The organism is Leptolyngbya sp. AN02str, from assembly GCF_050565595.1.
In the GTDB taxonomy this organism is placed as follows: Bacteria; Cyanobacteriota; Cyanobacteriia; order Elainellales; family Elainellaceae; genus Kaiparowitsia.
Genome location: NZ_JBNXVR010000012.1, coordinates 111,914 through 159,636 on the forward strand (window position 1 = coordinate 111,914; position 47,723 = coordinate 159,636).

45 protein-coding genes and 2 pseudogenes are annotated in these 47,723 nt (G+C 47.4%); 36 read left to right on the forward strand and 11 right to left on the reverse strand.

Translation table 11 applies throughout. From position 1 onward, the window contains the following. The first annotated feature begins 126 nt into the window (after positions 1–126). The 3 genes from ACQ4M4_RS11760 to ACQ4M4_RS11770 all read left to right on the forward strand — a co-directional run bounded on the left by ACQ4M4_RS11760 (position 127) and on the right by ACQ4M4_RS11770 (position 2,474). Positions 127–789 carry a class I SAM-dependent methyltransferase gene (locus ACQ4M4_RS11760; RefSeq protein WP_430684667.1) on the forward strand — a complete coding sequence of 221 codons (663 nt, stop codon included), beginning with the start codon at positions 127–129 and terminating at the stop codon, positions 787–789. Between the two features lie 262 nt (positions 790–1,051). Next, complete coding sequence (locus tag ACQ4M4_RS11765) at positions 1,052–1,549, forward strand: hypothetical protein (RefSeq protein WP_430684668.1); 498 nt, start codon at positions 1,052–1,054, stop codon at positions 1,547–1,549. A 127-nt stretch (positions 1,550–1,676) separates the two neighbouring features. Then, positions 1,677–2,474 carry a sulfite exporter TauE/SafE family protein gene (locus ACQ4M4_RS11770; RefSeq protein ID WP_430684669.1) on the forward strand — a complete coding sequence of 266 codons (798 nt, stop codon included), beginning with the start codon at positions 1,677–1,679 and terminating at the stop codon, positions 2,472–2,474. Positions 2,475–2,504: 30 nt separating this feature from the next. On the opposite strand, the gene ACQ4M4_RS11775 is transcribed toward ACQ4M4_RS11770, so the two are convergent. The 6 genes from ACQ4M4_RS11775 to ACQ4M4_RS11800 all read right to left on the reverse strand — a co-directional run bounded on the left by ACQ4M4_RS11775 (position 2,505) and on the right by ACQ4M4_RS11800 (position 6,740). Then, on the reverse strand, positions 2,505–3,152 hold the full coding sequence (locus ACQ4M4_RS11775) for a cadmium resistance transporter (RefSeq protein ID WP_430684670.1): 648 nt from the start codon (positions 3,150–3,152) through the stop codon (positions 2,505–2,507). Between the two features lie 75 nt (positions 3,153–3,227). Beyond that, positions 3,228–3,758 (reverse strand): DUF1634 domain-containing protein, encoded by a 531-nt coding sequence (locus ACQ4M4_RS11780; protein WP_430684671.1) that lies wholly within the window; start codon positions 3,756–3,758, stop codon positions 3,228–3,230. A gap of 1 nt (position 3,759) precedes the next feature. Then, positions 3,760–4,593, reverse strand: a complete 834-nt coding sequence (locus ACQ4M4_RS11785; protein ID WP_430684672.1) for a sulfite exporter TauE/SafE family protein — start codon at positions 4,591–4,593, stop codon at positions 3,760–3,762. A gap of 110 nt (positions 4,594–4,703) precedes the next feature. Beyond that, positions 4,704–5,138, reverse strand: coding sequence for a YidH family protein (locus tag ACQ4M4_RS11790; RefSeq protein ID WP_430684673.1), 435 nt, complete (start codon positions 5,136–5,138; stop codon positions 4,704–4,706). A 119-nt stretch (positions 5,139–5,257) separates the two neighbouring features. Next, entirely contained in the window at positions 5,258–5,875 is a 618-nt protein-coding gene (locus ACQ4M4_RS11795; RefSeq protein WP_430684674.1) for a hypothetical protein, read from the reverse strand. A 118-nt stretch (positions 5,876–5,993) separates the two neighbouring features. Then, positions 5,994–6,740 (reverse strand): cadmium resistance transporter, encoded by a 747-nt coding sequence (locus ACQ4M4_RS11800; protein ID WP_430684675.1) that lies wholly within the window; start codon positions 6,738–6,740, stop codon positions 5,994–5,996. 767 nt (positions 6,741–7,507) lie between these two features. Between ACQ4M4_RS11800 and ACQ4M4_RS11805 the strand changes: the two genes are divergently transcribed. Next, the gene (locus ACQ4M4_RS11805) at positions 7,508–8,452 is read left to right on the forward strand and encodes a LysR substrate-binding domain-containing protein (RefSeq protein ID WP_430684676.1); all 945 of its coding nucleotides are present in this window, start codon (positions 7,508–7,510) and stop codon (positions 8,450–8,452) included. Positions 8,453–8,479: 27 nt separating this feature from the next. On the opposite strand, the gene ACQ4M4_RS11810 is transcribed toward ACQ4M4_RS11805, so the two are convergent. Then, positions 8,480–9,280, reverse strand: coding sequence for a prohibitin family protein (locus ACQ4M4_RS11810; protein ID WP_430684677.1), 801 nt, complete (start codon positions 9,278–9,280; stop codon positions 8,480–8,482). 455 nt (positions 9,281–9,735) lie between these two features. Between ACQ4M4_RS11810 and ACQ4M4_RS11815 the strand changes: the two genes are divergently transcribed. The 13 genes from ACQ4M4_RS11815 to ACQ4M4_RS11875 all read left to right on the forward strand — a co-directional run bounded on the left by ACQ4M4_RS11815 (position 9,736) and on the right by ACQ4M4_RS11875 (position 23,735). Beyond that, complete coding sequence (locus tag ACQ4M4_RS11815; protein WP_430684678.1) at positions 9,736–10,743, forward strand: sulfate/molybdate ABC transporter ATP-binding protein; 1,008 nt, start codon at positions 9,736–9,738, stop codon at positions 10,741–10,743. Between the two features lie 859 nt (positions 10,744–11,602). Then, complete coding sequence (locus ACQ4M4_RS11820) at positions 11,603–12,166, forward strand: MgtC/SapB family protein (protein WP_430684679.1); 564 nt, start codon at positions 11,603–11,605, stop codon at positions 12,164–12,166. A 422-nt stretch (positions 12,167–12,588) separates the two neighbouring features. Next, positions 12,589–14,043 (forward strand): FAD/NAD(P)-binding protein, encoded by a 1,455-nt coding sequence (locus ACQ4M4_RS11825; protein WP_430684680.1) that lies wholly within the window; start codon positions 12,589–12,591, stop codon positions 14,041–14,043. A gap of 9 nt (positions 14,044–14,052) precedes the next feature. After that, positions 14,053–15,147, forward strand: a complete 1,095-nt coding sequence (locus ACQ4M4_RS11830; RefSeq protein WP_430684681.1) for an isopenicillin N synthase family dioxygenase — start codon at positions 14,053–14,055, stop codon at positions 15,145–15,147. Between the two features lie 229 nt (positions 15,148–15,376). Beyond that, positions 15,377–15,535 carry a hypothetical protein gene (locus tag ACQ4M4_RS11835; protein WP_430684715.1) on the forward strand — a complete coding sequence of 53 codons (159 nt, stop codon included), beginning with the start codon at positions 15,377–15,379 and terminating at the stop codon, positions 15,533–15,535. Between the two features lie 555 nt (positions 15,536–16,090). After that, positions 16,091–16,759 (forward strand): cadmium resistance transporter, encoded by a 669-nt coding sequence (locus ACQ4M4_RS11840; RefSeq protein WP_430684682.1) that lies wholly within the window; start codon positions 16,091–16,093, stop codon positions 16,757–16,759. A 148-nt stretch (positions 16,760–16,907) separates the two neighbouring features. Then, positions 16,908–17,722, forward strand: a protein-coding gene (locus tag ACQ4M4_RS11845) for an IS5 family transposase (RefSeq protein WP_430684683.1) whose coding sequence is annotated in 2 segments (ribosomal slippage) — positions 16,908–17,274 and positions 17,274–17,722 — 816 coding nt in all. Because the reading frame shifts where the segments join, the coding sequence is not laid out codon by codon here. A 375-nt stretch (positions 17,723–18,097) separates the two neighbouring features. Further along, positions 18,098–19,159, forward strand: a complete 1,062-nt coding sequence (locus ACQ4M4_RS11850) for a sulfonate ABC transporter substrate-binding protein (RefSeq protein ID WP_430684684.1) — start codon at positions 18,098–18,100, stop codon at positions 19,157–19,159. A gap of 41 nt (positions 19,160–19,200) precedes the next feature. Beyond that, on the forward strand, positions 19,201–20,277 hold the full coding sequence (locus tag ACQ4M4_RS11855; protein ID WP_430684685.1) for a sulfonate ABC transporter substrate-binding protein: 1,077 nt from the start codon (positions 19,201–19,203) through the stop codon (positions 20,275–20,277). Between the two features lie 10 nt (positions 20,278–20,287). Next, positions 20,288–21,424 carry an FMNH2-dependent alkanesulfonate monooxygenase gene (gene ssuD / locus ACQ4M4_RS11860; protein WP_430684686.1) on the forward strand — a complete coding sequence of 379 codons (1,137 nt, stop codon included), beginning with the start codon at positions 20,288–20,290 and terminating at the stop codon, positions 21,422–21,424. 56 nt (positions 21,425–21,480) lie between these two features. Beyond that, positions 21,481–22,290, forward strand: a complete 810-nt coding sequence (ssuC, locus tag ACQ4M4_RS11865; protein ID WP_430684687.1) for an aliphatic sulfonate ABC transporter permease SsuC — start codon at positions 21,481–21,483, stop codon at positions 22,288–22,290. Between the two features lie 87 nt (positions 22,291–22,377). Further along, positions 22,378–23,145, forward strand: coding sequence for an ABC transporter ATP-binding protein (locus ACQ4M4_RS11870; RefSeq protein ID WP_430684688.1), 768 nt, complete (start codon positions 22,378–22,380; stop codon positions 23,143–23,145). Positions 23,146–23,459: 314 nt separating this feature from the next. Continuing rightward, positions 23,460–23,735: an NIL domain-containing protein gene (locus tag ACQ4M4_RS11875; RefSeq protein ID WP_430684689.1), complete on the forward strand. Its 276-nt coding sequence runs from the start codon at positions 23,460–23,462 to the stop codon at positions 23,733–23,735. A 315-nt stretch (positions 23,736–24,050) separates the two neighbouring features. On the opposite strand, the gene ACQ4M4_RS11880 is transcribed toward ACQ4M4_RS11875, so the two are convergent. Both ACQ4M4_RS11880 and ACQ4M4_RS11885 read right to left on the reverse strand, forming a co-directional pair. Next, positions 24,051–24,686 carry a Crp/Fnr family transcriptional regulator gene (locus ACQ4M4_RS11880; protein ID WP_430684690.1) on the reverse strand — a complete coding sequence of 212 codons (636 nt, stop codon included), beginning with the start codon at positions 24,684–24,686 and terminating at the stop codon, positions 24,051–24,053. 98 nt (positions 24,687–24,784) lie between these two features. Further along, positions 24,785–24,994, reverse strand: coding sequence for a hypothetical protein (locus ACQ4M4_RS11885; RefSeq protein WP_430684691.1), 210 nt, complete (start codon positions 24,992–24,994; stop codon positions 24,785–24,787). A gap of 893 nt (positions 24,995–25,887) precedes the next feature. Between ACQ4M4_RS11885 and ACQ4M4_RS11890 the strand changes: the two genes are divergently transcribed. The 6 genes and pseudogenes from ACQ4M4_RS11890 (at position 25,888) to ACQ4M4_RS11915 (ending at position 36,995) form a co-directional block, all read left to right on the forward strand. After that, positions 25,888–26,844: a sulfurtransferase gene (locus ACQ4M4_RS11890; protein ID WP_430684692.1), complete on the forward strand. Its 957-nt coding sequence runs from the start codon at positions 25,888–25,890 to the stop codon at positions 26,842–26,844. Positions 26,845–27,410: 566 nt separating this feature from the next. After that, positions 27,411–27,878: an RrF2 family transcriptional regulator gene (locus ACQ4M4_RS11895; RefSeq protein ID WP_430684693.1), complete on the forward strand. Its 468-nt coding sequence runs from the start codon at positions 27,411–27,413 to the stop codon at positions 27,876–27,878. 195 nt (positions 27,879–28,073) lie between these two features. Next, positions 28,074–28,755 (forward strand): annotated as a pseudogene (locus tag ACQ4M4_RS11900) (IS1 family transposase). 161 nt (positions 28,756–28,916) lie between these two features. After that, a complete protein-coding gene (locus tag ACQ4M4_RS11905) occupies positions 28,917–35,213 on the forward strand; it encodes an AAA family ATPase (RefSeq protein ID WP_430684694.1) in 6,297 nt (2,098 codons plus the stop codon). 4 nt (positions 35,214–35,217) lie between these two features. Next, the gene (locus ACQ4M4_RS11910; protein WP_430684695.1) at positions 35,218–35,832 is read left to right on the forward strand and encodes a response regulator; all 615 of its coding nucleotides are present in this window, start codon (positions 35,218–35,220) and stop codon (positions 35,830–35,832) included. A gap of 221 nt (positions 35,833–36,053) precedes the next feature. Then, a complete protein-coding gene (locus tag ACQ4M4_RS11915; RefSeq protein WP_430684696.1) occupies positions 36,054–36,995 on the forward strand; it encodes an alpha/beta fold hydrolase in 942 nt (313 codons plus the stop codon). A gap of 37 nt (positions 36,996–37,032) precedes the next feature. On the opposite strand, the gene ACQ4M4_RS11920 is transcribed toward ACQ4M4_RS11915, so the two are convergent. Then, complete coding sequence (locus ACQ4M4_RS11920) at positions 37,033–37,587, reverse strand: PadR family transcriptional regulator (RefSeq protein ID WP_430684697.1); 555 nt, start codon at positions 37,585–37,587, stop codon at positions 37,033–37,035. Positions 37,588–37,711: 124 nt separating this feature from the next. Between ACQ4M4_RS11920 and ACQ4M4_RS11925 the strand changes: the two genes are divergently transcribed. Further along, the gene (locus tag ACQ4M4_RS11925; RefSeq protein ID WP_430684698.1) at positions 37,712–38,599 is read left to right on the forward strand and encodes a pirin family protein; all 888 of its coding nucleotides are present in this window, start codon (positions 37,712–37,714) and stop codon (positions 38,597–38,599) included. Continuing rightward, positions 38,592–39,002: a hypothetical protein gene (locus ACQ4M4_RS11930; protein ID WP_430684699.1), complete on the forward strand. Its 411-nt coding sequence runs from the start codon at positions 38,592–38,594 to the stop codon at positions 39,000–39,002. Before ACQ4M4_RS11925 ends, ACQ4M4_RS11930 begins: the two co-directional genes overlap by 8 nt. Positions 39,003–39,062: 60 nt before the next feature. On the opposite strand, the pseudogene ACQ4M4_RS11935 reads toward ACQ4M4_RS11930, so the two are convergent. Beyond that, positions 39,063–39,914, reverse strand: a pseudogene (locus ACQ4M4_RS11935) (IS1 family transposase). A 449-nt stretch (positions 39,915–40,363) separates the two neighbouring features. Here ACQ4M4_RS11935 and ACQ4M4_RS11940 point away from each other — a divergent pair. The 11 genes from ACQ4M4_RS11940 (at position 40,364) to ACQ4M4_RS11990 (ending at position 47,620) form a co-directional block, all read left to right on the forward strand. Continuing rightward, positions 40,364–40,921, forward strand: coding sequence for a DsbA family protein (locus ACQ4M4_RS11940; protein ID WP_430684700.1), 558 nt, complete (start codon positions 40,364–40,366; stop codon positions 40,919–40,921). Positions 40,922–40,965: 44 nt separating this feature from the next. Next, the gene (locus ACQ4M4_RS11945) at positions 40,966–41,802 is read left to right on the forward strand and encodes an alpha/beta fold hydrolase (RefSeq protein WP_430684701.1); all 837 of its coding nucleotides are present in this window, start codon (positions 40,966–40,968) and stop codon (positions 41,800–41,802) included. A gap of 115 nt (positions 41,803–41,917) precedes the next feature. Next, complete coding sequence (locus ACQ4M4_RS11950) at positions 41,918–42,583, forward strand: hydrolase (protein ID WP_430684702.1); 666 nt, start codon at positions 41,918–41,920, stop codon at positions 42,581–42,583. A gap of 155 nt (positions 42,584–42,738) precedes the next feature. Continuing rightward, complete coding sequence (locus tag ACQ4M4_RS11955; RefSeq protein ID WP_430684703.1) at positions 42,739–42,930, forward strand: hypothetical protein; 192 nt, start codon at positions 42,739–42,741, stop codon at positions 42,928–42,930. A 34-nt stretch (positions 42,931–42,964) separates the two neighbouring features. Next, on the forward strand, positions 42,965–43,861 hold the full coding sequence (locus ACQ4M4_RS11960) for a pirin family protein (protein ID WP_430684704.1): 897 nt from the start codon (positions 42,965–42,967) through the stop codon (positions 43,859–43,861). Between the two features lie 486 nt (positions 43,862–44,347). Further along, entirely contained in the window at positions 44,348–44,527 is a 180-nt protein-coding gene (locus tag ACQ4M4_RS11965; protein WP_430684705.1) for a hypothetical protein, read from the forward strand. After that, the gene (locus tag ACQ4M4_RS11970; protein WP_430684706.1) at positions 44,494–44,745 is read left to right on the forward strand and encodes a Rid family hydrolase; all 252 of its coding nucleotides are present in this window, start codon (positions 44,494–44,496) and stop codon (positions 44,743–44,745) included. Before ACQ4M4_RS11965 ends, ACQ4M4_RS11970 begins: the two co-directional genes overlap by 34 nt. 106 nt (positions 44,746–44,851) lie before the next feature. After that, on the forward strand, positions 44,852–45,820 hold the full coding sequence (locus ACQ4M4_RS11975) for a zinc-dependent alcohol dehydrogenase family protein (protein WP_430684707.1): 969 nt from the start codon (positions 44,852–44,854) through the stop codon (positions 45,818–45,820). A gap of 207 nt (positions 45,821–46,027) precedes the next feature. Then, the gene (locus ACQ4M4_RS11980; RefSeq protein ID WP_430684708.1) at positions 46,028–46,303 is read left to right on the forward strand and encodes a UBP-type zinc finger domain-containing protein; all 276 of its coding nucleotides are present in this window, start codon (positions 46,028–46,030) and stop codon (positions 46,301–46,303) included. A gap of 70 nt (positions 46,304–46,373) precedes the next feature. Beyond that, complete coding sequence (locus ACQ4M4_RS11985) at positions 46,374–47,327, forward strand: DUF5996 family protein (RefSeq protein ID WP_430684709.1); 954 nt, start codon at positions 46,374–46,376, stop codon at positions 47,325–47,327. Positions 47,328–47,479: 152 nt separating this feature from the next. Then, positions 47,480–47,620 carry an SDR family NAD(P)-dependent oxidoreductase gene (locus tag ACQ4M4_RS11990; protein WP_430684710.1) on the forward strand — a complete coding sequence of 47 codons (141 nt, stop codon included), beginning with the start codon at positions 47,480–47,482 and terminating at the stop codon, positions 47,618–47,620. Positions 47,621–47,723: the final 103 nt, after the last annotated feature.

Here is a 47,723-nt window from a genome sequence, read left to right on the forward strand (position 1 = left end):
AACAACCATACGTCTAGAACATCACCACATTTTTTATTGAGCATTCTTCGTCAACATGGAATTATCCATGAATCGTTTCTAGATTATTGTTTTCGCCATCAACTTCTATCAGCAGAGGAGCTGATCATGTCTAACAAAACCTTGGGGCTCGACTCCCAACTATACGACTATCTCCTTTCTGTTTCCTTGCGTGAGCCCGAAATCCTCTTTCGTCTGCGCGAAGAAACAGCTCGTCATCCTCGCGCCAATATGCAAATTGCGCCAGAACAAGGGCAATTTATGTCACTGTTGATTCAACTCATTGGCGCGAAGAAAACGCTAGAACTGGGTGTGTTTACGGGATATAGCTCGCTGCGCACAGCCCTAACGCTTCCCGACGATGGCAAAATCATTGCCTGCGATGTGAGCGAAGAATTTACGGCGATCGCCAAACGCTATTGGGCAGAAGCCAACGTTTCCCACAAGATTGATTTGCGATTAGCTCCTGCCCTGCAAACCCTGGATCAACTGCTGGCGGATGGACATGCGGATACCTTTGACTTCATCTTTATTGATGCCGATAAAGAGAACTACCTGAATTACTACGAACGCGCCGTTCTTTTAGTGTGTCCAGGTGGATTGATTGCGATCGACAATGTGCTGTGGTCGGGGCAGGTGGCGCAGCCCGAAGCTCAAGACCCAAGCACGCTCGTGCTCAAAGAACTGAACCACACGCTTCATCTTGATGAACGGGTCAGCATTAGCCTGGTGCCCATTGCCGATGGCTTAACCCTGGCGCTCAAGCGTTAAACCCGCCAAAAAACGACTCAATGACTGGGCTTTTCGAGTTTGAATGCACAACGCTCGAGAAGCCCATTTGTTATTGATGCTTTTCAACGTTCTTTAAAAACGAGTGAATATCGCCGCTACGTAGCGCTATGAAAGGTTGCAAACCATAACTTAGGTTTATAAATAACGAAACCGACAAAAACAACGGTAAATCTATCGGGATTTAGTATTTTAGCCGTATAGTGGTAATATTACGGTAAGCACATCGAGATTTAGTAGTTTCATGAATACTCGCCCAGAGCTCGTCCAATCCTCCGATATTGCTTCTCAAAACGAATTGGCTTCGAACAGCATCTCGATTTTGATTCCAAGGCCATCCATTTGGCGACGGTTGCGAGGTGGCTTGTTGCTGGGTGTGGGCTACATGCTATCACCACTGTCCTGGTGGAATGATTTGTTCTTCAATCTGCCAGTTGCGTATGTATTTGGGTTTGTAGTTAGCCTCATTGCTCCCGACTTATTTTTGCCGACGGCGATCGCGGGTTACTGGTTTTCCAACTTAGCCGGAATTCTGCTGATGCAGTTTGGGTTTATGGATGTAGCTCAAGTTGGTAGCAACCAGCGAAATCTCAAAAAAGAACTGCTGATAGGAATTCTGTCCTCCAGCATCTATACCGGACTTATTCTCGTGCTCATGCATGTTGGCATTCTCGAAGCACCCGCGCTCAACTTCGACGAGGGTTTCAGTCTTCATGCTTTGCTGCCGAAACTGAACTTTTGATTTGGCGTTCCTCTAAGCGGTATCCAGAAATGGGTGCTTTTTTCTTATTCAAGATTATTTGCTTCATTCGTACTTCTATCCAAATTGCCTGAGCCAAATCAATCTTCTATCTGTACAGACTTCTACAATGAACTATCTACTGCTCTCTTCATTAAGCTTTGTCGTTGGCATTGTAGTTGGCCTTACAGGCATTGGTGGGGCATCACTCATCACGCCCATGCTAATTTTCGTGTTTCAGGTACCGCCATCGGTTGCAGTCAGTTCCGATGTGGTTGCAGCCACCCTAATGAAAATTGTGGGTGGCATCAAGCACTGGAAGCAAAAGACATTGGATATGCCAGCAGTCATCTGGCTGGCGATGGGCAGTGTTCCCGGTTCGCTAGTTGGGGTGGGAATCCTGCACCACATTCGCCAATCGAGTGCGCTCAATCTGGACAATGTGCTGCTTCAGTTGATTGGAGCGGCAATTTTGCTGATTGCTTCGGTATCGCTGGTGCAATTGTTGCTGCTTACCTTCGCGCCTAATTTAGACTTGCCATCGCTGCCTGCCGTCAATTTAAAAACGTGGGCTGGCAGAGCAACTTCAGTGGCGATCGGGGCTGTGTTGGGCTGCGTCGTTGGGCTCACGAGTGTGTCCTCGGGCTCTATGTTTGTGCTGGTGCTGATTGCGTTGTTCCGATTGGATGCTCGGAGTTTGGTGGGTACTGATTTAGCACAAGCCGCAATTCTATTGAGTGTCACGTCGTTGGGGCACTTCACCTTGGGAACAGTTGATTGGCATGTGGTGATTCCTATCTGGATTGGCTCGATTCCGGGTGTGATGGTTGGAGCTAAACTTTGCCATATTGCACCCCAGCGGTTGCTCCGATTTGGGATCTACATGCTGCTGGTAATGGTGAGCTGGAAGCTGGCACATGGGATATAGCCTGCGATCGCCATCTCTTTTCGCAGCACATCAACCCAATAGCCGATAGGTTCCGCTCTGTACCAAAATGCTCATGCCCAGCAGAATGAGCAAAAACGGCACCACCCGATGACCATATTTGGCAAAGGTTTGGGCGATCGCAGAATGGCGCGCAAAGTAATAGGATAATCCGCACCACAGCCCTATCATGATCCAAAATACAAGCACTGTAATTCCTAGCTGAACCACGTTGAGACTGGCAAATAGGGGCAGGTAAATGCCAATGTTGTCGCCTCCGTTTGCCACGGTTACGGCAGCAACCTCGTAGGTGTACCACGACAAAAGGCTAGTCCACCAGCTACCAGAACGGGGTACTGCATTAGCATGAACGCCCTGAAACTCCGGCGAGTTGTCGAATTTGAGCAGCAGCATTCGCAGTCCCAGCACTATCGGTAGTACACCCAAAAGGCCAATCCACTCCTGCGGAATTAATAACCCTCCCACAAAGCCCGGAAGACTTGCCAGAACCAGCAAACTCAATCCTAAATATTTGCCAGCCACAATATGGCGAAACCTGAATTCAGGAGCGATCGCCGTCCTGAGCTGTGAACAAAACAAGATATTGATGATCAAATCGTCAACATTAGTAGCGACAAAGGAAAATATGGCGGTGAAACTTGTGTTGATCAGATTCAGCATGTAGGGACGAATTCATTTTCCCTATTAACTTATCTCAAACCGTTTCCCAAGTTCCCTTTTATGCGTGGCAGAGTACTAGTGATACGCCCCCAAAAAGCTGTAGAGCAAGCCCGACATCACCAGCAGCGTGATCACGCTGTAGATGCGATCGCGCTTGTAAATGAAGTAACCAAAAGACACAATCACACGCACGATAGGAGTTGCAATCAGCAGCAGCAAACCGAGCTGCACAACACCGCGATATCTGCCTTCTGCGATCGCTTGCATGACTCCCCAAGGAGAGCAAAACTCAGCAGGCTCTCCTTCAAAAATGTGATAGTGAACTGGCTCCATGCCATGACGAGCCAGATAGAACAGGCCACCCACCAGCACAACGAGGCTGGAAATAATGACCCCATACTTTAGTACAGCGCTGATCATGCGTCCTAGTTCATAATCTGGCGATCGCACATCAACCTCAGGAATCACAGGCGCATCCACGGTAACATTCGCGATCGCATCTGCTGGTAGATTTGCTAATACATGCGCAGCCGCATCCACCCTGGCCTGGAGAGATTGATCGATCGGGCAGGATAGAGCTTCTACTTCCGAATCATAAACAGGCATCCTAATGTCCTCCCACCACGTTGTACACCATCTTGATCGACATCACTACTAGCACCAAACTAAAGACGATTCGTAGCACATTCACCTGAGTGCCCACCAAGGCCCGTGCCCCCAACAGCGCTCCAGGAAACACGCCCAGCATTACCGGCATGGCCAACCCCGGATCGATGTACCCCCGAGATAAATACACCCCCGCAGATACCGCTGCTGTCACCCCAATGGTGAAACTGCTCGTCGTGGTGGAAACTTTGAATGGTAGGCGCATCACCTGATCCATCGCCAGCACCTTGAGGGCACCTGAACCAATGCCCAGCAACCCAGACAGCACACCCGCGATCGCCATTAGCCCAAACCCCAACGGCACCGACTGAGCCTGATACGCCATTGCCCCACTCGACGTTGGATAGGTGCCAGTCAGTTGCAAGTGGGCCGCTAGGGGCTGCGGCTCCTCAACCACCTCCGATTCCTCTCGCGGTTGCTGAGCCAAATAGGCCGAGTACAGCAGCACCACCGCCAAAATAATGGTGAGCAGTTTGACCGAAATCACCGTTGCCAACAGCGCCCCAACGATCGCGCCTGTAGTGGTTGCCACTTCCAAAAACATGCCCAGCCGCACGTTGGCAAACCCCTTGCGAATGTAGGTAGACGCAGCGCCGCAAGATGTTGCAATCACCGATACCAGCGATGCCCCTATCGCGTAGCGAATATCCACCCCAAACACCGACGTGAGCAGGGGCACAATCACCACCCCACCCCCTAACCCGGTGAGCGCTCCCAAAAAACCGGCCAAAAACGACCCCACCCATACCAATAGCGAAAACTCAAGAACATTCACCGCTTTACTTCCGTTGTCGTATCACCAATGTGCCTGAAGCTTGAACCAGTTAGAACGGTCAACAACACTCTGTAACAGAATCGATGGGAGGAAGAATTTCCCCAATGCACCTACTCAAGAATGATGGAATTTAGAGAATCGAGCGGAATCGAGAACACGTAGTAAACCACTCCCAAGCCCAAAATCAAGATCGCCATACTCGACAGCACAACCCAGCGATCGGGCAGCTGGTATGTATCGGCTTCGATATCGTTGCGCACCCCAAAGTAGTGTTGGGTCGAAAGCAGCACCATCAATAGCCCTACAATCGAGAAAGCGAGCCCCAGTTTCCAACCATTGCCCGGTGGCTGAGGTGCCATCGGTGGGCGTAAAATCCGCAATCGCACAATCAACACGCCAAATCCCATCAGGGCGATCGCGCTCCGCATCCAGGCCAGGTACGTGCGCTCATTGGCGAGATGATCACGAATGCGATTGGGATTCACTCGCTTAGACAGAGTCTCGGTCACGCCAGATTCTGAAGAGGGAAGTTGATTCAATGACACGCTAACACTCGATCTAAATTATGCGATACCTTCACTGCGAAACCTTTGCCTGGTTTTGCGCTGGAACTCCTAGCACTATCGGATTCCAGCATCTCAAGACTGCGGCTCTCCAATGTTCGTTAATCCAGCGGAGCTTCGGGGTATTGATTGGTTAAATCGGCTTGTGCCAGATCGGGGATCTCCCAATTGATATCGCCTGCGGAGAAAACGCTAGCGGGGGGAAGATTGAAGGCGATTGCTCCCGTATCGGGATCTTCGGCAATCTCCAGTTCTGTTCCTGGAAGGATCTTCACCGCCGTTGCACCCATGAGTTCCAATCCTGCTGCGGTAGCATCGTTGGGTAAGTACACGCCACCACACACCCAGTTATCATCGGTCTCTTCACCCGCAGGCAGCAGATAGAGAACTTGCTCAAATGTTGTGGTTGATCCCTTGTTGGGTGAGCCATATACCGCTAAGGGACGGGTTGTATTGTTTCGGCACAGCGTGTCTTCTCCCATCTCCATCAGATATTTTTGATATTCCAAAGTTGGGATTTTTTGCTCCACGTCAGCGATCGTCATACCTTCTGGTGGTGTGTTTGTATCGCGTGCTTGAATCAAGCCACTCAACGTTTCTACCAGGTTTGTGTAATCTGCTGATTCGGTAGGTTTGGGGGCATCAGCCAGGGCTGGCTTCACCACAGCAAGATTCAAAATCAGCAGGAAGGCAATACAAGCAGCTTTTAGCAATTTCATGGGTTACTCCTGATCGACGAATGAGGAACTAGAAGCGATCGCACAGAAGATAATTTGGAAAAGCAAGGATGATGTCATAAATCACATCCCAATTGTTAACCTGAGATTTCAGATGGCGCTAGGATTGCCGGGTTAACTCCTTTGCAGGTTCGGAGAGGGACAAGACTGCGGGCCGTGTTGCATTGCGCAACAAACTCAAAAGGCACAGACCACTGATCACGAGTGTGAGTACAGCCAACCCTCGATTTTCCAACGTGTGGCTATCCACCAAAATCAACACGCCCAGCCCAATCAGCACAAAGGGAATGAGTTGATTGCCGTAGTGGGTCAAGGTTCGGGCGATCGCAGGTACCTGCATGAGCCGATACGCGACGTAGCACCACACCCCCACCAGCCCAAAAAACACGCCCAAAATAGTTGCCAAACTCTGGCCTGTACTGCTGGCAAACAGCGGCACATAGATGCCAATGTTATCGCCTCCGTTGGCAAAGGTTACCGCAGCGACACTACAAGCCTGGGGCGACAGCACACTCTCGAACCATGATTGAGCAGGAGTTTGCTGTGGCTTCTCCGCTTCCACTTCATCTTCAGAATTCTGATTGATCAATCTCCCCATGCCAATGGCGATAGGAACAATGCCCAACATACCAATCCAGGGACGAGGCAGAACAAAGCTGCTAAAAAATCCCGGCAGGCTGACCAACACCAGCGCAGCAAACCCCAAGTACTGCCCAGCCACAATATGCCGCCGCCGAAACAGCGCACTGACCTGCGAAAAGAACAGCAGCAGAATTAAGATGTCATCCAAATTGGTTACCGTAAATGCCGTAAACCCAGTCGAGATTGCTTTTAATACTTCACTCATGCTTCTCAATACCGCTAATGTCCTGCTTTCGTTGGGTTGACCAGTTGGCAAGCCATTCTGAAATGAACCTTTTGAAAGGGATAGGGATCGTAGTGGAATACTCTAGAGGCGATCGCCCCTGTTCAGTTCAAGCTGCGTCGGAAATCGGCCAATCAATTTACGATGGTTTTACCATGCAGCGCATGGGCTTCAATCTAAAAGAGCCAATCAATAGAAGCAAATAGTCTTTCTTGTTAAAACCATAAAGCGCGTTAATTTTTGAGCCGTATTCCAGCTAAAAACATGAGTCTTATCCACAAAAAAGAGTCAAAATGATTGAAAAATCGCGATCCCAGAATCTTGACTTTTGAAGTAGGAATAGTGAAGTTTCAACAGAAAATTTGGCAATCACCTAGTCTGCAACTCTGAGTTTTGACTTGAGCTGTTTACTTGCCAATAGACTTTTAAATCATCATTTGTCGAATCATCTCAGTTTGTAAAAATACTTCTATTTTTTACAAATTTCATAATCTTGTAAAACAAGTTTTCAGCCTTTATCAAAGCTAACCCATAGGAAGTAACACAACCATAATGAGCAAACTCCATCATGCCGAAACGCAGAGTTTAAACAGGCTGCGGAGAAACCAAGATCCCGAATGCAAGCCCAGTTCCGGACTTGATTGAGCCTGCAACTTATGCCATACTCCTAAAATACTAAATTTCGATCAATTTACCGTATATTAATCTGAGCTACTGCTTTTATTTGTTGGCTAAGTCACTAAAATCACATGACATTTGAACAACTTCGAATATTTTTAGCTGTTGCTGAACACCTCCATTTCACTCGTGCAGCAGAAGAGCTGTATATTACACAGCCAGCTGTTAGTGCCGCTGTTCAAAGTTTAGAAAAAGAGTATGGAGTGAAACTCTTTCATCGAGTTGGGCGGCATGTTGAAATTAGTGAAGCTGGCAAACTGCTTGAAGTAGAAGCTCAAAAGATTCTAGATAGAGTGATGTTGGCTGAACGGGGATTGCGAGAGTTGAACAGCCTTCAGCGAGGTGAAATTCGGATTGGTTCTAGTCTGGCGGTTGGAAACTATTGGTTGCCAACCAAGCTCAGCCGATTTAAGCGTGACTATCCCGGTATTGCAGTGAAGTGTATATTAGCCAATGCCGAAGAAATTGGGGATGGTACTGCTTCTGGATTGTTCGATATTGGCCTAGTTACTGGAGAATTAAAGCCTGCCTTAACCTCGGTTTTGCAGCAGCAAACCGTAGGGAGCGATCGCCTGCAAATTGTTGTAGGTGAATCTCACCCCTGGTATAGTCGCCCCAAAGTTTCAGTTGCGGAGCTGACCCAAACTGCGTGGATTATGCGAGAGTCGGGTTCAGGCACTCAACAGGTGTTTGAACGCGCCTTGCAAAGTTGGGGAGTGGATCTAACCCAGCTAGAGATCACATTAGTTCTCAGTACCAGTGAAATGGTGAAATCAGTGGTGGAGGATGGAGTTGGAGCCGCTGCTGTGTCGGAAATTATGCTGAAGAAAGAGCTGAAGTTGGGAACGCTACGTGCTGTTCAGGTGATTGGGCAGGAGAATCACCTACTAACCAGTTTAGAGATTGTACAGCCTATGCTGAAACTACATCACAGAGAGCGTTTTCAAAGCAGAGCGGCGATCGCATTTGAAACCATGCTAAGCAGCAATGCTCTCGTTTCTGCCCATTTTGCATAATCAACCTTACTTGAGTCAGCCCCTTTGCTAAGGCTGCACAGTAGGAGCTTTAAAGGCTTTGGTTCGTAGGAGTGTATCTAAATCGATCACAGTTGATTCTTCACGGCCCACAATGATTGGCAACTCCCCATTCCAGCGTTCTATCGTTTGCCGCTGCAATAATTCTGGCGTTAGGCTTTCTTGCAATAGGCGTTGCGCTTCGGCTTCGCCCTTTGCCCAATTCACGCGTGCTTCTGCTTCGCGCAGTGCCTTTTTCGCCACAAATTCAGCCCGCTTGGCTTCCTGCTCGGCCACCTGCTTTGCTTCCACTGCATCACTAAACCGATTGGAAAAGTGGACATGCACCAGCGAAATATCATCCACAGTAATGTGGTAAGTTCGCAACCGACTCGTTAACTGGTCATCTACTTTGGCTTTCACTTCCCCTCGTTTCGTAATGATCTCTTCTGCTGTAAATTCTGCCATCACAGCTTTCAAGACCTCTTCCACAGCAGGATTAATAATGTGATTCACAACCGTCAGCTCATCTCCAATCTGCTGATACAGCACATGCGCTTCCGCAGGTACAATATGCCAGTTCAGCGCTACATCTGAGTAAACGTCCTGTAGATCGCGAGAAGATGCTTCTGCCGAAATTTGCTGCCCCTGCACGCGTACGCTGAGCTTTTTTACAGTATGCACTAGCGGCACAATCACGTGAATTCCTTCATCTAGAATTTGGTTCTGCACCTGCCCAAAACGCATTAATACTCCCCGCTCTCCCGCATTCACAATCACGAAAAAACTAGATAGAAACACGAGTGCCAGCAAGGTAGATAAGACACTCATGGCAATATTGATGTCTTTAGAGCTTCGACGTTGAGCTTTTGCAACTTGCTGAGTAATGTCCACATTCCCTCGCTCTAAAAGAAAGCATCAAATAATGCTGAGACCAAAATCAACCGCGTGTCCAAGCGCGAATAGCTGGAAATGGGCAAAATTTTTGCCCTACCTCTTGCCTGCCTCCTGTCTGACCTCACAGCATACTGCAACTTTGCACGAAATAATTCCCGGTAAGCAAGTGGGGTTTGAATCGGGCTGATAAACTCAACCGCTGTCGTTAAGCCAAAGCCATCTTTGCACCTTCGACGGCTCAAACGCTTAGTTGTTAAGCAGTCTAAGCCAGGTCTCTAATGGATAAAAGATTTACTTTGATTCGCAAGCAATTATGGTATTCTCTCTTAAAGTACGGTACACCGATCGATATTTAGATATATTGAATTACGTAGATAGGGTCAAGCCTTATGGGAATTTTGGTTGAAGGCGTTTTCAAAAGCTTTGGTAGTTTCGCTGCGTTGGAAGATATTAATGTCGAAATTCCGACAGGCTCGCTCGTGGCGTTGCTTGGCCCTTCGGGTTCAGGAAAGTCAACCCTGCTGCGCATCATTGCTGGTTTGGAAGAACCGGATACAGGGCATGTTTATTTAACGGGACGAGATGTGACTCATGATGAAGTGCAAGACCGTGGAGTTGGGTTTGTATTTCAGCATTACGCTCTGTTTAAGCATTTGACGGTTCGACAAAATGTGGCATTTGGGTTGGAAATTTCCAAATGGAAGCCAGAACGCATTAAAAATCGCGTTGATGAGCTGCTGGAGCTGGTTCAACTGTCGGCTTTTGGCGATCGCTATCCCTCTCAGCTATCGGGTGGGCAGCGACAGCGTATTGCATTAGCACGATCGCTAGCTCGTGAACCCAAAGTACTGCTGCTCGATGAACCCTTTGGCGCGTTGGATGCCAAAGTGCGAAAAGAGCTACGAAACTGGCTGCGGCGGCTGCATGAAGAAGTTCAGGTAACTACTGTATTCGTTACTCACGATCAGGAAGAAGCGATGGAAGTTGCTAGCCAGATTGTGGTGATGAGCAACGGCAAAGTTGAACAAGTCGGTAGCCCTGCTGAAATTTACGATAATCCCGCTTCACCCTTTGTTATGGGTTTTCTGGGGCCAGTCAATGTATTGTCGGGTAACACATCACTTGGTGGCAGAGCCCACACCACTAGCCGGGACAAAATTTACATTCGTCCCCATGACTTGATTGTGGAGTTGACCCCCAGCACAGATGCAGTTCCTGCAACTGTACAACGACTTATCCACTTAGGATGGGAAGCACAAGCTGAGCTTCGGCTAGATGATGGTCAAGTTGTCAACGTCCATCTCGATCGGCAACGATTTGATCAACTGAATTTGCAGCGATATCAGCGGGTGTTTGCCAAGCCTAAACAGGCAAAAGTATTTGCGACTTTAATCTGAACGACCGATTGAATCGTACACCTGTTTCTCGTTACATTAAGTTAATCAATTTTATTGATGAATTCGACAAAAATGAACAATTGCTTCTATGGGTTTTGCGCATTAGAGTGAAAGTATTGATGATACTTGCGGCTCAAGGGGTTAGTAGCTATGTTCAACGCTTGGTTTGATCGCTGTCGAGAAGAGCGCTATCTGCAGGGGTGTTGCGATCGCACAGCGGGTCTCTTACCTCGATTGGAAGATTCTTCTTACCTTATTGGATACTTCTCTGATCGACCAGAAGGATTAGACGAAGTTATACAACATTTCTCGTCTATTGAGGACTACTTACTCTGGAAACGCAAAACCATCAAGCCTGGATATTAAAACATTCATCCTTTCAACAAACAGAACCAATTCGAGACAAACAGTACTCAAATCGTTTGAATCACCCACTTCTACCAATAGAAGTGGGTGATTTTTTTAGAGCCATCATCACAATTTTGTTAATCGTTTGTTAAACTAATTTTAACCTCAAAAGATGCCTGAGAAATTAATAAAATTGCCCATCCTTCGGCAAGCGCAAAGCACTACATCCTCAAATTCCGTCTCCCAAATTTGGGACACGCGAACACAAGAGGTTGAGGGCCGTACCGAGACTTAAGGCACTTTTCAGACATCCTCTAAAGCTTGTCCCAAATTTGGGATGGCGACTGCTTCAGCTTTCTATCCTTCCAATCTCTAACATTGTTAACTGCATCTTTATCCCATAAATGTTGTGGGCTGTGATGGAGCTGCGATCGCATCACAACTAGTTTGTATAGAGATCTCAGTTAATAGCCAAGGCTGAGTCATTTTTACTTTTTGGAAGCTATTCTCCATGTCTTATATGTTTGTTCAATCCGATGATGTGTTGACCATCCTGTTTCGGTTAGGATTGGCTATGTTTTTGGGTGGCGTGATTGGATTTAATCGTCAAAGGGGAGGGAGAGCCGCTGGCGTGCGCACTTTTATGATTGTGAGTCTGGGAGCTGCTTTTTTTGTGATGATTCCTTTGCAGGCTGAAGGGGAAAACTCTTTTGCTGCCACCAATGCCCTCAGTCGTACGATTCAAGGTGTGGCCACTGGGGTGGGCTTTTTGGGGGCAGGGCTAATCTTGCAGCAATCATCCCGTAAGTTGGGAATCATCAAGGTGCGTGGATTAACCACGGCTGCCACAATATGGGCATCAGCAGGATTGGGAGCTGCCATTGGCTGCGGGTTGTGGCAAATGGGACTCATCGGGACTGGATTTATCTTGCTGGCTCTGAGTGGGGTCAAACGGGCTCAAAAGACTGTGAAGAAAACTGTCCAGTCATCTGCGTTTATTTTGCTGAGATCTAGGCCCTTAGAATCAACTCACTCTGGCAATTCAGCACCAGATGAACCCGATGCAAAAACATGACGTCTATTTGCTATTGATACAGAAGCGATCGCTCGTCATTTTAAATTACACTTTTCCGATCGGCAAAGTATTGTTGTGAATTCCTGATACACCAACCTCATCAAGCACGAGCTGATGATTGAAAAACTTGTGGGATCTTCATCAAAATGTTGAGTCAATGTATCACCGTCATTTTTCTTTTAATTGATAACAAACGAACCACAGCCGTCATCGGAAACCATTTATGGCATAAAGTTGCGATACCTCGCCTACGTTTTTTTGTCACATCTCAGTTGAGAATTCAACTTCACTTTTTCGAGTGATCTAGTCGGAATTAGAGGCATATTAAATTTTTATTTTGTTTATCTAGAACTTTCCGAATCTGGTCATATTGATCTAACGTATTAACGATGCGAATTGTCTACTTAAACTCTCGCATGGTTATGAACAATAGTATTCTCAATTCCATACCCTTTTCATCACTCAAGCGTCCTATCATTGCCATCGTTGGTAGTGGATTTAGCGGTACGTTAGTCGCAGTGCATCTATTACGCATGGCTGCTCAGCCTGTCACGATTATCTTAATTGATCGCAACGGCGAGTATGGTCGAGGAGTGGCCTATTCAACTACGCTCAGCCTTCACTTACTAAATGTGCCCGCTGGCAAAATGAGCGCATTTCCAGATGAGCCAGATCATTTTTTGACCTGGCTGCATGATGCAGGTTATGTAACCATCGAAGCAGCTACCTTCGTTTCGCGTCATCTGTATGGAAGTTATGTGCAATCTTTGTTGGAGCAGGCGATCGCTGGTGCACCAGCGCACGTGACTCTCCATCGTGTCATGGATGAAGCGATAGCAATTGAAGTTATCAACGATAGAACCACCCTAAGACTCCGAAACGGAACGGAACTTCAAGCAGATAAAGTTGTGCTGGCTTTGGGAAATTTTCAGGCTGCCTTACCTACTCCATTTGCGGCTTTACCTCGGTACAAGTCATATGTCCGCAATGCTTGGGCCAAAGGGGCAATTTCAGGGCTAAAGGCTAACGATCCCGTCCTCATCGTCGGCACTGGATTAACCATGGTTGATGCGGTCATTGCTTTGCGAGAACAAGGACACCAAGGTTCCATCTATGCGGTTTCTCGCCATGGGCTGCGGCCACAGCGGCATCAACCCTACATCCCTTATCCTAACCAACTAGCTGTGAGCACCGCCCCTAAAACAGCTCGTGGCCTGGTACGATGGGTTCGCAACGAGGTACAGCTAGCAATTGCTCGGGGGTACGACTGGCGCGCTGTTATTGATGCACTTCGGCCCATTAGTCAACCTTTGTGGCAGAGGCTATCAACGACTGAGCAGCGACGCTTTTTGCGTCATGCCAAGCCTTATTGGGAAGTCCACCGCCATCGTGTTGCTCCCCAAATGGCTAATATTCTCGAGTGTGCAGTCGCCCAAGGACAACTCATGTATCAAAGTGGACGTGTTCAGAGTTGCTATGTGGAGGGCGATCGCGTACACCTCATGATTCAACCGCGTCATCAAACAACACAAACTGCTCTAACAGTTTGCCGTATTCTCAACTGCACTGGCTTCAACTGTGACTATCAACAATTGCCACATCCTTTCATTGACAGTTTGCGCACGCAAAATTTAATTCAATTCAATCCAATTAGGTTAGGGATTGAAACAACCAACAATGGAGCCGTCATTCAGGCCAATGGTAAAGCTTCCGACATTCTTTATACACTAGGTACGCCTCGCAAAGGCAATCTCTGGGAAACAACCGCCATACCAGAACTGCGAGTGCAAGCGCAGGCTTTAGCAGCAGAAATACTTAATTCTCTTGGAGCAACTTCTTCGATGCTCTCTCCTACGGCTCTTGCTCCAAGGTGGTGAAGTCGTGAAATGTCCTGCTCTCCAGATATGAACCCTCATCCCTCCCCGAACGATATCCCCATCATTGACGTGCAACCGCTTGTATCTGCTGATGGCGCGGCGAATGCTGAGTTGTCGGCGTTAGAAGAAGCGCAGCATTCTGTTGCACGCCAAATTCGCTATGCCTGTCGCGAGTATGGTTTTTTCTATATTGTTGGCCATGGCGTTAGTGAACCGTTACAGCATCAATTAGAACAACTTAGCCGACGTTTTTTTGCCCTACGTTTGGCAGAAAAACAGCAGATTCAGATGGCACTTGGTGGCAAAGCATGGCGCGGCTACTTTGCCGTCGGAAAAGAACTCACATCGGGAAAACCCGACTTAAAGGAAGGGCTCTATTTTGGTGCGGAGTTGGGAAGCGATCACCCTGCTGTTCAGGCACATCTGCCCATGCATGGAGCCAACTTGTTTCCATCCCAAATACCAGAATTGCGGGAGACTGTGTTAAGTTACATGACCGCCATGACCGAACTCGGACATGCTCTGATGGTTGGTATTGCCTTAAGTTTAGGGCTAGAGCCTGGTTACTTTCGCGATCGCTTTACAGCAGACCCTTTCATCCTATTTCGTATCTTTCACTATCCTGCTTTCCATACTTTTGCTCATTCCCCGCACCATCATGAGCTATGGGGCGTTGGAGAGCATACTGATTATGGCTTGTTGACCATCTTGAAGCAGGATGACTGCGGTGGGTTGCAAATTAAGTGCCAAAATCAGTGGATTGAAGCACCACCAGTTCCCAATTCGTTTGTGTGCAATATTGGCGATATGCTCGAGCGCATGACCCAGGGATTTTACCAATCTACGCCTCACCGGGTGAAGAATATCTCAGGCCGCGATCGCCTTTCATTTCCATTCTTTTTTGATCCAAATTTTTGTGCTGAAGTTCATCCAATTTTGATAGATGCATCAGCTCAAAACCTCAATATATCTCATGGGCGCTGGGATAGAGCATCTGTTCATACTGTTTCTGGCACCTATGGAAATTATATTTTGAAGAAAGTCTTCAAAGTATTTCCAGATCTCACAAAAACAACATCATTGCCAGGTGAATTGAATGGCTAGCAACCTCGGAATATTCGTTTTTTTGGGCAGCTTTTCTAGATGGAACGAGGTGAACCTCTGAGGAAAAACCATCCTTCAGTCTAGCTAATGTGAACGGCAACTCATGCTAAGTAGGGCTTGCCGAAAAAAGCGCTAAAGACTTACTGTGTCTAGTCTCAAGCGGGATCAAGTCTGATAAAGTGCAAGGAAAAAGCGTAAAATCCCTCAAAATCCTTGCACGAGCTTGCCGATGTACCGCCGTTCTACCCCGGGTCAACTATCGCTCGAGAATTTCTACTTGCCGTTTGGGGGCAAGTTATTGGGTGAGAATCGCTGGGTGAAGTTGGCACAGTTGATTCCGTGGGAGGCATTTGGCAGCGGCAGTGGCGCTATCCTCAGTTCGTTCTGATGGCTGTTTAAGTGCTAGCAGTCCCCAGGATTGAACTGTCAGCCCTCCCAAAACTCGTAAAATACTTTTTCAGCAGGCCCTAAGTAATCTTTGTATGTTGGCAGCTGGTTTTGGGCAAATATAGCCGCATAGCCTGATTCATCTCATCATAGAGGTGGTTGGTTGCGACGAAAACACAAATAATAAAATCGCTTTATTGAACCCATCAAAAAGATGATTTGCGCTTATTTAAGTGGCATCTTAAATTGAAAATCAACTCAGCAATATACCAGAGTTTCTCCAACATCAATTTGCTGACCTTTTAACGAATTCAAGGGTCGGCTTCTCTTTAGCAATTAAGTCTGCTAAATGGGTAACATTCTCAATCTAGAGCCAACATATTTCATAAACTGCTTCTATTAAAGGTAATCATTTTTAACTCAATATCTTTACGGTTTCGTCCATTTTCTCGATATCTAGAAGATGGGTTGATGTCGCATGTCCGATTGAACATGAATCGGTGGAGCAAACGTTATCCAAATTAGTTTTCTCGTTCTATTTCTTGATGTAGATGCTATGGCTTTATTAACTGGATCTCTTGCATTGGCAATCGCCACTGCGACTGCAACCACCTTTGATGACAACATTTACCTTACGTTATTTTTTGGTAGGGTTAATCAAACCTTTCGGCCTCGCCATATTGTGGTGGGTGAGTTTGTTGGGTTTACAGCTTTAGTAGGTGTCAGTTTAGTTGGTTTCTTAGGAGGATTGGTTGTTTCCCATATGTGGATCGGGTTACTTGGCTTCTTGCCAATTGCCATTGGTGTAAATACGCTACTCAGTCGAGACGAGAATGATGGCGAGACGATTCAGGACACATCCCCAAACCTATCGCGTCGCTGTAGTTACCCGTGCCGCTCTAAAGCAACGGTATGGAAAACAATATGTGAGCCCCAAACCTACCGGGTTGCGGCAGTTACCATTGCCAATGGAGGCAATAATATCGGCATCTACATTCCTCTATTTGCCAGCAGCACCTTACCGAATTTAGTGCTAACTCTAAGCGTATGTTACACCGCCATTGGGCTTTGGTGTTTACTATCTTATAGCATCGTACGTCGACCTGCGATCGCATTCATTATGGCTCGCTATGTGCGCAAAGTTGTTCCCTTTGTATTGATGTGGATCGGGTTCTCCATCCTGCTGGATAACCAGTCTTACCAATTACTCGCTGGCTTGTTCTAGCAGTCCGCTAACTCAATTTGCATTGACAACGCACTACCTTGGATTGATTAACGACTGACTAAGAGCTGATTTATAAAGAGAAGCTAAAAGCCTGTTATGTTGAGCTTGTGCAGATTTTAGGCTGGATGTAGCCGAATGGGTGCTCATCATGACTCGTCTGCCAAAGATTGCCAATCCTATCCGTAAACCCTACCCAAGTGACCTCAGCGATGCGGAGTGGGAAGTGATGCAAACCCTGATCCCTCAGCCGAAAGGCTTTGGGCATCCGGTGGAAGTTGATTTCAGGGAAATTCTCAATGGCATCTTCTATGTGCAACGAACCGGATGCCAATGGGAAATGATGCCTCACGACTTACCGCCCTACAGCACGGTGTACCGCTACTTCCAAAAGTGGCAACGCAAAGGGGGCTGGCAACAGATGCATGACTTAGCCCGAGAGAAACTGCGAACGAAATTAGGCAGAGAGCCAGAGTCCACCGTTGCGATTGCCGACTCCCAATCGGTCAAGACCACGGAAAAAAGGGGGCGGTCTACGGTTTTGACGGTGGTAAGAAGGTTAAGGGGCGTAAGCGCCATGTCGTCGTAGACTCCCAAGGATGGTTGATTGGAGTTGTGGTGACAGAGGCAAACGCCTCAGAACGATTGGGGGCTGTCGTGGTCCTAGATGAGGCCAAAGAGAAGTTAGCCAAACTCAAAGTGATTTGGGTGGATCAGGGGTATTCTGGCAAGAACTTTGCCAGTGCTGTTCGGCACGTTTGTGGTGACGGGGTGCGGGTAGAGGTTATCCAACGAACCTCACCGACGTTCGAGCCTCAACCGAAGCGGTGGATTGTGGAGCGCACCTTTGGTTGGCTCAATCGGTTCAGGCGGTTGAGCAAGGATTATGAGGTGTATTCAGAGGTCAGTGAAGCGATGATTTATGGCTCCTTACTGCGGCTGATGCTTCGAAGATTAGGAGCTTAAGATTTCATTCATAAATCAGCTCTAAGACTGTAACCTAACGTAAAGAAACAGGTACTAACCCCTGGGCTGCACTCGCCGTGTGTGGCCCAGGGGTTATGTTTTTATGCTGCTGCTCATCTACGCCACCTCGCGAATTTCCACACCACGTCAAAAATTGTGCTGGCTTAAGGGTTGCGTTTTGTCAGGCAGTTATGGCATATTGCTGATCACCAAAACTACGATATCTCTACCAAATTACCGTAGTTTTTTTTGTGTCAGGCGTTTACAGGCTCAGTTTCTTAAGCTCCTCTATCAGTGGATGGGAAGCCATCGCGTTCTCTTGCTTGGATGAGCGATCGCATATCTCAGCCGAAACTTCCAAACGGAGGAAATCCCATGAGTGACATTAGATCTGGGTGGCAAAGCACCCTAGTCGCAACTTTTGGCCAACTCAAGCGCTGGATACAGCATCGTGTCCGAGCTTCGGTCGTGCTATTTGTTGTGGGCATTGGAATGAGTGTGGCGATCGCCTCCTGCACCTCTAGCTCTTTACCAACTCCATTTGCTAATGTGTCTGCTTCGCCTGTTGCCCAAACTCGGGTTGTGCGAATTGGTCATCAAAAGTTTGATCCATTCACATTAGTAAAAGCCCGGGGTGGATTAGAGAAGCGGCTAGAGGCGTTGGGGGCAACGGTAGAGTGGACAGAATTTCAATCTGGGCCACCGATGCTAGAAGCACTCAACGTGGGCAGCATCGACATTGGCCGTACTGGCGATGCGCCACCTGTGATTGCTCAGGCCGCCGATGCTCCCTTGGTTTACATTGGCGGCAGTGCTCCAAAAGATCGCAGCTCAGCCGTCATCGTTCCACCAGACTCAACTATTCAATCTGTCGCTGATCTCAAAGGTAAAAAAGTTGCTTACGCTAAAGGATCAAGCGCCAACTACCTGATTGTGCGAGTTTTGGAAACTGCTGGACTAACGCTAGCTGATATTGAATCGGTGTACCTGACTCCGGGGGATGCCCGCTCAGCATTTGAACAAGGCAATGTAGATGCCTGGGCAATTTGGGATCCATTCTACGCAGCAGCCCAGCAGCAGTCCAATGCGCGAGTGCTTCGCGATAGCGAAGGCCTTGTAGCCAACCGCGATTTTTATCTTGCTTCCACATCGTTTGCAGAATCTGGAGCAGATATTATTCAAGCGATCGCGGCAGAAACCCAAGCCGTTGCAGCTTGGGCAGATGCGAATCCTGAAGCAGTAGTCAATATTCTGTCACCCCTATTGGGTATTGAAGCATCTGTATTAGACACAGTAACAAAGCGTCGAAACTATGGTTTTGAAGAATTCAACGACGCCATGCTAACAGAACAGCAGCAGATCGCAGATACCTTCAGCAAACTGCAATTAATCCCCAAACCCGTCAACGTAAAAGACAGTGTGTGGAACGCAAAATAACACGCATTCTCCAAAATTTTGGAAACACTCGAGTGTACTGTATGAGTAACTTATTGAAGGAACGCTTAAAGGGCTATCCAGAATCAAAACTGACCCTTGGGTGGAGATGGATTCGTCGAGTATTTCACCTATCTTGGCAACAGCGATCGCTCTTGTTTGCCTTAGGAATCGGGCTCAGCATGGCGATTGCAGCGTGTACTGCTCAACCGACTGAACCCGTTAGCAGTCCAGCCATATCACCCCCTGCATCCCCTGCGCGTCAACTCCGCATCGGATATCAAAAATCTTCAACCGCACTCAATCTTTTGAAGAATCGAGGCGATCTTGAAAGTCGGCTCACGTCTGACGGGGTAACCGTAGAGTGGAATGAATTTGCGGCTGGCCCTCAAATGCTAGAAGCGCTGAATGTTGGCAGTATTGACTTTGCCTACACAGGCGAAACGCCCCCTGTCTTTGCCCAAGCGGCTGATGCTCCTCTGCAATATGTCGCCTATGAACCACTTGGAGGCTCTGCGGAAGCCATTCTTGTGACCAAAGATTCCCCCATTCAAACCGTAGCCGACCTGAAAGGCAAAAAAGTAGCGTTGAATAAAGGCTCAAACGTCCACTATCTTCTGGTTCGTGCTTTAGAAGAGTCGGGTTTACAGTACAGCGATGTTGAAACCGTGTTTTTGCCACCCGGAGATGCACGGCCTGCATTTGAGCAGGGTGCTGTAGATGCTTGGGTAATCTGGGATCCATTTCAGGCCGCAGCAGAAACAGCAATCGGAGCCCGAGTATTAATTGATGGTAAAGATCTTGTCAAAAATAATGGCTTTTTCTTATCCACTCAATCCTTTGTCAACAGCCATCCTGACTTGTTGAATGTGCTATTAGAGGAGCTGAGAACTGTTAGCACATGGGCAAAACAAAACCCAGAAGATGTCGCAATTTTTTTGTCCGCAGAGTTGGGAATTGACAAGCCATCACTACAACTTGCAGAACAGAGGCGAGATTATGGTGTACTGCCCATCACAGACGAGGTCGTGAACAATCAGCAGAAAATTGCAGATACATTCTCACAACTCAACCTCATCCCAAAACAAATTAAAGTTGCAGACGCTGTTTGGAAGGAATAAGGAATCAAGTATGAACATTTTTTGGTTTATTCCGTTACATGGGGATGGACGCTATTTGGGCACATCTCGCGGAGGCCGTCCCCTTACACCAGAATATTTGAAGCAACTGGCTGGAGCCATTGATCAGCTTGGGTTTGAGGGTGCACTCTTGCCAACAGGCCGCTCCTGTGAAGATGCTTGGATCACAGCGTCATTACTAGTTTCTGTCACACAGCGGATGAAGTTTTTGGTTGCAATTCGCCCCGGTCTTTCATCCCCGAGCATGGCAGCTCGCATGGCAGCCACATTTGATCGATTATCCAAAGGTCGCTTGCTAGTGAATGTTGTCACAGGCGGCGATCCAGTAGAGCTAGCAGGCGATGGTCTGCATTTGGACAAAGAAGCTCGTTACGAGTTGACCGACGAGTTCTTGGCCGTATGGCGCAATGTCATGGCTGGCAATATTTCTGATTTTGACGGCCAACATTTGAAAATCCAAGGCGGAAAGCTATTATTCCCTCCAGTACAGTATCCCTATCCGCCACTCTATTTTGGCGGGTCCTCTCCTGCGGCAAAGCGTGTTGCTGCCAAGCACGTGGATTTATATCTCACTTGGGGAGAGCCTCCGGCCCAAGTCGCCGAAAAAATTGCTGAGGTGCGGCAACTGGCGGCAGAGTATGGCAGAACGATTCGCTTTGGGATTCGACTGCATGTAATTGTGCGTGAAACTGAGGCAGAGGCGTGGGCTGCTGCGAACAACTTAATCCGACATTTAGATGATGAGACAATCGCTGCGGCTCAAGCGGCCTTAGAAAGAGCCGACTCGGAAGGGCAGCGCCGTATGGTGGAGTTGCATGGTGGTCGTCGAGAAAATCTGGAAATTTATCCTCACTTGTGGGCTGGAGTCGGACTGGTGCGGGGTGGTGCTGGAACAGCCTTGGTGGGCAATCCCGATCAAGTTGCAAGTTTGATGCAGGAGTACGCAGCTCTGGGGATTGATACGTTTATTTTCTCGGGATATCCCCATTTAGAGGAGGCCTACCGAGTGGCCGAACTGCTATTTCCTAAGCTGCCGCTAGAGAACTTACCGAAGGTCGAGCCCAGCCGATTTGTTAGCCCGATTGGAGAAATTATTGCCAACGACAAGTTGCCGACAAACGCTAGTTGATTCAACAAATGAGCTGGGGTGATCGCCCAATACTTTTCTCACTCATTAACCACGACATGAATATGCAACTTGAGAATGCTAAAGCTCATCCTTATGCCCTAAAAAAGATGCCCTGGGACAATGTAGTGCCTTGGCTAGTTCCTCTTGGATGTCTCATCATTTGGCAAATTTGCTCTCAGATGGGATTGATTCCTACACGAATTTTGCCAGCCCCCACCAAAATTCTGGAAGCAGCATTGCGGTTGAGTATGAGTGGCGAGTTGCTACGTCATGTTCAAGTAAGTACACACCGCGCTTTGATTGGGTTCGCTATTGGGGGTGGTATTGGATTAGCTTTGGGATTCCTCAACGGCATGTTGCCTATTGCTGAGAAAATACTAGATAGCTCTATTCAAATGGTTCGCAATGTTCCACATTTAGCCTTAATCCCATTGGTGATTTTGTGGTTCGGAATAGGAGATGAAGCACGAATATTCCTTGTCGTTCTTGGGGTCTTTTTCCCGATATACATCAACACTTTTCACGGAATTCGGTCGATTGATCCAAACTTGGTAGAAATGGGTCAGGTTTATGGACTTAGTCAACATGAACTACTGATCCAAATTATTCTTCCTGGTGCGTTATCGAATGTGTTGGTGGGATTGCGCTATGCGTTAGGACTCATGTGGCTAACATTGATTGTGGCAGAAACGATTGCAGCCAACTCTGGGATTGGCTACATGGCAATGAATGCTCGCGAGTTTATGCAGACAGATGTCGTCGTCCTCAGTATTTTGCTGTATGCGCTGTTGGGTAAACTTGCAGACTCTGCTGTGCGCTGGTTAGAGCGATCGCTCTTGCCCTGGCATCCCAGCCAAAATGCTTAGACTATCGTGTGCGCTCGTTGGATGAGCGTCCAAGGCTTTTCGTTGGCAAATTTATGTTTTTCCTGGTTTATTGAGAGATCTAGATTTATGACCTCGCGATCATCTGCTCAATCATCAACCCAAGTCGGTGCTCATCTTCAGATTCGCAATTTGTACAAATCCTATGGCAACTCTGGCGTGCTGAAAGGCATCGACCTCGACATTTTACCTGGGGAATTTGTAGCTGTGGTTGGAAAGAGTGGATGCGGTAAAAGTACATTATTGCGGCTGCTTAGTGGTTTGGATATTCCAACCCGAGGTGAAATTTATAACAATGGGATGCCCATGTATGGCTTAAACCGAAATGCGCGAGTGATGTTTCAGGATTCTCGATTACTACCTTGGCGGCGGGTGCTAGATAACGTCACCTTAGGCATGAAGCAGCAGGGTAAATGGCGGGGCCAGTGGGCTTTGCAGCAGGTAGGGTTGGGTGATTATGCTCAGCGATGGATTATGCAACTGTCTGGTGGACAGCGACAGCGGGTCGCTTTAGCACGGGCTCTAGCTAGTCAGCCTCGATTGCTGCTGCTTGATGAACCTCTAGGGGCTCTGGATGCACTCACTCGGTTAGAGATGCAGCAACTCATTCGTACCATATGGCAAGAGCAGGGGTTCACGGCTGTTCTTGTAACTCATGATGTGGAAGAAGCCGTGTATCTGGCTAATCGTGTTTTAGTGATTGAAAATGGGCAGCTAAGGCTAAATCTATCTATCGATTTAATGCACCCTCGCAACGAAGGTTCGCCAGAGTTCGCTAGCCTCAAAACACAAATTCTTGATTTTATTCTTCAACGACAACCAGTCCCATCCACGTAACTGATTTGCAAATGCTACTCATTCCCAAATCAGGTGCCAAGCTGCGATCGCAGTATTTCTATACCTGAGCTTTGAATTTTGACCTAGGAGACTTTCTACAAATTCGTTTACTCTCTTCAAATTTTGTCAAGTCAAGATGAAACAACAGCCATTGTTAACGCTCACGCTCATCTGTTTAACTGGTTTTTTTGTTGCGTTTACTCTTAGCTTTATTCACGTTCGATTTGCGTGGGTTTCTCCTGCTAAGCCCTCCATTAGTACCAGCATTTCAGGATCGCTGGTATCAGACTAGGCCCTCTTCTAACTTCTCCAAGGTGAGTATATTACTAGCTAACTTAATTCAAATTCGAGTTCGAGTTTTTGTTCCCAAGCGGTTTCGAGGTGAGCCAGTTTTGTCTTACCTTACGTCTCGTTATGGCATTACGTTCAACATCATAACAGCCACATTAAAAAGTGAATCCGATGGTCAATTTGATTTGGAACTAACTGGTACAACTGAGCAAATTAGGCGTGGCTTAGACTACATGAAAGCAATGGATTTATCGATCATAAGCAGGCCAAATCCTGATGGAGGTGGCTGGCATCAATAAGTGTCCAGTCAGCTTATTTTAGTAGTTTAATCAGCCAGACTTGAGGCACTTCTAGATATCCGTTTAGAAAAACCAATCATGCTTGAGAGTTATACAATTGCATAATGTGTCATGGGCTTAGCCCACAACACATCATCAAAATCGTTAGTTTTCTGTATAGTGCATCAGTCATGCATAGTGTTCAATATGGCTGGTCAGAATACTCAGCAACGCTCTTATACATGGTGCATAAGAGCGTTGAACAGCTGATAAGTTTAGCTTTGACTCCAGCATCCTTCAACGGCTCCTCACCCCATTGAGATGTTCATAAAATAGCTAAATCTCGTAATGCCAAACTTCTGCATCTGGCGCGAGTACAAGCTGTCGCGACAGGCGATGAATCACATGATTCTGCTCAAACATGCTAAGTGTGCGAGTAACGGTAACGCGTGTTAATCCGCTAAAATCTGCCAAGTCTTGATGCGTTAATTTCAGGGCAATTAACGTTCCATTATTTACTGGTTGACCAAAACGCTTAGCTAACCAAGTTAGTAAGTCCAACAAAATTTCATCTGAGCGACGTCCAGAGCGAATGATCATCAAGTCGTGTGCCTGTTTCAGATGACTCAGTAATTCCTCTGGAACCGGTTGCCAGTCTTGAAATGCGATTGCGGTTACCGACACATCAGTCAAGGCTTCGATTTGACAGTTGGCACTTTGGGTTAATCCCTCTCCAACAACATCACCCGACTGCCAAATCCCTAAAGGGACAACAGTACCATCCCTCCGCCAAGTCATGGCCCGCACCACACCACACTCAATTCGCCATAAGCAGGATGAACGAGAAGGTAAGAGCGATCGCCGAGGATATTGATGGATAAAAGATTGAGAAGATGAACTTCGGGATGTTGCAGAGGATGAAGTTGGAGACAGAGAAGATATCGGTATTGATGGGATAGAGGAGAAAACCATAGCTTTAGGATGCTCAAAAGTAAAAGCTGAACACTATCTCCCAAATGCAGCGTGCGGCGACCTGCTAAAAGGAGCGCTCAAGGTTTGGAAATATCTTTTTAATGCTTGGCAGGCTTTTGGTTCGCCTTCCAGTATTGATGTAACGATACAATTGCCACGCTGATCAATAGCAATACTGCAATTCCAGCGATGCAAGCATAGGGATAAATTCTGCGCCAAATCTGGACCCACCGGATTAACCGAAGCTTGAGCGATGGAACCACAGTGTGAGTGTGAAGCAGTGCGGGACGATGAAGCGAAATAGCCATAGCTGTATGCAAGTAGTGACAACGAAGCGTGGGAACGTTAACAAATCAAGAATTTAGAAGCATTTAACCGTAGCGCAGTTAAATACGGTAAGTCTATCGAATTACCGTAAATTGTAGCAGCAAGTATTACACACTCTGGTTTTAATTTCAACGATGCCTTGGTTGATGCAGCAGTTTTCAGGATAAGTTTCAAAGCCAAGCGGTTATCCCCCAAAGAACACAGCCGCTTGGCTCTGAGCTCGGGGAATAGCCTATGACAGGCAAGATAATGCCCGGTTTGGCTTCAAAACGAGAATGACTGTGGTTGATGCTGCCCAATATGCGGACTGCGTATGAATGTGCGGCTGGTCTCCGATTTTTATGGATTCGTACCGTTCAACTCGCCATTCCCACACTCAATACAGATGAAACCCAGGATTAGTCTGGCTTTCTGCAACCACATAGGCATAATTAACGATTAGTCGATAGATTTTGTGTAGTTTGCATCTTGCTTTTCGATTTTGGTTGTGCAAGGATAGCTAAACCTAGATACATCGGTATATTGATCGGCTTATGAGATTTTAGTTTTCGCTTTTATGAATGGTTTGTGTTTTCAGGTTCTCCAGAAGTGTCCGGTTCGCATTGAGCACGACTTCGTCGCAGTTTGTTGTGCCAGCCCCATGTGATTGTTCAGCATCGGTAGAGTCCTTGTTTTCTAACCAGAGATTTGCTCTATCAAGCGATCGCATTTCAAGTTTGAACTTGCCCTGTTCAACTTCAGCCCTTTTCTTTTGACTGTTTCAGTTCAGCTACAGTCGCTTCTCTGCTCGCCTCACCTGTACATTTCATTGATTAGAAGGACATCGGGATTTATGCATATTCGGCTCAGTAGAAGGAAGTTTTCACGAAGAGGATTGGGAAACTTCTCATCTGTTAATGCTAAGATTGGCGGCGCGATCGCAGCGCTTGTTGCTTCATTGGTGTTTGTGACAGCCTTGTTAGTCACCTCACCATCCTTCGCCAGTAGCTCAACGACAGTTCGCTTTGTCTCACCTGCTTGGGTTGCCGAGCATATCGAGGATCCCCAAGTCCGCATTCTAGATGTACGTATCAACCCACTGGATTACATTGGTGGACACATCCCCCGTGCCGTCCACATTGCCGACAACACATTTCGTGGCCCAAACGGGCGCTTGCCAGTGCAATATTGGGAAACCAACAAGATTCAATCCTTATTCCAACAAGCTGGCGTTAGCAGCAATAGCCATGTGGTCATTTACTCGGACGAAGCGAGCATCTTGGGCTCCACAATGGTGAGTTATCTCCTAGAGCGAGGTGGATTGCGTAATATTGCCATATTAGACGGTGGATTTAAGGCCTATAAAGAAGCTGGACTCCCTATTACCAAAGAGTTTCCACAATATACCGTCGGCAACTTTAGATTTCGGGACAAGCCTGCACTGCGTGTTTCGCTTGATGAGGTTCGCAATCTTATCGGTAATTCTGACATTACCTTTATCGATCCTCGTCCCGCTGCGTTATTCGCAGGTGAAGTCGATTTGTTTATACGAAACGGTCACATTCCGGGAGCCAAAAATATTCCTTGGCCTTCTTTCACCATCGGGGAAGCAAATCAGCATCAGCTCAAGCCTTTAGCCGAAATTCGAGCTTTGCTGGCTCAGCGGGGCATCACTCCAGATGACACCATTATCGTGACGTGCAGTACTGGACGGGAAGCAACACTGCAATACACCGTTTTGAAGCATCTGTTGAATTACCCCAATGTACGGATTTATGAAGGATCTTGGACAGAATATTCTGCTCAGCCAGATTTACCTGTAGAAACGGGGCGTGATCCTGAACTGCTCTAGATTTGTTGCAGTTGAGTGAATAGATAGAATCACTTCTGACTTCTGACAAGTTCACTCAACTGTTAATCCTGCTCAACCTTGCGAAGGACTTTACGTTTGAAATGGGAATAATGGCAGTGATGAGGCTTGTAATGATCATAGGAATGATGCTAGCAACGTATGGAATGAGCGCACCAATAACGCAAAGCGCGATCGCTCCATCTTCTAACACAACTCAAATCGTAAGCTGTTTACCGAGTGATGACACATCAGCGGAGCAAGAGCCGCAACAGCCGCAACAGCAACAGTCTCAAAGCTAGCGCTAGTTCATCATAGAACCAAAAGATAGCTATTGAAGCTTTGAACGTAGTGTTGCCTGCTAGTAGTCATAGGAAAGTATTTGCCTGTAACCAAGTACTGACATCAGCCGTACTACATCAATCAACCGTAAGTTGGCTACAATTTGCTCCGAAATTTTACAGATTTGCTTGATCAGCCGGGTGCAGTTGTTACTTTTGGTTATCCATATCAGATAGCTAACCCAACAATTTGTAACCTTCTTAAAAAAGACACTTCTCTCAGTATTCATGATGTCCATACTTGAATTGAGGCGTGAAGAAACGATGGAATTATCGGCGAAGGTTGAATATGCATTATTAGCCCTGTTAGAACTTGCAGACTACTTCCCAAAGGGTGAGCCTGTTCAAATTCGCCATATTGCCGAACGGCAAGATATTCCTGATCGCTACTTAGAACAAGTATTCGCTGCTCTTCGCAAGGCTGGAATCGTTGTCAGCCAGCGCGGAAATAGGGGAGGATATTTACTTGCTCGAGAACCCTGGCAAATCACCATTCTCGATATTTTTCATGGTCTAGAAGACTCTCAGCCGTCACGTGTTGATCAAGAAACGAACTCTCTTTGTCGAGCAATTGTGCGTGATATTTGGAAAGAAGCTCAGCAAAATGCTAAACAGGTTCTACAAAGCTATACCCTTCGAGACCTCTGTCAAAACCGAGAGGTTCGACAACAACTAAATAATATGTATTTCATCTAAAAGAGACTTCTTGCGGAGTAAGAAGCCTGAGAAAAAACTGGCCTGTCACTTCTATTCAAGTTGAAGAAGATACTAGGTTACAAGAAGTGACATACTCCCAGCGCCGCTCTATGAGGCTTAGTTTTAGCAACGGAAAATTTTTGGGTAGCCCTAAAGATGTAAGGATAGAAGAGAAATAGTTAGCCTAGACGCCCCATGTCTGATTCTCAGCCTAGCTGCCCTACCTGCCAGTCAACTCACATCGTCAAGAATGGCAGAATCCATAATGGCAAACAGAACTTTAAGTGTCGTGAGTGCGGTAGACAGTTTGTGCAAGCCCCCCAAAATAAAATCATTGATGAAGCAACTAAAACCCTGATTGATAAACTCCTGTTGGAGAAGATTCCGTTAGCGGGTATTGCCAGAGTAGCAGAGGTTTCCGAGCCTTGGCTTCAGAGTTACGTCAATCAGAAATACCAGAATGTGCCCCGTCAAGTGGAAGTACGGGCTAAAAAAGGGACGCTTAACCATTCAGTGTGATGAGATGTGGTCATTTGTGGGTAACAAGGGTAATAAGCAGTGGATTTGGCTAGCACTGGATGTCCAAACGCGAGAAATTGTTGGTGTATACGTCGGCGATCGAAGCCAAGAGGGTGCCCAAGGATTGTGGGATTCATTGCCATCCGTTTATCGACAGTGTGCTGTCGCTTACACCGCTTTTTAGTCTGCTTATGAGGAAATCTTCCCCAGCAAACGACATCAAGGTGTGGGTAAGGATAGTGGCAAAACCACCTATATTGAGCGGTTTAACTGTACCTTGCGCCAGCGGGTGTCACGTTTGGTGAGGAAGACGTTATCGTTTTCCAAGAAATTGGAGAACCATATTGGGGCCATTTAGTACTTTGTTCACCACTACAATGCATCCTTACCTATTTAGCACCACCCAGACCCTAAGCAGGAGGGGCAACTCTCCTGCTTAGGGTAACACTTATATTCTTGAGTTTGGCAGGCGATATACTTTAGGAAACGGATGATAGTCCTTCATCGGAGGAGCATTCAATGATTACCCTACCTGGAATTACTATCCACAGCAAAATCTATGAGAGCTTAGCTTCTTTGGTGTATCGGGGTATCAGAGAGCAAGATGATTGTGCAGTGATTGCCAAAGTTCTCAAGCAGGATTATCCCTCTCCTCAGGAATTAACTCGCTATCGGCAGGAGTATGAAATTACTCGTTTTCTCAACATTGAAGGCGTAGTCAAAGCATACAGCCAGCAAGACTACCAACGCACGCTGATTATTCTTTTGGAAGACTTTGGTGGAGAGTCTTTGGAATGCTGGATGCGGCAACAATTAGACTTTTGTCCCATGCCGCTGTCGGTTTTTTTGAATATGGCGATCGCCATTACTGATACTCTAGGCAAAATCCATGCGGCTCATGTCATCCATAAAGATATTAATCCTGGCAATATTATCTTTAATCCGAGGACTGGCGTTGTCAAAATCATTGATTTCGGCATTGCAACTCGCTTCAGTCGCACCAGTCCCACATTCAAAAGCCTCCATCTTCTAGAAGGAACCCCTGCATACGTGTCACCAGAGCAAACCGGGCGGATGAATCGGGTGCTTGACTATCGTACCGATTTCTATTCCCTGGGTGTAACCTTCTACGAACTGTTGACGGGACAACTACCGTTTCCCACTAAAGATCTTCTAGAGCTAGTCCACTGCCACATTGCTAGACCGCCGACTCCCCCGCATAAATTGAACGCAACGATTCCCCAACCTGTTTCAAACCTGATTTTGAAACTGATGGCAAAAAATGCAGAGGATCGTTATCAGAGTGCCTGGGGCATCAAAGCAGATTTAGAACGCTGCGCTCAACAACTGGCAGAAATAGGCCAGATTAACGCCATATCCTTGGGACTGCAAGATGTTTCTGAGCAGTTCCGCATTCCTCAAAAACTGTATGGACGAGCAGCGGAGATCGAAGCATTATTGGCTGCGTTTGAGCGAGTGGCCGGAGGGAAAGGGCTAGAGGAGCGGAGGAGTAGAGAGCGATCCCACACCCCACACCCCGCACTCTCCTATAGCCAAATGATGCTGATCTCCGGTTACGCTGGCGTTGGCAAAACGGCATTGGTACAGGAACTCTATCAACCCATCACAGCAAACCACGGCTATTTCATATCGGGGAAATTTGACCAATTCCGGAAGAATGTTCCCTACAGCGCTATTGCGGCTGCTTTGCAAAAGTTGGTGCAGCAACTCCTGGGAGAACCGGATGGGCAGGTGGAATTGTGGCGATCGCGTCTACTCACTGCTTTGGGAAGCAACGGACAAATTATCGTAGATGTCATCCCCGAAGTCGAGTTAATCATTGGCAAACAGCCACCTGTGCCCGAAGTTGGAGCAACAGAAGCACAGAATCGCTTCAATCTCACGTTTCAAAAGTTTGTGCGGGCGTTTTGTGCAAAAGAGCATCCCCTAGTTATTTTCTTAGACGATCTACAGTGGATCGATTCTGCAACTTTAAAGTTAATCGAACTCATCTTACTTGATGAGCATATCCCGTATCTGTTTTTGATCGGAGCCTACCGAGATAACAAACTGACTCCAACGCATCCGTTGGTCTTAACGCTAGAGAGCCTGCGAAACCAGGGAGCAGTATTTCAGGAAATCATCCTGACCCCTTTAACACTGGAACCGTTGAGTCAACTGATATCTGAGACATTACATCACAATCCTGATATCGTTCGCTCCCTAGCCCAAACTGTGTCACGTAAAACCGAGGGCAACCCTTTCTTTGTTGGTGAATTTTTGAAGCTGCTGCATAGCGAAAACCTGTTGACCTTTGATGCCCAACAGTTGAGCTGGCAGTGGAACCTAGCAGAGATTGAATCTCAAGACATCACTGCTAATGTGGTGGAGTTGCTGCTGTATCAATTGCAGAAATTGCCGGAAGCAACACAGCAAGTTCTCTCCATCGCTGCCTGTGTCAGGGCTGAATTTGATTTAGAGACGTTAGCCATCATCTGCGAAAAATCACCGAAAGCAATTTTCCAGGATTTATTAGAAGCAATACAAGCAGGATTAATTCAACCTCTGTCTGAATTGGACGAAGATTTGTTGGTTCAAGAGTATAAGTTTCTGCACGATCGCGTTCAGCAAGCGGCTTATGCTTTGATTGATGAATCGCAGAAACAGGTTGTTCATCTCCAAATCGGTCGCAATTTGCTCGAAAAAACTTCACCAGAGCAACGATTCGATTGGTTGTTTGAAATCATCGATCACCTCAATCGAGGACTTGAGCTAGTCACTGCTCGATCAGAACGAACTGAGATTGCCAGATTGAATTTAGTGGCAGGTCAGAAAGCAAAAGCAGCAACAGCTTATGAAGCAGCTTTTAAGTATTTTACTACAGGGCTTAAACTCCTCAATACAGAGAGCTGGCAGAGTGAGTATGATCTCACCTTAGCGCTGTACTCAGAAGCAGCAGAAGCGGCGTATCTCCAGGGTCGCTTTGATGAGATGGAACAGTTGGCAGAAGTGGTACTTGATCGCGCTAAGACAGTACTTGATAAAGTGCAGGTTTACGACAGCAAAATTCAAAGATATTTGTCGCAGAGCAACTTGAAAGAAGCACTCAAAACTGGCTTGGAAGTGTTGAAACTTCTAGGAGTGGTTTTACCAAAAAATCCAAGTGAGTTAGATGTTCGAGACGGATTGGAGTCAACGGCGGCACTACTCGCTGAACGAGAAATTGAAGACTTGATTAATTTACCAGAGATGATTGCACCAGAACCGCTAGCAGCAATGTCAATCCTAGCGAATATAGGGTCTGCGGCATTCATAGCATCACCAGCACTGGTAATACTGATTGCTTGCAAAATGGTGAGTTTATCAATCAATTACGGCAATACTACCTGGTCACCACTGAATTATGCTGGCTACGGGTTTGTTCTATGTGGAGTTGTTCAAGACATTGAACTCGGCTATAAATTTGGTCAATTGGCTCTTAGCTTAGCAGAACGATTGAATACTAAAAAAGGCAAGGTTAAAGCATTACACATATTTAGTTACCATGTTATGCAATGGAAAGTACACCTTAAGGAGACGATACCACTACTGGTTGAGGCTTATCAGGAAGGAGTAGAAACCGGAGATTTTGAAATCGCTAGTTATGTTGCATATACCGTGTGCCATCACTCATTTTTCGTCGGGGAGGAACTCACCCAACTGGAACAGAAAATGGCAACCTACAGCAAAGCGGTTGACCGAATCAGACGGGAAAGCCCCTCGACTTGGATTGCGATAGTGTGGCAGACCATTCTTAATTTGTTAGATAGGTCCGGGAATCCCAGCCGCTTAGTTGGTCGGGTGTTTAATGAAGAGGAGGCGTTACCACACGCTATTGCAGTTAAAGATGGAATTACAATTCAAATACTCTATTTGCACAAAGTCATGTTGTGTTATCTATTTGGAGAACACCATCAAGCTGTACAGACTGCTATTTTGGCAAGGCAACATTTTGAAGAAGCGTCGGCAATAAAGCTTTTACCTATATTCTGCTTCTATCATTCTCTAGCGCTTTTGAGCCTGTTGCTCGATGCTTCAATCTCTGAAAAAGTAGCTTGGCTAAACTGTGTTAAAACCAACCAAGAAAAAATGCAGAAATGGGCAGAACACGCCCCAATGAATTATCTACATCAATTTTATTTGGTCGAGGCAGAGAAAGCGCGAGTCTTAGAGCAATTTCTTGAGGCTGAGGAGTTTTATGAACGGGCGATCGCAGGTGCTGCTGAAAATGAGTATATCCAGGAAGAAGCATTAGCTTATGAATTAGCGGCTAAACATTATCTGGCGCGAGGCCGAGAAAAAATTGCTCAAACTTATATGAAAGAGGCGCACTATTGCTATAGTCGCTGGGGCGCAACCGCTAAAGTTAAAGACTTAGAAAACCGCTATCCACAGTTCTTTCCTCAGTTGCCTAGAGCTGCTTCCGCATCAATTCCTATTACTGCTGAAACTATCACTAATCCCTTCCATACCGCTTTCGACTTAGCAGCAGTGATGAAAGCTTCACAGGCGATTTCTCGTGAAATTGAACTGAAGCAACTGCTGCGATTACTGATGCAAACTTTAATTGAGAATGCTGGCGCACAAACTGGATATCTGATTTTAGAAAGCTCAGGAGAATGGTTGGTTGAAGCGGCTTGTGAACTCAGTGCTGACGAGAATGCTTGTGCGACTCAGGTGTTGCAGTCTATTCCAATTGCCGATCAATTGCCAGAGTCAATCATTCAATATGTGATTCGGACTTTGAAGCCCGTCACCTTAAATAATGCGACTCGCGAAGGTGACTTTATTAATGAGCCATACGTTCAGCAGAACCAGCCGCAATCTGTTTTCTGTTTACCGCTGCTGAATCAATCCAAGCTGGTCGGTGTATTGTATTTAGAAAATCGGTTAACAACTGGAGTGTTTACACCAGAACGATCGCAGGTCTTGCAGCTATTATCGACTCAAGCAGCGATCGCTATCGAAAATGCCAACCTTTACGCAGAACTGCGGGCTAAGGAAAGCAAGATCACTCAGTTCCTTGAAGCGATTCCGGTGGGAATTGCGATCGTTGACGCGGCGGGTCGCCCTTACTATACCAACCAATGCGGCAATCAACTCACAGGCAAAGAAACTGATACTTCCCTAACACCGGAGCAGATCTCAGAGGCTTATCAGCTTTATGTAGCGGGAACTGATCAAATCTATCCAGCGGAGAACTTGCCTATTGTGCAGGCATTGAGGGGCGAACGCATCAGGACTGAGGATATAGAAATTCGTCGTGATCATGTCACAACTCTAATTGAGGCACGGGGAACACCCGTTTTTGATCAACAGGGCAACATCACTTATGCGATCGCTACCTTTCAGGACATTACAGAGCGCAAACAGGCCGAGCAACTCCTAGCCGACTACAACTGCACTTTAGAGCAACAGGTCGCAGAACGAACTGCTGAGTTACAACGCAGTGAAGCTAAGTTCCGAGCTATCTTTGAAAACTCACAGGTCGGCATCTTCCGAAACCGCCTCTCGGATGGATTAATTCTCAATGCCAACCAACGCCTTGCCAATCTGTTGGGCTTTGATTCACCAGAGGAGATCATTGGGCTGGAAAACAGCATCGACTATTTTGTAAACCCTAGCGATCGCCAACAGGCCCATGAGTTGCTGAAGCGCGATGGGGAACTGCGCGGCTATGAATTTCAGATGCGAAAACGAGATGGGACAGTGTTTTGGGTACTTTCCTCTTGTTATTTGAACGCAGACGATGACTACGTCGAAGGGGTGATTGCGGATATTAGCGATCGCAAACAAGCAGAAGAAGCCCTGCAAGCCTCAGAGTCAAAGCTACGGACTCTAATTGAGGCAATTCCCGATCCATTGTTTGTACTGACTGCTGAAGGGCGATTCCTTGAAATAATTGCACAGGAACCAAATCTACTATGGCAACCCTTTGAGGAGATGATTGGTAAGACCATGCATCAACTTGGAAAGGAACAAGCCGATGAATTTCTAAGTTATATTCAGCAGGTGCTGAGAACCCAACAAATCCTCACAGTGGAGTACAGTACGTTTCTAAATGGCCGAGAAGCCTGGTTTTCGGCTCGTATTGCCCCAATCAACCACGATCAGGTGATTTGGTTAACGCGAGATATTACGGCGCTAAAACAAGCAGAAACAGCCTCAATTTTAGAGGAGCGCAACCGCATGGCACGTGAAATTCACGATACCCTTGCTCAGGCGTTTACAGGCATTCTGGCTCAGGTCGGAGCGGCAAACCAGGTGCTAACGGATGATGTAGAAGCAGCTCAGGCACACCTAGACCTGATCAAAGAATTGGCGCGAGCTGGACTGACTGAAGCGCGGCGATCGGTCGTGGCGCTCCGTCCTCAGCTTTTGGAGGAAGGCAGTTTACAGAGCGCTCTCCAGCGTCTCGTAACTCAAATCAGAGCGGCTGCAAATGATACCACTTTGTATTATGAGGTGAAGGGGACAGCGTATGCTCTATCAACTGAAGTAGAAAGTAACCTGCTGCGGATTGGGCAGGAAGCCTTAACCAATGTGATCAAACACGCCAACGCTGACGAAATTCGAGTGGAGCTAATCTACGAGCATGATCAGTTTTTGTTGCGCGTGAAAGACAACGGGCAGGGCTTTGGAGTTGGAAGTATCCCGTCCTCTGAGGGATTTGGCTTACTCGGCATGAGCGAACGGGCAGAGCGCATCGACGCACAGCTCACAATTAGGAGTCAACCTGGACAGGGAACGGAGATTGTGGTTGTTGTTGGGGTGTAGGGTGATGATTCGAGTTCTAATCGCAGACGATCACGCTATCTTTCGGCAAGGATTAGCCACAATTATCAACCGTGACCCAGATATGCAGGTGATTGCTCAAGCAGAGAATGGGGAACAGGCGATCGCGCTATTTGAGGAACACCAACCGGATGTCACGTTGATGGATCTGCGAATGCCGGAAGTGGAAGGAGTTGCCGCCATCGGTGCAATTTGCGCGGCTGCTAAATCGGCTCGGATTATTGTACTGACCACATATGATAGTGACGAAGATATCTATCGGGGATTACAGGCAGGGGCAAAAGGATATCTGCTGAAAGAAACTGAACCGGACGAGCTTTTGAATGCCATTCGCACCGTTCATCGGGGTCAGCAGTATATTCCACCCGATGTGGGAGCAAAGTTGGCACAGCGACTCAGCAACCCAGAACTGAGTGAAAGAGAGCTAGAAGTACTCCGTTCCCTGGCTCAGGGGAAGAGTAATGCCGATATTGCGGCGGCTTTGAGCATCGGTGAAGGCACGGTTAAATCCCATGTCAATCGAATTTTGAATAAGTTAGATGTTAGCGATCGCACCCAAGCTGTGATTGTTGCGGTTAAACGCGGCATCGTCAGTTTATAGGGTGTGCTTTCGATCAAATTTGGATTCTAACTTAAGTTAGAACCAGCCTTCTGCTCCACGATGGCATGGTTGATCTACCAATTTATAGTGTAAAAAATTCATCTAGCTGTAGGCGACAGTATGAAAGCGATCGCCTACATTGAATTTATGCAAATAGACATGTAGCCGAGGGATCGAGCAAGTAAGTTGCAAAGTTTCCTGCCTGATACGGATGGAGAAAGATGAGTGGTGAAGGTGCCGACGGGAACACACTAAATTTCTTCGAAAGGAAAGAGGGTTGTACGATGAAAATACGCTACGGGTTTCGTCATGTCGGCGACGTTGAAGTGTTTTACCGCGAGGCGGGGCCAAGCGCTGCGCCGGTGATACTACTGTTGCACGGCTTTCCCACCGCTAGCCACATGTTCCGCGACCTGATCCCTCTCCTTGCCGATCGCTTTCGGCTCGTCGCACCGGATCTGCCTAGTTTTGGACAGACCAAGGTGCCGCCGCGCGGGATATTCGACTACAGGTTTGACCACCTTGCCGACGTGATCGAGGGCTTCACAGATGCTTTGTCGCTCGATCAATATGTGCTCTACATTTTTGACTATGGTGCACCGGTGGGACTGCGTCTGGCGATGCGCCATTCTGAACGGATATCTGCGATCATCTCGCAAAACGGCAACGCCTACATCGAGGGTTTCAGTGACGAATGGGGACCGTGGGAGACCTATTGGCGTGAGCCGAGCGCAGCGAACCGGGAAGCCTGCCGATCCTCACTTGCGCCGGACACAATCCGGAACTGGCAGTATGGGACAGGAGCCGATCCAAACCTTCTATCGCCCGACGGCTACGAACTCGACATTGCCTATATGGCGCGACCGGGCGCGGAGGAGATCCAACTCGATCTGATTCTCGACTACCGCAGCAACGTTGCGCTCTATCCCGCCTTCCAGTCCTACTTTCGCGAGCACCGTCCGCCGCTTCTCGCCGTCTGGGGACGTTATGATCCCACATTTCTGCCCGCTGGTGCCACCGCTTATCAGCGAGATCTCCCAGATGCAAAGATTCATCTGCTTGACACCGGACATTTCGCGCTGGAGACGCATGCGGAGGAGGTATCAGCTTTGATCCGCGCGTTCCTCGACAGCACTATTAGTTCCACTACGGTGAAAATTTAGTGCCGTCAGTCGTGCCACCATTGATAACGTTGACTAGCTACGGATTGTTGCGATCGCGCAGCGTGTGCACAGCACGTATCGCCGTTTTCACCCAATCTAAATAAGTCTGTTCCCGTTGTTTCACTAAGTCCAAAACCAGGCAATGCAGGTCTTGTTCGCGCGATACAGTTGGTTCACTCAAAGATAGAGCTTCGATCGCCTCATACTGGGCTAGCTTTTCTTGCCGTGCTGCCAGCTCCTGCTCTAGCAAATGCACGATCGCCTCATTAGGCAACTGAGCCGCAAAATAGAGTTGCACCAGCAGCGGCTCTCGCAATACGGGCAACGGATGATGCGTCTGAAGCCAGTGGGCTAACTCTGCTTCACCGGCTTCAGTAATTTGGTAAACCTTGCGATTAGGGCGATCGCGCTGAATCTCAACGGTGCAGGTAATCCACGCCCGTGACTCCAGTTTGTCTAAAGTCCGATAGATCTGCGCCTGATCTGCTGGCCACAGATGAGAAATGCAATCGTCAAAGCACTCGGTTTTGAGGTCGTAGCCGGTTCGCTCCTGTTGCTGGAGCAGACCTAGAATCACATGGGCAAGAGACATAGACGGTTTACCGAACGATTAGGTAGGACAAGCCCTACCCATAGATTTTATATACTCCCATGCTATTATATGATTAATCATATATAGGATAAATCTTATAAATTGTTCACCTGGAGGCAACTGTATGACAACTCAAACGCTCCGAACCGTTGCTGGAATCATTAATAGTGTAGAAACGTTTGAGGGAGCAGGCTTCCTGGTGCGTCGTCCCTTTCCCAAGAGCAGCTTTTTCGAGTTTGACCCCTTTCTCCTTCTCGATGAATTGGGTCCTGTGAATCTAAAGCCCGGTCAAGCAAAGGGCGCACTGGATCATCCCCATCGTGGCTTTGAAACCGTTAGCTATGTTCTGGATGGACGGCTGGAGCACAAGGACTCGGTCGGCCATGCCGGACTGCTCAATCCCGGTGATGTGCAGTGGATGACCGCTGCGGCAGGCGTCGTGCATTCCGAAATGCCAGAAGCTGAGTTTACCCGCACGGGTGGGCGACTGCACGGCATTCAACTGTGGGTTAACTTGCCGCAGCGGGACAAGCTGATTGCTCCTCGCTATCAGGAAATTCCACTAGCACAGATTCCGGTGGCTCAGACCAAAGATGGGTACGTGACGGTGCGCGTAATTGCGGGAGAAGCATTAGGGGTGAAAGCCGTGATTGAAACCCGCACCCCAATTATTTACCTGCACTTCACGCTACAACCGGGAGCAAGCATGGTTCAACCAGTACCAAAAGAGTACAACGCCTTTGCCTATGTCCTCGATGGGTCTGGTTTGTTTGGCACTGAGCAGGAACGGGGTGAAGATGGGCAAATGGTGATTTTTGCACCAGATGGTGAGGAAGTGGCGATCGCCAACCCTGCGGATGCCACCCAACCCCTTGATCTACTGCTGATTGCTGGAGTGCCGCTGAATGAACCTGTGGTGCGCTACGGTCCCTTTGTGATGAACACTGAAGCCGAAATCCTGCAAGCGATCGACGATTACCGAAATGGAAGGATGGGACATATTCATGCTTAACACACTTCAAAACCGCATTGCTCAACATCAACTGCTGACCGATATACGCATCAAGCTATTGCATTTGCATAAGCTGTTGTTGGATATGGAGCGTAGTCATTACGAACAGGTGCGCGGACGGGTTTCTAATGGTGAAATGCTGCAACTAGTGATCAATCACGATCAGTTTGCCTGGTTACATCGCCTTTCAGAATTGATTGTGCAAATTGATGAGTTAATCCACTCTGATGAGCCGACCACTTCCGAGGCGATCGCTGCTCTCATTGCTGATGTTCAGATTCTACTCACACCGGATGAAGTTGGAAATGACTTTGCTGTGAAGTATGATATGGCGCTTCAGCGTAGCCCCGATGTGGTGTTAGCTCATGCTAATGTGGTCACACTGCTAGCGACTAAAGCTTAACTATCAATTGAGCAATTCGTTCAGGTTAAATTTAATCTGGACGAATTGCTTGGTAGTGCATTAAATAATGGTGGGGTAGGTAACGAGATCATGCCAAGTCCAAGGTTTTTGCGCTAATCCCGCTCGCTGTGCTGCTGTTGTCTTGAATCGGCTATGCTGCCAAACCCAGTTGAAGTAACTTACGACTAACCGCGTTGTTTCCTTCGTCTGTTCCCACACCTTGCCAAACTTATTCTGTTTGCGTTCGCGTAGCGTGCCGTAGGCTTAGCCATCGTCCGGTGTGTTGCCTGACAATTCCGTTGGTTCTCTCTAAGCGTTGCATTCTATCTTTACCAATCTGATGAAGTATCTCTGGAGGTAACACACGCTCATAGCCTCCCCAGTCATCGCTATTGAATCGCTTGCAGGCCGTTTTCCCTTCACTGCTAACCACCCATTCCTCAATCAATGCATCGGTGTGTTTCCTAACCCTTGCGCTCAAAATCAATCCACTGGAATTGGCTAAACTAACTGCAATCCAACAATCCCCTGCGGCTAGCTCTTGGGGAAGGCACTGTTTCTGTTTTTTGAAACAAATGACCATCACTCATCGGCACTTACGTTCTCCGTCGGTACCGATTGAACTTCCGCGTTATGCACTAACTGTGCCTGCTGACTGGCAGCACGCACAATACTGACTACGGTATTGTAGGCCAGTCCACTGGTTCGACTAATGCCCCTCAGTCTGCTGCCTTCGCTGTGTGCTTGGAGCACCTGTCGAATCTGTTCAGGCTTGACATGGCGATGATAATACAAGGTGTCAAAACGTTCATTAAAGGTTTGCTTGCAGTGCGGGCAGAAGTAACGTTGGCTGCCATTGGGAGCTTTGCCGTGTTTGCGAGTGCTGGGATGACCACAGAGCAGACATTCCATCGGTCTTGTTTTAGAGTAGAACTCCCTAACTTTAACTCGCCCACTATAATTTGATGCACTACCAATTGCTTTTATGCACTATATTTACTGAATTGTAAGCATACGCGGCGTGTTCAGGTGTCTGTTGATTTCCCAATTCATCGAGTTGGGAATCCGCCCGATTGGGAAAGAAACGTTTGGCGAATGATACTGCCTACTCTGACAGTTAATCTGCGAATTGATGTATTTTCTAAACGAATCAATGTGCCCGATTCTAACTTAAGTTATAGCCCGCCCTCTACTCTGCGACGGCATAGCTACTCTATCAATTTGTATGACAAAAAATTTGACTCGCTATAGGCGACGGCTTGCAGGCGATCGCCTATATTGAACGTGTAGTAAACGGTTAGGTAGGCAATAGATTGAGTCAACAAATTTCAAGGTTCCGTGCTTGATGCAGATTTAGAAATATGAACGATGATCGTAGCCGCAGTTCCTTACTTGTACCTCCTTCAGCCCAAGATTGGATTCAAGGTGTACCAAGTGCCAAGGTAGTGCTGGTGATGTATGGAGACTATCAGTGCTCTAGAAGTGGAGATGTTTACAAAATCATTAAGCTGATCAAGCGAGAGCTTGATGCTGCTTTCGGAGAGAATCATATATCATTTATCTTCCGCCATTTTCCACAGCCACAGATTCATTCTCATGCTCAACGGGCAGCCCAGGCAGCCGTTGCCGCCGCTGCCCAGGGGCAGTTTTGGTTAATGAGCGATACGTTATTTGCCCATCAGCAAAACTTGGAGAATGGTTATCTAGTCGAATACGCCAACGATTTAGGGCTTGATATTCCCCAGTTTCTCAAAGACTTACCTAAACAGGTCAATATCGAGCGCATTAATGAAGATATCAAAAGTGGAATAGAGAGTGGAGTAACGACTGCCCCAGCCCTTTTTATCAATGGAAGTCGATACACCGGACACTGGAATACGACAGAGTTGATGGCAGCCATTATTGCTGCAAGTAATTGAGTCTAATCCGACGAGATTCAATGCGGTACTTATAGGAGATTCCAATGCCTTACGTTACTGTTGGTCAAGAAAATTCTGCAACCATTGATCTTTACTATGAAGATCTGGGGACAGGCCGACCGATTGTTCTCATTCACGGCTTTCCCCTCAACGGACATTCCTGGGAAAAGCAGGTCTTAGTGCTACTGAATGCGGGGTATCGAGTAATTACCTACGATCGCCGGGGATTTGGGGCTTCCAGCCAACCCTCGTTTGGCTATGACTACGATACCTTTGCCGCCGATCTCAATACTCTCATGACTAAGCTTGACTTGCAAAATGCCGTGTTGGTCGGCTTTTCAATGGGAACCGGCGAAGTTACACGTTATCTTGGCAAATATGGCTCAGAGCGGGTGCAGAAAGCGGTGCTGATGGCTCCCGTGCCGCCCTTTTTGCTGAAGACCGATGATAATCCTGAAGGGGTCAATCAAAGCGTTTTCGATGGCATTATGAAAGCGATCGTTGAAGACCGTCCAGCTTACTTTTCTGAATTTTTCAAAGCATTCTTCAATGTGGATGTGTTGTTGGACGAGCGTATCAGCAATGAAGCAATTCAAGCCAGTTGGAATGTTGCCGTAGGTGCCTCTGCCAAAGGGACTTTAGATTGCGTCCCTTCCTGGCTCACCGATTTCCGCGACGATCTGCCCCGCATTGATGTACCAACCCTGATCATTCATGGTGATGCCGATCGCATTTTGCCGCTTGAGTCCACCGCAGCAAGACTTCCCAAGCTGATTAAAAACAGTCAACTGGTTGTTATTCCTGGCGGGCCGCACGCCATCAACTGGACTCATGCCGATCAGGTCAATCCCGCGTTACTGGACTTTCTTCAGCAGAAATAATCAGTAACCTGCCGAATTCCTGGACTGTGAATAAACTCTGTGATGCTCCTCGCTGAGGCAGGCTCACCCGCCCGGACATGTCTGCAAAGTAAACATTGAGTAGGAACTTATAGCGATGTCTCAAAATCCAAAAATCGGCCTAGAAGGACTGCTTCGTCCAGAAGATAGCATTCTGGTACTGATTGACCACCAGCCTTATCAGTTCACCAACTTGAACAGCCATGAACCTACGATGATCATTAACAATGTTATTGGTCTTGCCAAATCGGCAAAGGTGTTCAACGTACCCACAATCCTGACCACAGTCATTGAAGAAAGAGGGGGGTATATCATTAAAAGACTACAGGATGTTTTTCCTGATCAAAAACCGATCAACCGCACTTTCATCAATACCTGGGAAGATCCAAATGTTACAGATGTAGTGAAGGAAAGTGGCCGTAAGCAACTTATACTTGCTGCGCTTTACACCGAGATCTGTCTCGCAATGCCAGCAATCCAGGCGCTGGGTGAGGGTTATGAAGTATTCATCGTTACCGATGCTTCAGGCGGTGTTACTGCGGAGGCTCATGACATGGCAGTTCGCCGGATGGTTCAGGCTGGTGCAATTCCAATCAACTGGATGGCTGTACTTGCTGAATGGCAGCGCGATTGGGCACGCACAGAAACAGCTGCGGGTGTATCAGAGATTCTTCTTGAGCACGGCGGTGCTAGTGCGGTAGCCCTTGCCTGGGAACATCAGCTCCTTGCCACATCCTCTCTAGTCACCTCAGTTGGACATTAGAAGGTTGTAAGAGATTTGTTGTTTGTCCTCCGATGCCCTCGTGTCGCTAACTCCCTCAGTAGGCAAGAGCAGTGCCTTGCACTAATACAGCTATATTTAGAGGTCTTCAGATGGATTGTCTCACGACAGCATTGCCCACGCCGCAGGAGGTCAGTATGAGTATGACGTACGCAGCAAACGCACCATCTGACTCTCCAGTTAATTATGCTCTGATTGCGATCGCACAAGAAGTCGCTGAGTTGTTGAACCAATCCTATGCGGTGCAAGCTGATGAAATTGATGGCATAGGATTAATGAACTGTGAGGAAACAGGCCATCCGATGATCAGTTCAGCAGTTTACCAGTAAACTAACCGTTTCATTATCGATTGTGGTGCCCATCATGGTAGATTTCATTCAGCATATTATCGCGCCGCATATCCAAGATTTAGGAGGGTTTCAGGCCCGTCGTCTGCTGCCTTCAGACGTGCTTACTCTGGTCGGCCCGTTTATCTTTTTTGACCATATTGGGCCTGCAACACTTCCGCCTGGCAAAGGTGTTGATGTCAGACCCCATCCGCACATCAATCTGGCAACCGTGACCTACCTGTTTGCAGGTGCTTTGATGCACCGTGATAGCGTAGGCAGCGTTCAGGTGATTCGGCCCGGTGATGTGAACTGGATGACCGCTGGTAGGGGAATTGTCCATTCCGAACGAACCCCTGACCATGAGCGCAGTATTGAAACAACGCTTCATGGAATCCAAACCTGGATCGCACTGCCGGATGAGCACGAGGAGACAGATCCCTGGTTTCGGCATCACCCCGCTGCCGAGTTGCCTACTTGGAGAGAGAACGACGTCTCCTTCACTCCCATTGCCGGTGAGGCTTATGGTCGTGTTTCTCCAGTGCAAACCTTTTCACCAATGATTTATCTAGATGTACAGCTAGCTAGAGGAGCACAGTTTACATTGCCAGATAACTATAGTGAGCAGGCCGTTTACAGCGTGACAGAAGGGTTGAAAATCAATGATGTTTCGCTGGAGCAGCACCGGCTAGCTGTGTTGATTTCTGGCTCGGCAGTTCACATATCTGCTGAACAGGATGCTCGCTGTATTATCGTTGGGGGCGAGCCTGTTGGAAAACGAGAGAAGTGGTGGAATTTTGTTTCCAGCTGTCATGATCGCATTGAACAGGCCAAGCAAGATTGGCAAGCGGGCCGATTTGATCGAGTTCCTCAAGAAACAGAATTTATTCCCCTACCTCAGGAGATAGATATCCCTAAGGAACAGCCGTTGTAAACTGTCTAAACATTGAAAGGTTGAACAAATATTTGTACTTGATAAGAAAATGAGCTGCCGAAGCCGCTTTGAGCGGTAATTGCAAGTTGAATTCAAATCGGCATTGTCAGCAAAATTCTCAGCAATTCTCGAGTGACGACTAAACAATCGTCAGACCTTTTTTATTGGTTTCATTCGCGAATGAAATAAGAATTTGAAAGAAATTAAGCATTGGAATCAATACAGTTGAGATAGAACCAACTAGGAGAATCTAACGTGGTCAAAGAGCAAACTGTAGACAAACAAGTAAATGTACAGCAACCCCCAATCTGACATCTGCTCAGGAAGCTTTACACAAGCTTTCTATCAATACTTAGACTTACGATCGCTGGTCTAAATGTTCTCGGCGATTGACTGGAATGACATTGAAACAGATTTGCGATCGTGTTTGGTGCGGTGGATGCAAAAGTAGTCTTCTCTGGTAGACGCGAAGGAAAGAGGAACACCATGAATAAGCCCAAGTTTTTTGTTACCCCTGGCTATGGGGAATACATGCTGAATAACTTGCATTACTCGCAAGCGGTAAAAATTGGCGATCGCGAAAATCTGGGCAAGGTGGCTGGGATGACAATCTGCAAATTCCTGAATCGCTTGTGGACGAAATTACTCAAGCGTTTCGGAACGTAGAGCGAACCTTAGCAACCGCTGGTGCGGGTTGGGCGCATGTTGTCCACGTCAATTCTTACCATGTTGGCGGGTTGCCCCCAGAAGTTAACGACGTGATGGTCAGGCTATATCGCCATTACATGCCTAACCACGCCCCCATTTGGACACAGGTGGGAGTCGCGGCGCTTGGACTGCCAACGATGCGGATTGAAATTCGTGTTACTGCCATTGTTCCGTGAGTTTGCACAAGCGGCAACAGGCTACTGCGAAGTTAGGGAGTCACCTCCGCTGAGTGGTATCGAAATCCCGTCACTGTTCACTTTAAATCAAGGAGAGTTGGCACAGATGGAATCTATGAAAGCAGCCGTATTAACTGCGTTTGGTGATGCTGAGAAGTTTGAGATTCAAACGGTTACCACGCCAAAACTGAAGGCGAATCAGGTGTTAGTCAGAGTTTGTGCAACCTCCATTAACCCGGTCGATTACCAAACTCGTCGTGGTGATTACAAGGAACTGGTTCAATTACCCGCCATCCTTGGAGTCGATGTCTCAGGGGTGATTGAGGCAATTGGCGAAGCTGTGACTGATTTCAAGGTGGGAGACAACGTGTATTACTCGCCGCAAATTTTTGGAGAATCCGGTAGCTACGCTCAATATCACGTGGCTGATGCAGCGATTGTTGCATTGAAGCCTACAAATCTATCGCATATTGAAGCAGCTTCTTTTCCGCTTGCAGGCGGAACTGCTTGGGATTGTCTAGTGACTCGGGGCAATCTACAAGTGGGTGAAACAGTTCTCATCCATGCGGGTGCGGGTGGAGTGGGTTCGATCGCAATTCAACTCGCCAAGGCGATCGGGGCATACGTTTTTGCGACGTGCAGTGCTAGAAACCGAGATTTCGTGACAGAACTGGGCGCAGATCGGGTGATTGATTACAAAAATGAAGATTACGTGGAAGTTATTCGTCAAGCAACAAATGGATTGGGTGTGGATTTAGTTCTAGATACAATCGGCGGAGAAACCATTCAGCGTAGTCTAGAAATCATTCGTCCCTTCGGTCGGCTTGCAAGCATTGTAGACATTGCCATACCGCAATCGCTGCTTGAAGCATGGGGTAAGAATCTGACGATTCATTTTGTTTTTTCACCCCAGTATCGAGCAAAATTAGAGGCTTTGACAAAACTCATCGAGCGTCATCAGCTTCGCCCAGTGATTGATTCAGTATGGTCTTGGGATCAGGTCGCTCTGGCACATCAGCATCTAGAGCAGGGAGGAACACGGGGCAAAATTGTGCTGAAGTTCACAGAAAATTAGCCCAGCGTGATTTGGCGACTACGTTGAGGAGAAGGACGCACCGATAGAGAAACTGCCTTCGCTCTGTTAAAGCATCCACTTGAACAGAAGAGAGAGTTAGATATCAGAAATTCAGCCAAGGAAAAAGTTAAAACACCTGATTTTAGGTTTCAGATCAGCATCAATCACTCGATTCACCGTTGTCTCCTACCAGGATACCCAAAAACTATGACCTGCGAACATCTCAACAATCTAACTGTAGAAAACCTGATTTCTAAAGCAGCCTATCCAGTTTTTCGCTGTGAAGAGTGCATTAAAACAAATAGTCGCTGGGTACATCTTCGGATTTGCCAAACCTGTGGCAAAATGCTGTGCTGCGATTCTTCTAAGTATCAACATGCTCGCCGTCATTATGAAGAAACTAGTCATGCGGTAGTCAGTTCGGCTGAACTGGGGGAGCAGTGGCTATGGTGTTTTGCAGATGAACAGGGAAAAGACTACTGATAGCAATTTTGACGTCACCTAGATTTCCTTCTCATTTCTTCAACATGCTCTCCTCATGTGAGTGATTCTTATGGCTGTTCCTAATCAGAGTACTCCCATCGACAGCGTTTGGCCCAGTTTGCCCGTAGCAGATTGGCAAGATACCTATGCAACTCTCCATCTATGGACGCAAATCGTTGGTAAAATTCGGCTGGCACTGGCACCTAAACTCAATCACTGGTGGCAATCTACTCTTTACGTCACACCGCGTGGACTAACAACCGCTTCAATCCCTTGCGGCACCCGTAACTTTCAAGTCAGCTTTGATTTTTTTGACCATCAGCTACAAATCGACACCAGCGACGGCATTACTAAAAGAATTGCGCTGGCTCCTCGCTCTGTGGCAGATTTTTACCAAATGGTGCTAACTACATTGAGCGACATCGGCATCGAAGTCCAAATCTGGACAATGCCGCAAGAAGTGTCAGAACCAATCCCGTTTGATCAGGACTATCAACACGCAGCTTACGATCCGGAGTATGCCCAACGGTTCTGGCAAATTCTCGTGCAAGTTGATCGGGTCATGACCTTATTCCGCTCACGGTTTGTTGGTAAATCCAGCCCTGTGCATTTCTTTTGGGGCAGCTTTGACCTCGCTGTGACTCGTTTCTCCGGTCGTTCTGCGCCAGAACATCCTGGTGGGGTGCCGAATATGGCAGATTGGGTCACGCGCGAAGCCTATTCCCACGAAGTTAGCAGCTGTGGCTTTTGGCCAGGGGGTGGGGCAGTTGTGGAGCCTATTTTTTATGCTTATGCTTACCCTGCGCCGGAAGGGTTTCGAGATTACCCAATCCAACCCAAAGAAGCTTTTTACAGCTCAGAAATGCAAGAGTTTATCCTCCCCTATGAAGCTGTGAGACAAGCTGACGATCCGGATGCAATGCTCCTGGCCTTTTTCCAAAGCACCTATGAAGCAGCAGCCAACTTAGGCCATTGGGATCGAGCTGCTCTGGAGCATACTCCAACGATCGCCACTCACAGTTAATAGTCGCAAGCTAACGCCACTGCAAAGTGATCGAAGCGATCGCCTTTCTAGACATGCAAGATTCCAGAAACAAACGATGATTGCAGATGCTATCGGCAAGATGATCACAGAATAAGCCTGCATCAAAAGTTTTACACGCAAAAGAGTACATTATGACGACAACACTGGCAGGCAAAGTTGCACTGGTTACGGGCGGTTCAGGCGGTTTGGGAGCGGCGATCGCCAAACGTCTCGCTCACGATGGGGCCGCCGTTGCGCTCACCTATACCCTCGAGTTTGGACTAATTCTGTAAAAGAAGGCAGTCAATGAGAGCCACTGACTGCCGTAAGGTCAATGAAGTACTTTAATGACATTGACCCTATGATGTTCAAACACCTTCAAGACTTTCGTCAAAC

Coding starts and splice junctions, on each gene's coding strand:
- ACQ4M4_RS11760 (WP_430684667.1), top strand. CDS start 127: ATGTCTAACAAAACCTTGGGGCTCGACTCCCAACTATACGACTATCTC.
- ACQ4M4_RS11765 (WP_430684668.1), top strand. CDS start 1,052: ATGAATACTCGCCCAGAGCTCGTCCAATCCTCCGATATTGCTTCTCAA.
- ACQ4M4_RS11770 (WP_430684669.1), top strand. CDS start 1,677: ATGAACTATCTACTGCTCTCTTCATTAAGCTTTGTCGTTGGCATTGTA.
- ACQ4M4_RS11775 (WP_430684670.1), bottom strand. CDS start 3,152: ATGCTGAATCTGATCAACACAAGTTTCACCGCCATATTTTCCTTTGTC.
- ACQ4M4_RS11780 (WP_430684671.1), bottom strand. CDS start 3,758: ATGCCTGTTTATGATTCGGAAGTAGAAGCTCTATCCTGCCCGATCGAT.
- ACQ4M4_RS11795 (WP_430684674.1), bottom strand. CDS start 5,875: ATGAAATTGCTAAAAGCTGCTTGTATTGCCTTCCTGCTGATTTTGAAT.
- ACQ4M4_RS11800 (WP_430684675.1), bottom strand. CDS start 6,740: ATGAGTGAAGTATTAAAAGCAATCTCGACTGGGTTTACGGCATTTACG.
- ACQ4M4_RS11805 (WP_430684676.1), top strand. CDS start 7,508: ATGACATTTGAACAACTTCGAATATTTTTAGCTGTTGCTGAACACCTC.
- ACQ4M4_RS11810 (WP_430684677.1), bottom strand. CDS start 9,280: ATGAGTGTCTTATCTACCTTGCTGGCACTCGTGTTTCTATCTAGTTTT.
- ACQ4M4_RS11815 (WP_430684678.1), top strand. CDS start 9,736: ATGGGAATTTTGGTTGAAGGCGTTTTCAAAAGCTTTGGTAGTTTCGCT.
- ACQ4M4_RS11820 (WP_430684679.1), top strand. CDS start 11,603: ATGTCTTATATGTTTGTTCAATCCGATGATGTGTTGACCATCCTGTTT.
- ACQ4M4_RS11825 (WP_430684680.1), top strand. CDS start 12,589: ATGAACAATAGTATTCTCAATTCCATACCCTTTTCATCACTCAAGCGT.
- ACQ4M4_RS11830 (WP_430684681.1), top strand. CDS start 14,053: ATGTCCTGCTCTCCAGATATGAACCCTCATCCCTCCCCGAACGATATC.
- ACQ4M4_RS11835 (WP_430684715.1), top strand. CDS start 15,377: ATGTACCGCCGTTCTACCCCGGGTCAACTATCGCTCGAGAATTTCTAC.
- ACQ4M4_RS11840 (WP_430684682.1), top strand. CDS start 16,091: ATGGCTTTATTAACTGGATCTCTTGCATTGGCAATCGCCACTGCGACT.
- ACQ4M4_RS11850 (WP_430684684.1), top strand. CDS start 18,098: ATGAGTGACATTAGATCTGGGTGGCAAAGCACCCTAGTCGCAACTTTT.
- ACQ4M4_RS11855 (WP_430684685.1), top strand. CDS start 19,201: ATGAGTAACTTATTGAAGGAACGCTTAAAGGGCTATCCAGAATCAAAA.
- ssuD (WP_430684686.1), top strand. CDS start 20,288: ATGAACATTTTTTGGTTTATTCCGTTACATGGGGATGGACGCTATTTG.
- ssuC (WP_430684687.1), top strand. CDS start 21,481: ATGAATATGCAACTTGAGAATGCTAAAGCTCATCCTTATGCCCTAAAA.
- ACQ4M4_RS11870 (WP_430684688.1), top strand. CDS start 22,378: ATGACCTCGCGATCATCTGCTCAATCATCAACCCAAGTCGGTGCTCAT.
- ACQ4M4_RS11880 (WP_430684690.1), bottom strand. CDS start 24,686: ATGGTTTTCTCCTCTATCCCATCAATACCGATATCTTCTCTGTCTCCA.
- ACQ4M4_RS11885 (WP_430684691.1), bottom strand. CDS start 24,994: ATGGCTATTTCGCTTCATCGTCCCGCACTGCTTCACACTCACACTGTG.
- ACQ4M4_RS11895 (WP_430684693.1), top strand. CDS start 27,411: ATGATGTCCATACTTGAATTGAGGCGTGAAGAAACGATGGAATTATCG.
- ACQ4M4_RS11905 (WP_430684694.1), top strand. CDS start 28,917: ATGATTACCCTACCTGGAATTACTATCCACAGCAAAATCTATGAGAGC.
- ACQ4M4_RS11910 (WP_430684695.1), top strand. CDS start 35,218: ATGATTCGAGTTCTAATCGCAGACGATCACGCTATCTTTCGGCAAGGA.
- ACQ4M4_RS11915 (WP_430684696.1), top strand. CDS start 36,054: ATGAGTGGTGAAGGTGCCGACGGGAACACACTAAATTTCTTCGAAAGG.
- ACQ4M4_RS11920 (WP_430684697.1), bottom strand. CDS start 37,587: ATGTCTCTTGCCCATGTGATTCTAGGTCTGCTCCAGCAACAGGAGCGA.
- ACQ4M4_RS11925 (WP_430684698.1), top strand. CDS start 37,712: ATGACAACTCAAACGCTCCGAACCGTTGCTGGAATCATTAATAGTGTA.
- ACQ4M4_RS11930 (WP_430684699.1), top strand. CDS start 38,592: ATGCTTAACACACTTCAAAACCGCATTGCTCAACATCAACTGCTGACC.
- ACQ4M4_RS11940 (WP_430684700.1), top strand. CDS start 40,364: ATGAACGATGATCGTAGCCGCAGTTCCTTACTTGTACCTCCTTCAGCC.
- ACQ4M4_RS11945 (WP_430684701.1), top strand. CDS start 40,966: ATGCCTTACGTTACTGTTGGTCAAGAAAATTCTGCAACCATTGATCTT.
- ACQ4M4_RS11950 (WP_430684702.1), top strand. CDS start 41,918: ATGTCTCAAAATCCAAAAATCGGCCTAGAAGGACTGCTTCGTCCAGAA.
- ACQ4M4_RS11955 (WP_430684703.1), top strand. CDS start 42,739: ATGAGTATGACGTACGCAGCAAACGCACCATCTGACTCTCCAGTTAAT.
- ACQ4M4_RS11960 (WP_430684704.1), top strand. CDS start 42,965: ATGGTAGATTTCATTCAGCATATTATCGCGCCGCATATCCAAGATTTA.
- ACQ4M4_RS11965 (WP_430684705.1), top strand. CDS start 44,348: ATGAATAAGCCCAAGTTTTTTGTTACCCCTGGCTATGGGGAATACATG.
- ACQ4M4_RS11975 (WP_430684707.1), top strand. CDS start 44,852: ATGGAATCTATGAAAGCAGCCGTATTAACTGCGTTTGGTGATGCTGAG.
- ACQ4M4_RS11980 (WP_430684708.1), top strand. CDS start 46,028: ATGACCTGCGAACATCTCAACAATCTAACTGTAGAAAACCTGATTTCT.
- ACQ4M4_RS11985 (WP_430684709.1), top strand. CDS start 46,374: ATGGCTGTTCCTAATCAGAGTACTCCCATCGACAGCGTTTGGCCCAGT.
- ACQ4M4_RS11990 (WP_430684710.1), top strand. CDS start 47,480: ATGACGACAACACTGGCAGGCAAAGTTGCACTGGTTACGGGCGGTTCA.